52 protein-coding genes (1 of these 52 cut by a window edge) are annotated in these 57,061 nt (G+C 73.0%); 41 read left to right on the top strand and 11 right to left on the bottom strand.

Translation table 11 applies throughout. The features are described from left to right. The 3 genes from ACFRAR_RS18140 to mshC form a co-directional block, all read left to right on the top strand. Positions 1 to 663, top strand: the 3' portion of a protein-coding gene (locus tag ACFRAR_RS18140; RefSeq protein WP_380699068.1) for an AraC family transcriptional regulator. 267 nt of this gene lie to the left of the window's left edge; only the last 663 of its 930 coding nucleotides appear in the window; its start codon lies off the left edge, out of view; the stop codon is at positions 661 to 663. Positions 664 to 788: 125 nt separating this feature from the next. Further along, a complete protein-coding gene (locus ACFRAR_RS18135) occupies positions 789 to 1,628 on the top strand; it encodes a carbohydrate-binding protein (protein ID WP_380699067.1) in 840 nt (279 codons plus the stop codon). A 209-nt stretch (positions 1,629 to 1,837) separates the two neighbouring features. Further along, complete coding sequence (mshC, locus tag ACFRAR_RS18130; protein WP_380699066.1) at positions 1,838 to 3,067, top strand: cysteine--1-D-myo-inosityl 2-amino-2-deoxy-alpha-D-glucopyranoside ligase; 1,230 nt, start codon at positions 1,838 to 1,840, stop codon at positions 3,065 to 3,067. A gap of 85 nt (positions 3,068 to 3,152) precedes the next feature. Here the strand turns inward: mshC and ACFRAR_RS18125 are convergent, their stop codons facing one another. Together ACFRAR_RS18125 and ACFRAR_RS18120 are read right to left on the bottom strand one after the other, a co-directional pair. Next, complete coding sequence (locus tag ACFRAR_RS18125; protein WP_380699065.1) at positions 3,153 to 4,106, bottom strand: PAC2 family protein; 954 nt, start codon at positions 4,104 to 4,106, stop codon at positions 3,153 to 3,155. A 299-nt stretch (positions 4,107 to 4,405) separates the two neighbouring features. Then, the gene (locus ACFRAR_RS18120; protein WP_380699064.1) at positions 4,406 to 5,500 is read right to left on the bottom strand and encodes a hypothetical protein; all 1,095 of its coding nucleotides are present in this window, start codon (positions 5,498 to 5,500) and stop codon (positions 4,406 to 4,408) included. Between the two features lie 143 nt (positions 5,501 to 5,643). On the opposite strand from ACFRAR_RS18120, the gene metH reads away from it, so the two are divergent. The 3 genes from metH (at position 5,644) to ACFRAR_RS18105 (ending at position 11,824) form a co-directional block, all read left to right on the top strand. Then, complete coding sequence (gene metH / locus ACFRAR_RS18115; protein WP_380699063.1) at positions 5,644 to 9,153, top strand: methionine synthase; 3,510 nt, start codon at positions 5,644 to 5,646, stop codon at positions 9,151 to 9,153. A 140-nt stretch (positions 9,154 to 9,293) separates the two neighbouring features. Further along, on the top strand, positions 9,294 to 9,998 hold the full coding sequence (locus ACFRAR_RS18110; protein WP_380699062.1) for an HAD family hydrolase: 705 nt from the start codon (positions 9,294 to 9,296) through the stop codon (positions 9,996 to 9,998). Positions 9,999 to 10,219: 221 nt separating this feature from the next. After that, positions 10,220 to 11,824 carry an ABC transporter substrate-binding protein gene (locus ACFRAR_RS18105; protein WP_380699060.1) on the top strand — a complete coding sequence of 535 codons (1,605 nt, stop codon included), beginning with the start codon at positions 10,220 to 10,222 and terminating at the stop codon, positions 11,822 to 11,824. Between the two features lie 90 nt (positions 11,825 to 11,914). On the opposite strand, the gene ACFRAR_RS18100 is transcribed toward ACFRAR_RS18105, so the two are convergent. After that, a complete protein-coding gene (locus ACFRAR_RS18100) occupies positions 11,915 to 12,586 on the bottom strand; it encodes a response regulator transcription factor (RefSeq protein ID WP_350523854.1) in 672 nt (223 codons plus the stop codon). Then, positions 12,587 to 13,486 (bottom strand): RecB family exonuclease, encoded by a 900-nt coding sequence (locus ACFRAR_RS18095; protein WP_380699059.1) that lies wholly within the window; start codon positions 13,484 to 13,486, stop codon positions 12,587 to 12,589. Positions 13,487 to 13,647: 161 nt separating this feature from the next. On the opposite strand from ACFRAR_RS18095, the gene ACFRAR_RS18090 reads away from it, so the two are divergent. The 3 genes from ACFRAR_RS18090 (at position 13,648) to ACFRAR_RS18080 (ending at position 16,609) form a co-directional block, all read left to right on the top strand. Then, on the top strand, positions 13,648 to 14,865 hold the full coding sequence (locus ACFRAR_RS18090; protein WP_380699082.1) for a site-2 protease family protein: 1,218 nt from the start codon (positions 13,648 to 13,650) through the stop codon (positions 14,863 to 14,865). A gap of 46 nt (positions 14,866 to 14,911) precedes the next feature. Next, entirely contained in the window at positions 14,912 to 15,871 is a 960-nt protein-coding gene (locus tag ACFRAR_RS18085) for a tRNA (adenine-N1)-methyltransferase (protein ID WP_380699058.1), read from the top strand. 126 nt (positions 15,872 to 15,997) lie between these two features. Continuing rightward, entirely contained in the window at positions 15,998 to 16,609 is a 612-nt protein-coding gene (locus tag ACFRAR_RS18080) for a hypothetical protein (RefSeq protein ID WP_380699057.1), read from the top strand. 8 nt (positions 16,610 to 16,617) lie between these two features. Here the strand turns inward: ACFRAR_RS18080 and ACFRAR_RS18075 are convergent, their stop codons facing one another. After that, the gene (locus tag ACFRAR_RS18075; RefSeq protein WP_316520352.1) at positions 16,618 to 16,923 is read right to left on the bottom strand and encodes a ferredoxin; all 306 of its coding nucleotides are present in this window, start codon (positions 16,921 to 16,923) and stop codon (positions 16,618 to 16,620) included. Positions 16,924 to 17,209: 286 nt separating this feature from the next. On the opposite strand from ACFRAR_RS18075, the gene arc reads away from it, so the two are divergent. The 23 genes from arc (at position 17,210) to ACFRAR_RS17960 (ending at position 40,257) form a co-directional block, all read left to right on the top strand. Further along, positions 17,210 to 18,976: a proteasome ATPase gene (gene arc / locus ACFRAR_RS18070; RefSeq protein WP_380699056.1), complete on the top strand. Its 1,767-nt coding sequence runs from the start codon at positions 17,210 to 17,212 to the stop codon at positions 18,974 to 18,976. Positions 18,977 to 19,204: 228 nt separating this feature from the next. Continuing rightward, positions 19,205 to 20,716, top strand: a complete 1,512-nt coding sequence (gene dop, locus ACFRAR_RS18065; protein ID WP_380699055.1) for a depupylase/deamidase Dop — start codon at positions 19,205 to 19,207, stop codon at positions 20,714 to 20,716. A gap of 174 nt (positions 20,717 to 20,890) precedes the next feature. After that, on the top strand, positions 20,891 to 21,109 hold the full coding sequence (locus ACFRAR_RS18060) for a ubiquitin-like protein Pup (RefSeq protein ID WP_188299085.1): 219 nt from the start codon (positions 20,891 to 20,893) through the stop codon (positions 21,107 to 21,109). A 163-nt stretch (positions 21,110 to 21,272) separates the two neighbouring features. Beyond that, positions 21,273 to 22,118 carry a proteasome subunit beta gene (gene prcB / locus ACFRAR_RS18055; protein ID WP_380699054.1) on the top strand — a complete coding sequence of 282 codons (846 nt, stop codon included), beginning with the start codon at positions 21,273 to 21,275 and terminating at the stop codon, positions 22,116 to 22,118. Between the two features lie 31 nt (positions 22,119 to 22,149). Then, complete coding sequence (gene prcA / locus ACFRAR_RS18050) at positions 22,150 to 22,902, top strand: proteasome subunit alpha (RefSeq protein WP_380699053.1); 753 nt, start codon at positions 22,150 to 22,152, stop codon at positions 22,900 to 22,902. 120 nt (positions 22,903 to 23,022) lie between these two features. After that, complete coding sequence (gene pafA, locus ACFRAR_RS18045) at positions 23,023 to 24,384, top strand: Pup--protein ligase (protein ID WP_380699052.1); 1,362 nt, start codon at positions 23,023 to 23,025, stop codon at positions 24,382 to 24,384. Between the two features lie 276 nt (positions 24,385 to 24,660). Beyond that, complete coding sequence (locus ACFRAR_RS18040; protein WP_380699051.1) at positions 24,661 to 25,503, top strand: FKBP-type peptidyl-prolyl cis-trans isomerase; 843 nt, start codon at positions 24,661 to 24,663, stop codon at positions 25,501 to 25,503. 236 nt (positions 25,504 to 25,739) lie between these two features. Next, positions 25,740 to 27,059: an FKBP-type peptidyl-prolyl cis-trans isomerase gene (locus ACFRAR_RS18035; RefSeq protein WP_380699050.1), complete on the top strand. Its 1,320-nt coding sequence runs from the start codon at positions 25,740 to 25,742 to the stop codon at positions 27,057 to 27,059. Between the two features lie 148 nt (positions 27,060 to 27,207). Then, positions 27,208 to 27,618, top strand: coding sequence for an FKBP-type peptidyl-prolyl cis-trans isomerase (locus ACFRAR_RS18030; protein ID WP_380699049.1), 411 nt, complete (start codon positions 27,208 to 27,210; stop codon positions 27,616 to 27,618). Between the two features lie 199 nt (positions 27,619 to 27,817). After that, the gene (locus ACFRAR_RS18025) at positions 27,818 to 28,792 is read left to right on the top strand and encodes a helix-turn-helix transcriptional regulator (protein WP_380699048.1); all 975 of its coding nucleotides are present in this window, start codon (positions 27,818 to 27,820) and stop codon (positions 28,790 to 28,792) included. Further along, complete coding sequence (locus ACFRAR_RS18020; protein ID WP_380699047.1) at positions 28,789 to 29,745, top strand: helix-turn-helix transcriptional regulator; 957 nt, start codon at positions 28,789 to 28,791, stop codon at positions 29,743 to 29,745. Before ACFRAR_RS18025 ends, ACFRAR_RS18020 begins: the two co-directional genes overlap by 4 nt. A 27-nt stretch (positions 29,746 to 29,772) precedes the next feature. Further along, positions 29,773 to 29,979, top strand: coding sequence for a hypothetical protein (locus ACFRAR_RS18015; RefSeq protein WP_380699046.1), 207 nt, complete (start codon positions 29,773 to 29,775; stop codon positions 29,977 to 29,979). A gap of 30 nt (positions 29,980 to 30,009) precedes the next feature. Next, entirely contained in the window at positions 30,010 to 30,222 is a 213-nt protein-coding gene (locus tag ACFRAR_RS18010) for a hypothetical protein (protein WP_380699045.1), read from the top strand. A 192-nt stretch (positions 30,223 to 30,414) separates the two neighbouring features. After that, positions 30,415 to 30,714: a Sec-independent protein translocase subunit TatA gene (gene tatA / locus ACFRAR_RS18005; RefSeq protein ID WP_380699044.1), complete on the top strand. Its 300-nt coding sequence runs from the start codon at positions 30,415 to 30,417 to the stop codon at positions 30,712 to 30,714. A gap of 127 nt (positions 30,715 to 30,841) precedes the next feature. Further along, a complete protein-coding gene (gene tatC, locus ACFRAR_RS18000; protein ID WP_380699081.1) occupies positions 30,842 to 31,735 on the top strand; it encodes a twin-arginine translocase subunit TatC in 894 nt (297 codons plus the stop codon). A 104-nt stretch (positions 31,736 to 31,839) separates the two neighbouring features. Beyond that, positions 31,840 to 33,000 carry an NAD(P)/FAD-dependent oxidoreductase gene (locus ACFRAR_RS17995; RefSeq protein WP_380699043.1) on the top strand — a complete coding sequence of 387 codons (1,161 nt, stop codon included), beginning with the start codon at positions 31,840 to 31,842 and terminating at the stop codon, positions 32,998 to 33,000. A gap of 109 nt (positions 33,001 to 33,109) precedes the next feature. Next, a complete protein-coding gene (locus tag ACFRAR_RS17990) occupies positions 33,110 to 33,427 on the top strand; it encodes a (2Fe-2S)-binding protein (protein WP_380699042.1) in 318 nt (105 codons plus the stop codon). Further along, positions 33,408 to 34,820, top strand: a complete 1,413-nt coding sequence (locus tag ACFRAR_RS17985; protein WP_380699041.1) for an FAD-dependent oxidoreductase — start codon at positions 33,408 to 33,410, stop codon at positions 34,818 to 34,820. Before ACFRAR_RS17990 ends, ACFRAR_RS17985 begins: the two co-directional genes overlap by 20 nt. Before the next feature lie 127 nt (positions 34,821 to 34,947). Further along, positions 34,948 to 35,811: a dihydrodipicolinate synthase family protein gene (locus ACFRAR_RS17980; protein ID WP_380699080.1), complete on the top strand. Its 864-nt coding sequence runs from the start codon at positions 34,948 to 34,950 to the stop codon at positions 35,809 to 35,811. A 43-nt stretch (positions 35,812 to 35,854) separates the two neighbouring features. Continuing rightward, the gene (locus ACFRAR_RS17975) at positions 35,855 to 36,859 is read left to right on the top strand and encodes a proline racemase family protein (protein ID WP_380699040.1); all 1,005 of its coding nucleotides are present in this window, start codon (positions 35,855 to 35,857) and stop codon (positions 36,857 to 36,859) included. A gap of 28 nt (positions 36,860 to 36,887) precedes the next feature. Further along, a complete protein-coding gene (locus ACFRAR_RS17970) occupies positions 36,888 to 38,252 on the top strand; it encodes an aldehyde dehydrogenase family protein (RefSeq protein WP_380699079.1) in 1,365 nt (454 codons plus the stop codon). Next, positions 38,252 to 39,280, top strand: coding sequence for a proline racemase family protein (locus ACFRAR_RS17965; RefSeq protein WP_380699039.1), 1,029 nt, complete (start codon positions 38,252 to 38,254; stop codon positions 39,278 to 39,280). The genes ACFRAR_RS17970 and ACFRAR_RS17965 overlap by 1 nt, the downstream gene beginning before the upstream one ends. Then, positions 39,277 to 40,257, top strand: a complete 981-nt coding sequence (locus ACFRAR_RS17960) for an ornithine cyclodeaminase family protein (RefSeq protein WP_380699038.1) — start codon at positions 39,277 to 39,279, stop codon at positions 40,255 to 40,257. Before ACFRAR_RS17965 ends, ACFRAR_RS17960 begins: the two co-directional genes overlap by 4 nt. A gap of 78 nt (positions 40,258 to 40,335) precedes the next feature. Here ACFRAR_RS17960 and ACFRAR_RS17955 read toward each other — a convergent pair whose 3' ends face one another. Continuing rightward, positions 40,336 to 40,668 (bottom strand): hypothetical protein, encoded by a 333-nt coding sequence (locus ACFRAR_RS17955; protein WP_380699037.1) that lies wholly within the window; start codon positions 40,666 to 40,668, stop codon positions 40,336 to 40,338. A gap of 31 nt (positions 40,669 to 40,699) precedes the next feature. Next, on the bottom strand, positions 40,700 to 41,245 hold the full coding sequence (locus ACFRAR_RS17950; protein WP_380699078.1) for a TetR/AcrR family transcriptional regulator: 546 nt from the start codon (positions 41,243 to 41,245) through the stop codon (positions 40,700 to 40,702). 188 nt (positions 41,246 to 41,433) lie between these two features. Here ACFRAR_RS17950 and ACFRAR_RS17945 point away from each other — a divergent pair, with 188 nt between their 5' ends. From ACFRAR_RS17945 to ACFRAR_RS17935, 3 genes are all read left to right on the top strand, one after another. Further along, positions 41,434 to 42,318: an NAD(P)-dependent oxidoreductase gene (locus ACFRAR_RS17945; protein WP_380699036.1), complete on the top strand. Its 885-nt coding sequence runs from the start codon at positions 41,434 to 41,436 to the stop codon at positions 42,316 to 42,318. Between the two features lie 176 nt (positions 42,319 to 42,494). Continuing rightward, complete coding sequence (locus tag ACFRAR_RS17940; RefSeq protein ID WP_380699035.1) at positions 42,495 to 43,205, top strand: GntR family transcriptional regulator; 711 nt, start codon at positions 42,495 to 42,497, stop codon at positions 43,203 to 43,205. Between the two features lie 99 nt (positions 43,206 to 43,304). Continuing rightward, positions 43,305 to 43,901: a Uma2 family endonuclease gene (locus ACFRAR_RS17935; RefSeq protein WP_380699034.1), complete on the top strand. Its 597-nt coding sequence runs from the start codon at positions 43,305 to 43,307 to the stop codon at positions 43,899 to 43,901. A 1-nt stretch (position 43,902) separates the two neighbouring features. Here the strand turns inward: ACFRAR_RS17935 and ACFRAR_RS17930 are convergent, their stop codons facing one another. Together ACFRAR_RS17930 and ACFRAR_RS17925 are read right to left on the bottom strand one after the other, a co-directional pair. Beyond that, the gene (locus tag ACFRAR_RS17930; RefSeq protein ID WP_380699033.1) at positions 43,903 to 44,583 is read right to left on the bottom strand and encodes an ABC transporter ATP-binding protein; all 681 of its coding nucleotides are present in this window, start codon (positions 44,581 to 44,583) and stop codon (positions 43,903 to 43,905) included. Beyond that, the gene (locus tag ACFRAR_RS17925) at positions 44,580 to 45,656 is read right to left on the bottom strand and encodes an ABC transporter permease (protein WP_380699032.1); all 1,077 of its coding nucleotides are present in this window, start codon (positions 45,654 to 45,656) and stop codon (positions 44,580 to 44,582) included. Before ACFRAR_RS17925 ends, ACFRAR_RS17930 begins: the two co-directional genes overlap by 4 nt. 165 nt (positions 45,657 to 45,821) lie before the next feature. Between ACFRAR_RS17925 and ACFRAR_RS17920 the strand changes: the two genes are divergently transcribed. From ACFRAR_RS17920 to ACFRAR_RS17910, 3 genes are read left to right on the top strand one after another with little or no spacing between them, the layout of a single operon-like run. Further along, a complete protein-coding gene (locus ACFRAR_RS17920; protein WP_380699031.1) occupies positions 45,822 to 47,027 on the top strand; it encodes a sensor histidine kinase in 1,206 nt (401 codons plus the stop codon). Further along, complete coding sequence (locus ACFRAR_RS17915) at positions 47,024 to 47,650, top strand: response regulator (protein ID WP_380699030.1); 627 nt, start codon at positions 47,024 to 47,026, stop codon at positions 47,648 to 47,650. The genes ACFRAR_RS17920 and ACFRAR_RS17915 overlap by 4 nt, the downstream gene beginning before the upstream one ends. A gap of 47 nt (positions 47,651 to 47,697) precedes the next feature. Next, the gene (locus tag ACFRAR_RS17910) at positions 47,698 to 48,720 is read left to right on the top strand and encodes a nitronate monooxygenase (protein ID WP_380699029.1); all 1,023 of its coding nucleotides are present in this window, start codon (positions 47,698 to 47,700) and stop codon (positions 48,718 to 48,720) included. Between the two features lie 76 nt (positions 48,721 to 48,796). Here the strand turns inward: ACFRAR_RS17910 and ACFRAR_RS17905 are convergent, their stop codons facing one another. Beyond that, complete coding sequence (locus ACFRAR_RS17905; RefSeq protein ID WP_380699028.1) at positions 48,797 to 50,248, bottom strand: aminopeptidase P family protein; 1,452 nt, start codon at positions 50,246 to 50,248, stop codon at positions 48,797 to 48,799. A gap of 263 nt (positions 50,249 to 50,511) precedes the next feature. Continuing rightward, positions 50,512 to 50,985 (bottom strand): redox-sensitive transcriptional activator SoxR, encoded by a 474-nt coding sequence (gene soxR, locus ACFRAR_RS17900; RefSeq protein WP_380699027.1) that lies wholly within the window; start codon positions 50,983 to 50,985, stop codon positions 50,512 to 50,514. A gap of 47 nt (positions 50,986 to 51,032) precedes the next feature. On the opposite strand from soxR, the gene ACFRAR_RS17895 reads away from it, so the two are divergent. The 3 genes from ACFRAR_RS17895 to ACFRAR_RS17885 all read left to right on the top strand — a co-directional run bounded on the left by ACFRAR_RS17895 (position 51,033) and on the right by ACFRAR_RS17885 (position 56,975). Next, positions 51,033 to 52,490, top strand: coding sequence for an MFS transporter (locus tag ACFRAR_RS17895; protein ID WP_380699026.1), 1,458 nt, complete (start codon positions 51,033 to 51,035; stop codon positions 52,488 to 52,490). Positions 52,491 to 52,829: 339 nt separating this feature from the next. Then, the gene (locus tag ACFRAR_RS17890) at positions 52,830 to 54,002 is read left to right on the top strand and encodes an aminotransferase class V-fold PLP-dependent enzyme (protein WP_380699025.1); all 1,173 of its coding nucleotides are present in this window, start codon (positions 52,830 to 52,832) and stop codon (positions 54,000 to 54,002) included. Between the two features lie 117 nt (positions 54,003 to 54,119). Continuing rightward, positions 54,120 to 56,975 (top strand): DEAD/DEAH box helicase, encoded by a 2,856-nt coding sequence (locus ACFRAR_RS17885; RefSeq protein ID WP_380699077.1) that lies wholly within the window; start codon positions 54,120 to 54,122, stop codon positions 56,973 to 56,975. Positions 56,976 to 57,061: the final 86 nt, after the last annotated feature.

Raw genomic sequence — 57,061 nt, 5'->3', positions numbered from 1 at the left:
TACTGGGCGGACGCCGAGGAACTGACCGGCCGGGTCGTCCTGTTCAACGAGGACTTCCTGCTCGGCCATCCCCAGGACCTCGCCGCCCTGCGGGCCCTGGCCACCCGGCCCGCCATCGCGCTCGGCGACCAGGCCGACGCGATCGCCGGACTGCTCGCCGACATGGAGTACGAGTACCGGACCAGGGCGCCCGGCTACCAGGGTGTGCTGCGGGCCAGCCTGCACATCCTGATCGTCCGGGCGCTGCGGGCGTGTACGCCGGCGGACCGCCCGGCGGTGCCCAGCCGGCCGGCCGAAGTGGCCGCCGCCTTCACCCGGTTGATCGCCCGGCCGGGCGGGGTGCGGCACTCGGTGGCCTCCACCGCGCAGGAACTCGGCGTCTCCCCGGGGCACTTGCAGACCCTGGTGAAGCAGGCCACCGGCCGTACCCCGGGCGGGCTGATCCGCCGCCAGCAGACCCTGGAAGCCAAACGGCTCCTGGCCTGCACCGATCTGACGATCCGTCAAGTGTCCAAGGAGGCGGGATTCGTCGACCCGGCCTACTTCTGCCGGTTCTTCCGCCGGGAGACCGGGATGACTCCGGGGGAGTTCCGGGCGCGGGTCGACGGAAATCACCACGATCCCCGGATCATGTCCATCGCGGTCGCGCCGGACGGGCCGTAACTTTGCTGCTGGCCACCGGTGGCCGGTCCGGCGCGCGCTGACGGGCGGCCGGTCCGGCCCTTGTCATGCCCCCACCATGGCAAGGGCCGCCCCCACCCCTCCGCCTCACGAAAAGGAGACGGCGCATGTCCACGTCCGACGGCATGATCAGCCGAAAGACCGTCCTGAAGGCTGCCGCCGCACTAGGCGCCGCCCCGCTGCTGGTCGGCGGCGGAGTCGCACTCGCCCGGGACCAGATCGACAGCGGACAGCCGCTCGGCCTCACCCCCGAGTGCCACGACGGCGACGCCCCCACCGTCGAGCAGATCGAGGGCCCGTACTTCAAGCCCAACTCCCCGCTGCGCAGCTCGATGGTCAACGACGGCCCCGGCACCCACCTGGTGGTCAGCGGCTACGTCTTCGGCCGTGCCTGCCAGCCCATCTCCGGCGTGCTGCTGGACTTCTGGCAGGCCGACAACGGCGGCAACTACGACAACGTCACCTACACCTTCCGCGGCCACCAGTTCACCGACGCCAACGGCGCGTACAAGCTGGACACCATCGTCCCCGGTCTCTACCCGGGCCGTACCCGGCACCTGCACGTCAAGCTGCAGGCCCCGGGCCGCCAGATCGTCACCACCCAGCTGTACTTCCCGAACGAGCCGCGCAACAGCACGGACAGCATCTACGACGCCCGGCTGCTGATGAACGTCCGGCAGAACGGCAACACCCGCGAGGCCAGCTTCGACTTCGTGCTGAACGTCGCGCAGACCCCCGGCACGCCCAGCCCGACGGCCAGCCCGACGGCCACCCCGACCGGCGGCCCCAGCAGCCCGCCGCCGAGCGGCACCTGGGCCGCGGGCACCTCGTACACCGCGGGCGACCGCGTGACCTACAACGGCGTCTCCTACACCTGCCTCCAGGCGCACACCGCCATGGTCGGCTGGGAGCCGCCGAACGTGCCGGCCCTCTGGCAGCGGTCGTAGCGGCTCCGACCGCTCCCCCGGGGGAGCCGGGCGCCCGGTCGGTGGCAGGGCCGACCGGGCGCTCACCCGTACCCTCGGCAGGGGGCGCAGCCGGGGCGAAAACCGCTCACTACCAGTCGTGAAACGGCCAGGCAATGGCCAGAAGCGAATCCAGTCGATCTTTCACACTGGTTGGGCTTTCAAATGTTCGCACGGTTAAAGTTGTTTCCATGCATGCCTGGCCCGCCTCCGAGGTTCCCGCCCTGCCTGGTCAGGGGCTCCCCCTCCACATTCACGACACCGCAGCGGGCACGGTCCGCGAGGTCGTGCCGTTGGACGGCACCGCCCGGATCTACGTTTGCGGCATCACCCCCTACGACGCGACCCACATGGGCCACGCCGCCACCTACAACGCGTTCGACCTGGTGCAGCGCGTCTGGAAGGACGCCGGCCACGACGTCCTGTACATCCAGAACGTCACCGATGTCGACGACCCGCTGCTCGCCCGCGCGATCGAGACCGGGCAGGACTGGACCGCCCTGGCCGAGCGCGAGACGGCCCTGTTCCGCGAGGACATGACCGCGCTGCGCATGCTCCCCCCGGCCCACTACATCGGCGCCGTCGAGTCGATCCCGTGGATCGTCCCGATCGTCCAGAAGCTGCTGGCCTCCGGCGCCGCCTACGAGGTGGACGGCGACATCTACTTCTCGGTCGACGCCGACCCGCGCTTCGGCGAGGTCTCCGGCCTCACCCGCGAGGCCATGCGCCCGGTCTTCGCCGAGCGCGGCGGCGACCCGGACCGCCCCGGCAAGCGCAACCCGCTGGACGCCCTGCTCTGGCTGGCCGCCCGCCCGGGCGAGCCCGCCTGGGAGACCGAGCTCGGCCACGGCCGCCCCGGCTGGCACATCGAGTGCGTCGCCATCGCGCTCCAGTACCTGGGCATGTCCTTCGACATCCAGGGCGGCGGCAGCGACCTCTCCTTCCCGCACCACGAGATGGGCGCCGCGCACGCCCAGGCCGCCACCGGCGCCCACCCGTACGCCAGGGCGTACGTGCACGCCGGGATGGTCGGCCTGGACGGCCACAAGATGTCCAAGTCCCGCGGCAACCTGGTCTTCGTCTCGGCGCTGCGCCGCGACGGCGTCGACCCGGCGGCGATCCGCCTGGCGCTGCTCTCGCACCACTACCGGGCCGACTGGGAGTGGACCAAGGGCACCCTGGACGAGGCCGTCGAGCGCCTCGCCCGCTGGCGTGCCGCGGTCTCCCGCCCGGACGGCCCGGCGGCGGAGGAACTGCTCACCGAGGTGCGCGCGGCCCTCGCGAACGACCTGGACGCGCCCGCCGCGCTGGCCGCGGTCGACCGCTGGGCGGCCCGGCAGGAGTCCGAGGGCGGCACCGACACCGGCGCGCCCGGCCTGGTGACCCGCACCGTGGACGCCCTGCTCGGCGTCGCGCTGTAGTGCCCTAGCGCGGCCGTAGTGCCCTGGTACGCGGGAAGGGGCGGTCGGGACCTGATGTCCCGGCCGCCCCTTCCCGCGTACCGCCTCACTCTTCCTCGGCGCCGTCCTGGCTCTCCCGGGTGCCGCCCGGTGCCTCCGGATCGGCCGGCCGCTCCGCCGTCGCGTGCCCGGACACCGGCTTCTCGCCGGTCGGCCCGACGTTCTCCCGGCGGCGCAGGTAGCGCTCGAACTCGCGGGCGATGGCGTCCCCGGAGGCCTCCGGCAGCTCCGCGGTGTCCTGCGCCTCCTCCAGCTGCTGGACGTACTCGGCCACCTCGCTGTCCTCCGCGGCCAGCTGGTCCACCCCGAGCTGCCAGGCCCGGGCGTCCTCGGCCAGCTCGCCCGGCGGGATGCGCAGGTCGAGCAGGTCCTCCAGCTTGTTGACCAGGGCCAGCGTGGCCTTGGGGTTCGGCGGCTGCGAGACGTAGTGCGGCACCGCCGCCCAGAGCGTCACGGCCGGGACCCCGGCGTGGGTGCAGGCCTCCTGGAGCACCCCGACGATGCCGGTGGGGCCCTCGTAGCGGCTCTCCTCCAGGTCCAGCCGGCGGGCCAGCTCGGGGTCGGAGGTGACGCCGCTGACCGGCACCGGGCGGCTGTGCGGGGTGTCCCCGAGCAGGGCGCCCAGGATCACCACCAGCTCGACGCCCAGCTCGTGGGCGAAGCCCAGCAGCTCGTTGCAGAACGAGCGCCAGCGCATGCTCGGCTCGATGCCGCGGACCAGCACGACGTCCCTGGTGGTCGGTTCCGTGACGCGGATCACCGAGAGCCGGGTGGTCGGCCAGGTGATCCGGCGGATGCCGCCGTCCAGCCAGACCGTGGGCCGGTTGACCTGGAAGTCGTAGTAGTCCTCCGCGTCCAGGGCGGCGAACACCTTGCCGCCCCAGGTCTCGTCCAGATGTGCCAGAGCCGCGGAGGCGGCGTCGCCCGCGTCGTTCCAGCCCTCGAAGGCGCAGACCATCACCGGGTCGATCAACTCGGGAACATCTTCCAACTCGATCACCCAGCGTCTCCCTCCGGTCGGCGGTCGGACCCGCGCCGCCCGGGCCGGCCTGCCCGGGCGCCGACCGGCCGGCTGCCGACTGTCGAACCTCTCGTCTCCCATGGAACGCCTCGCTCCATGGTCCCTACCTGCCCAGCCTACGGGCTTTGATGCGCACGGCGGCCGGGCACCGGGACAGTCTGGGGGAGCGGGGCGCCGCGATCCAGCGGATATCGCGGTGCCCTCGACTGACGAACCGTCAGGTCACGGGCGGCGGCGAAGGGTGAGCGGCCGGGGACGCGGCGTGACGGCGCGGGCCGCTATCCGGCGTCCACCCAGCCGTCGCGGTACGCCGCCCAGTGCTCGGGCCGCGCGGCGAAGTCCACGTACAGCGCGACGCCGAAGTTCTCCCGCCGCCGGTCCTCCCGGCCGAGGCCCAGCCGGACGCCCCGCACGGCGGCGCGGACGGTCTCGGCGTCGCCCCAGTGGCCCCACTTGTCGTCCCAGAAGAAGGGGAGGCCCATCAGCAGGTCCACGCCGGCCGGGGTGGACCGCAGCGCGAGTTCGGTCTGCCGGGCGACGTAGCCGCCGTACAGCGGCTCGGTGGGCATCGACGTGTCGTAGCTCATCACCGCGATCTGGTCGACCCGCCGGGCGGTCTCGGTGAAGTACGCCCGGTCCCACCACTTGCCGTGGTCGGTGAGCAGGATGCCGGCCGTGTGCAGGCCCGGGACCGGGTCGATCTGCGGGACCGCCACCGACAGCTGGGCGCCGCGCGCCGCGGTGACCGGGCGGACCTGGTCGAGCAGCGCCAGCCAGCCCGCCGAGCCGGGGCGGATCGGCTCCATGTCGAAGTGCACGCCGTCGAAGCCGAGGTCCAGCACCTGGCCGGCCGAGGCGGTGACCCGGTCCCGGGTGGGGCCGTCCTCCAGGTCCAGGGCGTCCTTCTCCGGCTTGACCTCGTCACCCAGCCAGGCCTGGAGGCGCACGCCCGGCAGCTCCCGGTGCACGGTGTCGGTGAACCACCGGGCCCGGGGGTGGGCGGCGGGCGGCAGCGAGCCGTCGTGCTCCAGCGGGCCGGTGTGCACGTAGAGGTCCCGGATGCCGGTGCCGGCCAGCTGCCGCGCGAGCGCGGCCACGTCGGCCTCGGTCCTGCGGCCGTCCACCCAGGCGTGGCCGAGCCAGAGCGCGTCCCGGCCCCGGGTGCGGGCCTCGGCGCCGGGAGCGCCCGTGTAGTCCAGGCGGAACATGACGAAGACGGAGCCCAGTGCGGTGGCCGGAACGGCCACCGCGAGGGCAAGGGCCAGCAGGGCCCGGCGCCACCACGACCATGCCCGCCAGCGGGTGCGCAGCGCTCTGGCCGGGGCCGTCAGGGCCCGACCGGCACGCCGCGCGAAGACCCGGAATCCGGCCACGCGCTTGCTCCCCCCTTGCGGTCGAGCGCTCAGGATACGGAATGGAACGGCGAGCCCACCCGCGGGCCGGATACCCTGGCCAGGTGCGTACCCGAGCAAGCGGGTTCGCAAAGCCGACAGCCGTCGCACCAGGGAGACGCCCCATGGCCATCGCAGCCAACCCGTCCGTCACTCAGCAGAGCCGCGCGAACGCGCTGCGCGAAGCGCTCGCCACCCGGGTGGTGGTCGCCGACGGTGCCATGGGCACCATGCTCCAGGCGCAGGATCCGACGCTGGAGGACTTCCAGAACCTCGAAGGCTGCAACGAGGTCCTCAACATCACCCGCCCGGACATCGTCCGGTCCGTCCACGAGGCCTACTTCGGCGTCGGCGTGGACTGCGTGGAGACCAACACCTTCGGCGCGAACTTCAGCGCGCTCGGCGAGTACGAGATCGCCGAGCGGATCTTCGAGCTCTCCGAGGCCGGCGCCCGGATCGCCCGCGAGGTGGCGGACGCCCACGCCGCCGACGGCCGCACCCGCTGGGTGCTCGGCTCGATCGGCCCCGGCACCAAGCTGCCGACCCTCGGCCACGCCCCGTACGAGGTGCTGCGCGACGGCTTCCGGCAGAACGCGGCCGGCCTGATCGCCGGCGGCGCCGACGCGCTGCTGGTCGAGACCAGCCAGGACCTGCTCCAGACCAAGGCCGCCATCCTGGGCTCCAAGCGGGCCCTGGCCGAGGCCGGGCTGGACCTGCCGGTGCTGGTGCAGGTGACGGTGGAGACCACCGGCACCATGCTGCTCGGCTCCGAGATCGGCGCCGCGCTCACCGCGCTGGAGCCGCTCGGCGTCGACTACATCGGCCTCAACTGCGCGACCGGCCCGGCCGAGATGAGCGAGCACCTGCGCTACCTGGCCAAGAACGCGAGGATCGGCCTGTCCTGCATGCCGAACGCGGGCCTGCCGGTGCTCGGCAAGGACGGCGCCCACTACCCGCTCTCCCCGGCCGAACTGGCCGACGCCCACGACGTGTTCACCCGGGAGTACGGGCTCTCGCTGGTCGGCGGCTGCTGCGGCACCACGCCCGAGCACCTGCGCCAGGTGGTCGAGCGGGTCCAGGGCCGCCCGATCGCCGCCCGCGACCCGCGGCCCGAGCCCTCGGCGGCCTCGCTGTACCAGGCGGTGCCGTTCCGTCAGGACACCTCGTACCTGGCGATCGGCGAGCGCACCAACGCCAACGGCTCGAAGAAGTTCCGCGAGTCGATGCTGGCCGGCGACTGGCAGGCCTGCGTGGAGATCGCCCGCGACCAGATCCGCGACGGCTCCCACCTGCTGGACCTCTGCGTGGACTACGTCGGCCGCGACGGCGTCGCGGACATGAAGGAGATCGCCGGCCGGCTGGCCACCGCCTCCACCCTGCCGATCGTGCTGGACTCCACCGAGCCGCCCGTGCTGCGGGCCGGCCTGGAGGCGCTCGGCGGCCGCGCGGTGCTCAACTCGGTGAACTACGAGGACGGCAACGCCCCGGACTCGCGCTTCGGCAGGATCGCCTCGCTGGCCCGGGAGCACGGCGCCGGCCTGATCGCGCTGACCATCGACGAGGAGGGCCAGGCCCGCACCGCCGGGAAGAAGGTCGAGATCGCCGAGCGGCTGATCGACGAGCTCACCACCGACTACGGCATCGACGAGGGCTCGATCCTGGTCGACTGCCTCACCTTCACCCTGGCCACCGGCCAGGAGGAGTCCCGCCGGGACGGCATCGAGACCATCGAGGCGATCCGCGAGCTCAAGCGCCGCCGCCCCGCGGTGCAGACCACCCTGGGCCTGTCCAACATCTCCTTCGGCCTCAACCCGGCCGCCCGGGTGGTGCTCAACTCCGTCTTCCTGCACGAGTGCGTGGAGGCCGGCCTGGATTCGGCGATCGTGCACGCCTCCAAGATCCTGCCGATCTCCCGCATCCCCGAGGACCAGCGCGAGGCCGCCCTCGACCTGGTCTACGACCGCCGCCGGGACGGCTACGACCCGCTGCAGCGCCTGCTGGAGCTGTTCGAGGGCGTCTCCTCGGCCTCGGTCAAGGCCTCCAAGGCCGAGGAGCTGGCGGCGCTCCCGCTGGAGGAGCGGCTGCAGCGCCGGATCATCGACGGCGAGCGGGGCGGCCTGGAGGCCGACCTGGACGAGGCGCTGACCGTCCGCCCGGCGCTGGAGATTATCAACGAGACCCTGCTGGCCGGCATGAAGGTGGTCGGCGAGCTGTTCGGCTCCGGCCAGATGCAGCTGCCGTTCGTGCTCCAGTCCGCCGAGGTGATGAAGACCGCGGTGGCCCACCTGGAGCCGCACATGGAGAAGTCCGACAACGAGGGCAAGGGCACCATCGTGCTGGCCACCGTCAAGGGCGACGTCCACGACATCGGCAAGAACCTGGTCGACATCATCCTGTCCAACAACGGCTACAACGTCGTCAACCTGGGCATCAAGCAGCCGGTCTCGGCGATCCTGGACGCCGCGCAGGAGCACAACGCGGACGTGATCGGGATGTCCGGGCTGCTGGTGAAGTCCACCGTGATCATGAAGGAGAACCTGGAGGAGCTGAACCAGCGCAAGCTGGCCGCGTCCTTCCCGGTGATCCTCGGCGGCGCCGCGCTCACCCGGGCGTACGTCGAGCAGGACCTGCACGAGATCTACGAGGGCGAGGTCCGCTACGCCCGGGACGCCTTCGAGGGCCTGCGGCTGATGGACGCGCTGGTCGCGGTCAAGCGCGGCGTGCCCGGCGCGACGCTGCCGGAGCTGAAGCAGCGCCGGCACGCCCGGGTCGAGGTGGAGGAGCCGGAGCCCGAGGTCAACCTCGGCCAGATCCGCTCCGACGTCGCCGTCGACAACGCCGTGCCGACCCCGCCGTTCTGGGGCGACCGGATCGTCAAGGGCATCCCGTTCGCGGACTACGCCTCCTGGCTGGACGAGGACGCGCTGTTCAAGGGGCAGTGGGGCCTGAAGGCCGCCCGCTCCGGTGACGGCCCCTCGTACGAGGAGCTGGTGGAGACCGAGGGCCGGCCGCGGCTGCGGGCCTGGCTCGACCGCCTGCAGACCGAGGGCTGGCTGGAGGCCGCCGTGGTCTACGGCTACTACCCGGCCAACTCCAAGGGCGACGACCTGATCGTCTTCCACGAGGACGGCACCGAGCGCACCCGCTTCACCTTCCCGCGCCAGCGGCGCGGGCGCCGGCTCTGCCTGGCCGACTTCTTCCGCCCGGAGGAGGCAGGGGTGCGGGACGTCGTGGGCCTCCAGGTGGTCACCATGGGCAACCGGATCTCGGAGGCGGCCAACGAGCTGTTCGCCGGCAACTCGTACCGCGACTACCTGGAGCTGCACGGCCTGTCGGTGCAGCTGGCCGAGGCGCTGGCCGAGTTCTGGCACGCGCGGGTCCGCTACGAGCTGGGCTTCTCCGGCGAGGACCCGCAGGACGTGAAGGACATGTTCGCCCTCAAGTACCGCGGCGCCCGCTTCTCGCTCGGCTACGGGGCCTGCCCCGAGCTGGAGGACCGGGCCAAGATCGCCGAGCTGCTGAAGCCGGAGCGGATCGGCGTGGTGCTCTCCGAGGAGTTCCAGCTCCACCCGGAGCAGTCCACCGACGCGATCGTGATCCACCACCCGGAGGCGAAGTACTTCAACGCCCGGTAATCCGGGGTTCGCGCAGCGTTCGCTCCTTCCGGACGAAGCGGGCGTATCCTTGATGATCCTGAACGGGCCGGTCCGCTCACCAGCGGGCCGGCCCGCGCCTTCCCCGGGCACGTCCCGGGCCTGCCGGAGGGACCCCCGCCATGACGACCAGCCCCACCGCCACGCGCGTCCTCGACCACGAGGACGGCCGCGGGCTCCAGGCGGTGCTGTTGGACATGGACGGGACGCTGGTGGACACCGAGGACTTCTGGTGGCAGGCCGAGGTCTCGCTCTTCGCCGAGCTGGGCCACGAGCTGGACGAGGCGGACCGGACCCATGTGGTCGGCGGTCCGATGACCAGGGTGATGGACTACCTGGTCGCCCGCACCGGGGTGGACATCGCGCCGGCCGACCTCGGGGTGCTGGTCAACCAGCGCTTCGTCGACCTGCTGGCCGGCGGCGTGCCGCTGATGCCGGGCGCCGAGCGGCTGCTCAACACCCTTGCCGCGCACGGCGTCCCGGCCGCCCTGGTGTCCGCCTCGCACCGGCACGTGATCGACATCGTGCTGCGCTCGCTGGGCGCCCACCACTTCGCCTTCACGATCGGCGGGGACGAGGTGCCGCGCACCAAGCCGTTCCCGGACCCGTACCTGGAGGCGGCCCGCCGGCTGGGTGCGGAGCCGTCCCGCTGCGTGGTGATCGAGGACACCCCGACCGGGGTGCGGGCGGGCGAGGCGGCCGGCTGCCCGGTGATCGCGGTGCCCTCGGTGGCGCCGGTCGAGCCGGCTCCGGGGCGGCTGGTGCTGCCCTCGCTGGAACGGGTCGACCTCGACCTGTTGCGCTCCCTGGTCGTTTCGCGAGTGTGATTGTCATCTCACTGCGACCCTGGCCTACTCGCCGGTAGGTGGCCCGTCAGGCCCCCCGGAGGGGGTCTCCGGGGGAGAAAACGGGCAATGGCTGACAACTCGTCGGGTGCCCCGTGATGCCCTGAACCACCGTGTCCCAAACGTCACCTGAACGAGTACCGGTCGTACGTGTTCGATGTGGCACGCTACTCCAGTTCGTGCCACCCAGAAGGACGCGCCTCGTGAAGACTTCAGTTGAACGCCTGGCAGTACTCGGTTGCGCCGGCCTGGTCACCGTGTCGGTGGCCGGTTGCGGATCCATGACCGACGTGGTCAAGGGGGACGGCGGCAAGTCGATCACCATGGGCACCAGTCAGCTGACCGGTGTCCTGGATCCCGCCGCCGCCTACGACGCCGGCTCCTGGATGCTGCTGCGCAACACCTTCCAGTCGCTGCTCACCTTCCAGGCCGCCGCCAGCGCGCCGTCCCCGGACGCCGCGCAGTCCTGTGAGTTCACCAACGGTGAGGCCACCGAGTACCACTGCACCCTGAAGCCGGGTCTGAAGTTCTCCAACGGGCACCCGCTGACGGCCCAGGACGTGGTCTTCTCGATCGAACGCACCAAGAAGATCAACGACCCCACCGGCCCGGCCGAACTGCTGGACTCGATCAAGTCGGTCGAGGCCAAGGGCGACAACGAGGTGCTCTTCCACCTCTCCACGCCCGACGCCACCCTGCCGGCCAAGCTGGCGAGCCCGGTCGGCGCCATCGTGGACCACTCGTACTACCCCGCCGACAAGATCCTCCCGAACGACAAGCTGATCGGCTCCGGCCCGTACCGCTTCGACACGCTGGAGCAGTTCAACGGCGGCAAGCAGCTGGGCAAGGTCGTCCTGGCGCCGAACGACAAGTACGGCGGCGAGGCCAAGCTGCGGAACAACAAGTTCACGGTGCGGTACTTCGACAAGGCCGAGGACCTGAAGGCCGCGCTGGACAAGAGCGAGGTCGACCTCACCGACAACAGCCTGGAGCCGAACACCGCCGCCCAGGTCCGCTCCGACCAGCAGGGCGGCAAGAGCGACCTCCAGGTGACCGAGGGCGACAGCAACGACACCCGTTCGCTGGTCCTCAACACCAAGGACCCGCTGATGAGCAACGTCGCCGTCCGCCAGGCCGTGGCCCAGATGATGGACCGCAAGGCCCTGGCCCGCGACGTCTTCGCCCGCACCGTCCAGGCGCTCTACTCGATGGTCCCGGCCGGCCTGCCCGGCCACACCACGGCCTTCTTCGACCGCTACGGCGACCAGGACGTGAACAAGGCGAAGAAGATCCTCTCCGACGCCAAGATCCAGACACCGGTCAAGTTCACCCTCACCTGGTCCCGTTCGCGGGCCGGCAGCAACGAGGCCGAGACGCTGAAGAAGCAGCTGGAGAACGGCGGCGTGTTCCAGGTGACGCTCGCCCAGGAGTCCGACTGGGACTCGTACCGCAAGGGCTGGAACGAGGGCAAGTACCAGGCCTACATCATCGGCTGGTTCGCCGACTACCCGGACCCGGACAACTACCTCGCCCCGCTGCTCGTCAACGGCGGTGCCTACCACCACGGTTGGGACGACCCCCGGATCAGCGGCCGGCTGGTGCCGGACGGCCTCAAGCAGACCGACCGCAGCGCCGCGGCCGCCACCTACGCGCAGATCCAGCAGATCGAGGCCGAGAACGTGCCGCTGATCCCGCTGTACCAGAACAAGTCCTTCTACGCGGCCCGCTCGTACGTCACCGGCGTCGAGTCCACCGTCGACACCACCGGCTACTTCCGCTTCTGGGAGATCAGCCGCACCAACAAGTAGCGCCCGCGTCACGGCGGCCCGCCCGCTCCTCCCGCGTCGTACGGGGGAGCGGACGGGCCGCCGTGACGTTTCCGCGCGCCGGCGCGGGCCCTACAGGGTGCCCGGGCGCACCAGCCCGCTCTCGTAGGCGTACACCGCCGCCTGCACCCGGTCGCGCAGCTGGAGCTTGGTCAGCACATGGCCCACGTGGGTCTTCACGGTGGTCTCGCTGACGAACAGCTCGGCCGCGATCTCCGCGTTCGACAGCCCGCGCGCCACCAGCTTCAGCACCTCCAGCTCGCGCTCGGTCAGCGCGCTCAGCGCCTGCGGCGGCGCCTCGTCGCCCGAGGGCAGCTTGGTGGCGTACATGTCCAGCAGCCGGCGGGTGATGCTCGGCGCCAGCATCGCCGCGCCGTCCGCCACCACCCGGATCGCCTGCACCAGCTCCTCGGCCGGGACGTCCTTCAGCAGGAAGCCGCTGGCGCCGGCGCGCAGCGCCTCCACCACGTACTCGTCCAGGTCGAAGGTGGTCAGCACCAGCACCTTGGCCGGGCCGTCCCGCCCCGGGCCGGCGATCCGGCGGGTCGCCTCGACGCCGTCCATCCTGGGCATCCGGATGTCCATCAGCACCACGTCGGGCTGCAGCGCCCGCACCTGGTCCAGCGCCTGCTGGCCGTCGCCGGCCTCGCCGACCACCACGAGGTCGGACTCGGCCTCCAGGATCATCCGGAAACCGGTGCGCAGCAGTGGCTGGTCGTCGACCAGCAGCACTCGGATCGTCACCTAGGACTCCTTGCTCATCGGATCCCCCGTGGGATCGCTCTCATCCGACGTACGGCTCAGCGGCAGCGGGTACGGCGGCGGGGTGCCGCCGAACTCCGGGCAGCTGGACTGGTGGTCGCACCAGTCGCAGAGGCGGTTTCGGGTGGCCGGGAAGTCCCCGGTGGCCACCGCTTGGCTGATCCGCTCCCACAGCGCCTGGAGCTTGCGCTCCACCGCGATCAGGTCCGCCTGGTCCGGGTCGTAGGAGACCACGTCCCCGCCGCCGCCGAGGTAGACCAGCTGGAGGCGCTTGGGGATCACGCCCTTCCAGCGCCACACCACCAGGGCGTAGAACTTCATCTGGAACATCGCCTTGCCCTCGAAGTCGCGCGAGGGCGCCCGGCCGGTCTTGTAGTCGACCAGCCGGACCTCGCCGGTCGGGGCGACGTCCACCCGGTCGATGTAGCCGCGCAGCAGCAGCCCCGACTCCAGCGCCGTCTCCACGTAGAGCTCCCGCTCCACCGGGTGCAGCCGGGTCGGGTCCTCCAGCCGGAACCACTGGCCGACCAGCTTCTCGGCGTCCGCCAGCCACCGGGTGAGCGCCGCGCCGTCCGGGTCCTCCGGGAACAGCGAGCCCAGCTCCGGGCGCTCGCCCAGCAGCCGCTCCCACTGCGGGCGCAGCAGGCCCAGGGCCCGCTCCGGCGTCCGCTCGGTCGCCGGGCTGTCGAACAGCCGCTCCAGCACCGCGTGCACCAGCGTGCCCCTGGTCGCCGCCTGGCTCGGCGGCTCGGGCAGCCGGTCGATCACCCGCAGCCGGTACAGCAGGGGGCAGGTGAGGAAGTCCCCCGCGCGGGAGGGCGAGAGCCCGGTCGGAGGTGCCGCCGGGCGCCCGGCGGCACTGCTGGTGTCGGTGTGCTGCATGGCTACGACCCTATTGCCCTTCGCTGCCATCCCGCTGCCACGGTGCTGCCAGAGCGGCGGCGGAGTGGGTATGAAGCCGGAAAGAGGGGCGCGCGGCGCCGCCGGGCCGCGATCACGTAGCGTGGGCGCACCGGGGCACGGCGGGAGAGACGACCGAAGGGATCACGGTGAGCGACAGCAGAGGGCAGCGGCCCTCCGACCAGCCACCGCAGGACGGCGGCCGGCGTCCGGCCGGGGCGCCGCCCGAGCGCGGCGGCGGCCTCCTGATGGGCCGGCCCTTCGGCGTGCCCGTCTACGTCACGCCGTCCTGGTTCCTCATCGCCGCACTGATCACCTGGGTGTTCGGCGGCCAGCTGGGCGAGGTGCTGCCCGACCTCGGCGCCAGCCGCTACCTGATCGCCTTCTTCTTCGCGGTCGCCTTCTACGCGTCCGTCCTGGTGCACGAACTCGCCCACACCCTGGTGGCGCTGCGCTACGAGCTCGGGGTGCGGCGGATCCAGCTCCAGTTCTTCGGCGGGGTCTCCGAGATCGAGAACGAGGCGGAGAGCCCCTGGCGCGAGTTCTGGCTGGCCTTCGTCGGCCCGCTGCTCTCGCTGGCGCTCGGCGGCCTGTTCTACCTCGGGGTGCGGGCGGTGGAGCTGTCCACCGTGCCCGGGGTGCTGCTCACCGGCCTGATGGTCTCCAACCTGGTGGTCGCGGCCTTCAACCTGCTGCCCGGCCTGCCGCTGGACGGCGGCCGGATGCTGCGCGCGGTGGTCTGGGCGATCACCGGCAGGCCGATGACCGGCACGGTGGCCGCGGCCTGGGTCGGCCGCGGCCTGGCCGTCGCCGTGCTGATCGGCCTGCCGCTGCTGAGCGCCGCCCGCGGCGTCGAGCAGACCTCCACCGACACCCTGGTGGACGCGGTGCTGGCCGCCGTGCTCGCCGCCATCATCTGGAACGGCGCCACCGGCAGCCTGCGCAACGCCCGGCTCAAGGAGGCGCTGCCCGCGCTGCGGCTGCGCGAACTGGCCCGGCGGGCCGTCGAGGTCACCGCCGACACCCCGCTCGGCGAGGCGCTGCGCCGGGCCCACGAGGCCCGGTCCGGCGCGGTGATCGTGGTGGACGGCCGCGGCGAGCCGATCGCCATCGTGCGCGAGTCCGCCGTGCGGGCGGTGCCCGAGCAGCGGCGCCCCTGGGTGGCCGTCGGCCCGCTCGCCCGCGACATCGAACCCGGCATGCGGCTGGACGCCGACCTCGGCGGCGAGGCGCTGCTGCGGGCCGTCCAGGCCACCCCGGCGGGGGAGTACCTGGTGGTCGAGCCGGACGGCCGGGTGTACGGCGTCGCCGCGCTCAGCGACATCGAGCAGCGGCTGACCGCCGCGATCGCCGGTCGTTGATCACCCGCGTCCCGGGAGCCGGTCCGCTTCCCTTAGGATTGTCCGCATGTCCGAACCGACCGGTGCCGCCCGCAGACGCGGGCCCTTCCAGGTCGGGGACCAGGTCCAGCTGACCGACCCCAAGGGTCGCCACTACACGTTCACGCTCCAGGCCGGGAACCAGTTCCACACCCACAAGGGTGCGTTCCCGCATGACGAGCTGATCGGCGCTCCCGAGGGCACGGTCGTGCGTACGACGGGGAACGTCCCGTACCTCGCGCTGCGCCCCCTGCTCCCCGACTACGTCCTGTCCATGCCTCGCGGCGCCGCCGTGATCTACCCCAAGGACGCGGGGCAGATCCTGGCGATGGCCGACATCTTCGCCGGCGCCCGCGTCGTCGAGGCCGGCGTCGGCTCCGGCGCGCTGAGCACGTACCTGCTGCGTGCCGTCGGCGAGCAGGGCATGCTGGCCTCCTACGAACGCCGGCAGGACTTCGCCGACATCGCGCAGGGGAACGTCGAGCGCTACTTCGGCGGTCCGCACCCGGCGTGGAAGCTCACCGTCGGCGACCTCCAGGACAACCTGGTCGAGACCGACGTCGACCGCGTCATCCTCGACATGCTGGCCCCCTGGGAGTGCCTGGACGTCGCCTCCAAGGCGCTCGTCCCCGGCGGCCTCATCTGCTGCTACGTGGCCACCACCACGCAGATGTCGAAGACCGTCGAGGCGCTGCGCGATCACGGCACCTTCACCGAGCCGCAGGCCTGGGAGACCATGGTCCGCACCTGGCACCTGGAGGGCCTGGCGGTCCGCCCGGACCACCGGATGATCGGCCACACCGGCTTCCTGCTCACCGCCCGCCGCCTCGCGGACGGCGTCGAGCCGCCGCTGCGCCGCCGCCGCCCGGCCAAGGGCGCGTACGGCGAGGACTACGACAGCGGGTCGCCCGAGGCCAGCCTCCAGGAGCGCGCGGCCGCCCGCAAGGCCGCCCGCGGCACGGAGACGGAGCAGCCCGACCTGGGCTGAGCCCGACGACGGACGAGGGGTGGTACGGGCGAGGAGCCCGTACCACCCCTTTCGCGTTCCGCCGATCACCGTGTGGGACGATGCTGGCTGACGCTTTGGTGGCCGGAGCCCTGGAGGGGACGCCTGGTGGAGACCGCGGTCGGGACGACGGCGACGGCTGGACAGCAGACACCGCGGGGCCGCACCGGGCCCCGGCGCGCGCGGACCACCCCCTGGCACTGGGCCGTCGCCCTGGCCGGCTGTGGCGTGGTGGTGGGGGCCGCGCTGGCCGCCTCCCCGGCGACCGGCACCCCGGTCTCCGCGCACCCCGCGCCCACGGCCCTCGCCGCGTCCGCGGGCCCCGACCCGGCGCAGCTCCAACTCCCGCTGGACTGCGGCCCGTTCCCGGTCAAGACGGCGCTCAGCGTGTCCGCGCGGCTCGGCGACGGGCGCCCCGCCACGGTGGTCGCCGCGCACTGCGCCACCGAGACCGGCACCCCTCCGGACGCCGTCCTCCTGCTCGACTTCGGCCCGGACGGGCGCCCGCGGGTGGCGGCCACCCTGCTCGCCGAACGCGAGAACCTCACCGTGAGCCGGATCACGGTGCGTTCGGACGGCGCCGTCACCGGCCACGGGCAGGGGTACTCCAGTGAGGACGTGCCGCGCTTCCGGCCGGACATCTCACTCGACCTCACCTGGACGCCGAAGGGCGGCGGCTGGGAACGCTCCCAGACCGCCGCCCCGGTCTCCGCCGTGTGACGGACCGGCTACTCCGCGTCCGGCCCGTACACCTCGACCCGGTCGGCGACCCGGCGCACGTGGATGCAGTCGCCGGGGCACTCCTTCGCCGAGTCCACCACGTCCTGAAGGATCGTCAGCGGCACCGGGGCGGTCTCCCCGGGCTGCTGGCGCAGCTCGTCGTCCGGCCCCTTCACGTAGGCCAGCCCGTCGATGTCGAGCTCGAAGACCTCGGGTGCGTACTGCGCACAGATGCCGTCGCCGGTGCACAGATCCTGGTCGATCCACACCTCCAGCGCCTCGGCCGCTGCCGCCGTCTGCTCGGTCACCGACATGGTCCCCTGCCGTTTCTGTCCCGGGTCGCCCCTATTCCTGGAGCAATCCCGCCATTCGTACAACGATCGGACCTCGACTTGTGGTCGCGATCGGATATCACTTCGCTCGACGATACATCTGGCCCGCTTTGGGTGGTGCGCGGTGGGTATCCCCCTTAGCAGAGGGGAAGCACGCTGGGGCGAAGATCGGACACGCCCGTTCCATCTTTCTTGATCTAGGGGTTTACGGACCCCTGGTCCCAGGTAGGGTCTGGAAGCGTCCAGCTCCCCGGAGGAGGTGAGGACCGTGGCAGCCCACGATGACGACTACAACCGCAGCACCGGCAGGCCCGCTCGTGGTTCCGACGAGGCCGCTCAGGTCTCGTACCTTGAGCAGGAAATCGCCGTGCTGCGCCGCAAGCTCGCCGACTCGCCGCGCAATTCGAGGATCCTCGAAGAGCGGATCGTCGAGCTCCAGACCAACCTGGCGGGCGTGACCGCCCAGAACGAACGGCTCGCCTCCACCCTGCGCGAGGCCCGCGACCAGATCGTGGCCCTCAAGGAGGAAGTGGACCGGCTGGCACAGCCCCCGGCGGGGTTCGGCACCTTCCTCGACGCGAACGAGGACGGCACCGCCGACATCTTCACCGGCGGGCGGAAGCTCCGCGTGAACGTCAGTCCCAACGTCGCCCTCGACGAGGTGCGGCGCGGTCAGGAAGTGATGCTCAACGAGGCCCTCAACATCGTGGACGCGATGGCCTTCGAGAACATCGGTGAGATCGTCACCCTCAAGGAGCTCCTGGAGGACGGCGAACGTGCCCTGGTCCTGGGGCACACCGACGAGGAGCGGGTGGTCCGCCTCGCCGAGCCGCTGCGCGGGCTGACGATCCGGGCCGGGGACGCCCTGTTGCTGGAGCCCCGCTCCGGCTACGTGTTCGAGGTGGTGCCGAAGTCCGAGGTCGAGGAGCTGGTCCTCGAGGAGGTCCCGGACATCGACTACCGCCAGATCGGCGGCCTGAGCAACCAGATCGAGCTGATCCGCGACGCGGTCGAGCTGCCGTACCTGCACGCCGACCTCTTCAAGGAGTACGAGCTGCGCCCGCCCAAGGGCGTGCTGCTCTACGGCCCGCCCGGCTGCGGCAAGACGCTGATCGCCAAGGCCGTCGCCAACTCGCTGGCCAAGAAGGTCGCCGAGGTGACGGGCCGGCCCCAGGGGAAGAGCTACTTCCTCAACATCAAGGGCCCCGAACTGCTCAACAAGTACGTGGGGGAGACCGAGCGGCAGATCCGCCTGGTCTTCCAGCGGGCCCGGGAGAAGGCGAGTGAGGGCACGCCCGTCATCGTCTTCTTCGACGAGATGGAGTCGCTGTTCCGCACCCGCGGTTCGGGCGTCAGCTCGGACGTGGAGAACACCATCGTCCCGCAGCTGCTCGCCGAGATCGACGGCGTGGAGGGCCTGGAGAACGTCATCGTCATCGGCGCCTCGAACCGCGAGGACATGATCGACCCGGCGATCCTGCGGCCCGGCCGGCTGGACGTCAAGATCAAGATCGAGCGCCCGGACGCCGAGGCCGCGAAGGACATCTTCTCCAAGTACCTCAAGGACTCGCTGCCGTTCCACCCGGACGACCTCAAGGAGCACGACAGCTCCGTCGAGGCCACCGTCGCCGCGATGATCCAGTCGGTGGTGGAGCGGATGTACTCCGAGACGGAGGAGAACCGCTTCCTGGAGGTCACCTACGCCAACGGTGACAAGGAGGTCCTGTACTTCAAGGACTTCAACTCCGGCGCGATGATCCAGAACATCGTCGACCGCGCGAAGAAGATGGCCATCAAGGACTTCCTCGACCACGGTCAGCGGGGTCTGCGCGTCTCCCACCTGCTCGCCGCCTGCGTGGACGAGTTCAAGGAGAACGAGGACCTCCCGAACACCACCAACCCGGACGACTGGGCCCGCATCTCCGGCAAGAAGGGCGAGCGGATCGTCTTCATCCGCACGCTGGTCACCGGCAAGCAGGGCGCCGAGTCCGGCCGCTCCATCGACACTGTCGCCAACACGGGGCAGTACCTGTAAGCACGCGGTTACCCGGGCCGGCAGCGGTCCCCGGAGCTGTACGCACACCGTCCGGCTGTGGCGCCTCGCGGCCCCGCAGCCGGACGGCGCGTCTCCGGGCCCGCCGGTCGGCGCCGGGTCCTAGGCTCGACCCACCGTCCGCGGGCAGATTCCCGGCGTCGGTGTTGTTCGGCGGTACGTCAGCGTGCTCCGCCCGCCGGGGGCGGCGCACCGGGCAAGGAGGGCCGCATGACCGTACGGCGCGTGATGGGCATCGAGACCGAGTACGGGATCTCCGTGCCCGGGCACCCCAACGCCAACGCCATGCTCACCTCGTCCCAGATCGTCAACGCGTACGCGGCGGCGATGCACCGGGCACGGCGGGCCCGCTGGGACTTCGAGGAGGAGAACCCGCTGCGCGACGCACGGGGGTTCGACCTGGCCCGCGAGGTCGCGGACGCCAGCCAGCTCACCGACGAGGACATCGGCCTCGCCAACGTCATCCTCACCAACGGGGCCCGGTTCTACGTGGACCACGCGCACCCCGAGTACAGCTCGCCGGAGATCACCAACCCGCGCGACGCGGTGCTCTGGGACAAGGCCGGCGAGCGGATCATGGCGGCCGCCGCACAACGCGCGCTGGAACTGCCCAACGGGCAGAACATCCACCTGTACAAGAACAACACCGACAACAAGGGCGCCTCCTACGGCACCCACGAGAACTACCTGATGAAGCGGGCGACGCCGTTCGCCGACATCGTCCGCCACCTCACCCCGTTCTTCGTCTCCCGCCAGGTGGTCACCGGCGCCGGCCGGGTCGGGATCGGCCAGGACGGCTCGGCGCACGGCTTCCAGATCAGCCAGCGGGCGGACTACTTCGAGGTCGAGGTGGGCCTGGAGACCACCCTCAAGCGCCCGATCATCAACACCAGGGACGAGCCGCACGCCGACGCCGAGAAGTACCGCCGGCTGCACGTGATCATCGGGGACGCCAACCTCTCCGAGATCTCCACCTACCTCAAGCTGGGCACCACCGCGCTGGTCCTCTCGATGATCGAGGACGCCTTCATCGCCTCCGACCTCGCCGTCGACCAGCCGGTGCGCACCCTCCACCGGGTCTCCCACGACCCGACGCTCAAGCAGCTGGTCACCCTGCGCAACGGGCGCAAGCTCACCGCCGTCCAGCTGCAGCTGGAGTACTTCGAGCTGGCCCGCAAGTACGTCGAGGACCGCTTCGGCAACGACGCGGACGAGCAGACCGTGGACGTGCTGACGCGCTGGGAGGACGTCCTGGGCCGGCTGGAGCGCGACCCGATGTCGCTGTCCCGGCAGCTGGACTGGGTCGCCAAGCGGGAGATCCTGGAGGGCTACCGCAGCCGGGACGCCCTGGGCTGGGAGAACCCGCGGCTGCACCTGGTCGACCTCCAGTACAGCGACGTGCGCCCCGAGAAGGGCCTCTACAACCGTCTGGTGGCCCGAGGGCGGTTCGAGCGGCTGCTGACCGAGGACGAGATCGAGCGGGCCGTCTCCAAGCCGCCGGAGGACACCCGGGCGTACTTCCGCGGGCGCTGCCTGGAGCAGTACGCGGAGCACGTCGCGGCGGCCTCCTGGGACTCGGTGATCTTCGACCTGCCGGGCCGGGACTCGTTGCAGCGGGTGCCCACGCTGGAGCCGCTGCGCGGCACCCGCAACCACGTCAAGGAGCTGCTGGACCGCTGCCGCACGGCGGAGGACCTGCTCCGGGTGCTGTCCGGCGGGTAACTTTTCGATCACCATGGGTGAACGTCCGCCGAATGGGAATCATCCGGGGTGGCAGCGGGTGTTGGACAGGAAGCACCACCGGCAAACCGGGAGCGGCGGTCGCACCTTGTGTATAGGGTCGATGCAGCAAGCAGAGACCCAACCGTGCCAGACGAATCGAGCGGGGTGAGGGAAATGGCGAGCAAGGACACCGGCGGCGGCCAGCAGCGGGCGAACCGTTCCTCCGAGGAGGTCGAGGAGCAGGCCGCGGAAAGCCAGAATTCCGACGACCTCAAGGAGCGCCAGGAAAAGCTGAGCGACGACGTCGACGCGGTACTGGACGAAATCGACGAGGTCCTCGAGTCGAATGCCGAGGATTTCGTCCGGGGATTCGTCCAGAAGGGCGGGCAATAGCCCCTCCCCGGGCATTCCGGAATTCACGGTCGCGACCGTCCGCGGCGGCCGGGTGGCGAGGACCGCCCGGCCGTCCGGCACCGGCCCCTCCACGCGTGGACAGTGATCGTCGGGCGGGTAGGGTGCGGGCAGCGCGCGCTTCAAGCTACCTGGAAGGAATCGTGTGGAAGCCAACACTCGTGGCACCGGGCGTCTACCGGCTGCCTTCCTGACCCCGGGGTCCTCCTCGTTCATCGAGTTCCTCGCGGAGCACCAGCCCGAGCTGCTCCCCAGCGGCCGCCGCGGGCTCCCCGAGGGGACGGTGGTCGAGGCCCCGCACGGGACCACGATCGTGGCCGCGGTCTTCGACGGCGGCGTGGTGATCGCGGGTGACCGCCGGGCCACGATGGGCAACGTGATCGCCCAGCGCGACATGGAGAAGGTCTTCCCGGCCGACGAGTACAGCGCGGTCGGCATCGCCGGCACCGCCGGCCTCGCGATCGAGATGGTCCGGCTGTTCCAACTGGAGCTGGAGCACTACGAGAAGATCGAGGGCACCACGCTCTCCCTGGAGGGCAAGGCCAACCGGCTCACCACCATGATCCGCGGCAACCTGGGCATGGCGATGCAGGGCCTCGCGGTGGTGCCGCTGTTCGCCGGCTACGACCTGGACCTCGGCCGCGGCCGGATCTTCAACTACGACGTCACCGGCGGGCGTTCAGAGGAGCGCGGCTTCGCCGCCACCGGCTCGGGCTCGGTCTTCGCCCGCGGCTCGATGAAGAAGCTCTACCGGGAGGACCTGACGGCCGACCAGGCCGTCACCCTGGTCGTCCAGGCGCTCTACGACGCGGCGGACGACGACTCCGCCACCGGCGGCCCGGACCTCGCCCGCCGGATCTTCCCGATCGTCTCCCTGATCACCGAGGACGGCTTCCGCCGGCTGACCGAGGCGGAGGTCGCGCAGACCGCCGTCGCCATCACCGACGACCGCCTGATCCGGCCCAACGGCCCGCAGGCCCCGCTGATCTAGCCGTCACCTCACAGGAAAGGGACGACCGCCGGTGTCGACACCGTTCTACGTCTCACCCCAGCAGGCCATGGCCGACCGCGCGGAGTACGCCCGCAAGGGCATCGCGCGCGGCCGCAGCGTGGTCGTGCTCACCTACGCCGACGGCATCGTCTTCGTCGCGGAGAACACCTCCAGGGCGCTCCACAAGGTCTCCGAGATCTACGACAAGATCGCCTTCGCGGCGGTCGGCCGCTACAACGAGTTCGAGAACCTGCGCATCGGCGGCGTCCGCTACGCCGACCTGCGCGGTTACTCCTACGACCGGGCCGACGTCACCGCCCGCGGTCTGGCCAACGTGTACGCCCAGACGCTGGGCACCATCTTCTCCTCGGTCGGCGAGAAGCCGTACGAGGTCGAGCTGATCGTGGCCGAGGTCGGCCGCAGCGCCGACAACGACCAGATCTACCGGCTCACGCCGGACGGTTCGGTCGTGGACGAGAAGAACTACGTGGTGGTCGGCGGCAACGCCGACTCGATCGGCAACTACCTGGGCCAGCGCCACCGCGTCGGCCTGAGCCTCACCGAGGCGGTGAAGATCGCGGTCGACTCGCTCGCCCGCGACCCCAACGGGGGCAGCCCGCGCAGCCTCACGCCGGAACAGCTGGAGGTAGCGGTCCTCGACCGCCAGCGGTTCCAGCAGCGCAAGTTCAAGCGGATCCTGGGCAACCAGCTGGGCCGGCTGCTCGACGGGGACCAGTCCGCCGAGGCGGACGACGAGGACCCGGCGGACGGCACGCCGGTGTAGCAGTGCCTGCGGAGTCCCGCGCGGCGGCCTGACCGCCGCCGTACGGGACTCCGGTGCCCCTGCGGCGGCCCAGCCGCCGTGGAGGCGGTTTCGGACAGCTCCGACGAGAATGGAGTGCTCATGGACCGCCGGATTTTCGGGCTGGAGAACGAGTACGGCGTGACCTGCACGTTCCGCGGGCAGCGGCGGCTGTCCCCGGACGAGGTGGCGCGGTACCTGTTCCGCCGGGTCGTCTCCTGGGGCCGAAGCAGCAACGTCTTCCTGCGCAACGGCGCCCGCCTCTACCTCGACGTCGGCTCCCACCCCGAGTACGCCACCCCCGAGTGCGACGACCTCGTCGAGCTGGTGACGCACGACAAGGCGGGCGAGCGCATCCTCGAAGGACTCCTGGTGGACGCCGAGCGGCGGCTGCACGAGGAGGGCATCGCGGGGGACGTCTACCTCTTCAAGAACAACACCGACTCGGCCGGCAACTCCTACGGCTGCCACGAGAACTACCTGGTGGCCCGGCACGGCGAGTTCTCCCGGCTGGCCGACGTGCTGATCCCGTTCCTGGTCACCCGGCAGCTGATCTGCGGCGCGGGCAAGGTGCTCCAGACCCCGCGCGGCGCGGTGTTCTGCGTCAGCCAGCGGGCCGAGCACATCTGGGAGGGCGTCAGCTCCGCCACCACCCGCTCCCGCCCGATCATCAACACCCGGGACGAGCCGCACGCGGACGCCGAGCGCTACCGACGGCTGCACGTGATCGTCGGCGACTCCAACATGTCCGAGACCACGACGCTGCTCAAGGTCGGCGCCACCGACCTGGTGCTGCGGCTGATCGAGGCCGGCGTGGTGATGCGCGACCTCACCCTGGAGAACCCGATCCGGGCGATCCGCGAGGTCAGCCACGATCTCACCGGCACCCACCAGGTGCGGCTGGCCAACGGCCGCGAGGCCAGCGCGCTGGACATCCAGGAGGAGTACTACACCAAGGCGCTGGAGTTCGCCGACCGCAAGGGCATCAACACCGGGACGGTCGGCCGGGTGCTGGACCTCTGGGGCCGCACCCTGGAGGCCGTCCGCAGCGAGCGGCTGGACGGGGTGGCCACCGAGATCGACTGGATCATGAAGTACAAGCTCATCGAGCGCTACCGCGAGAAGCACCAGATGAGCATGTCCAACCCGCGGGTGGCCCAGATCGACCTCGCGTACCACGACATCCACCGCCGTCGCGGCCTGTTCTACCTGCTCCAGGGCAAGGGCCAGGCGCAGCGGGTGACCACCGACCTCAAGACCTTCGAGGCCAAGTCGATCCCGCCGCAGACCACCCGGGCCCGGCTGCGCGGGGACTTCATCCGCCGGGCGCAGGAGCAGCGCCGGGACTTCACGGTGGACTGGGTGCACCTGAAGCTGAACGACCAGGCGCAGCGCACGGTGCTGTGCAAGGACCCGTTCCGCTCGGTCGACGAGCGGGTGGAGAAGCTGATCGCGGGGATGTAGCCCGCGCGGCCACGTGATCAAGGCGGCGTCCGGCCCCGGTGGTGCCTACCGGGGCCGGACGCGTGCCGGGCATACGCTGTCCGTCGAGTCGGGAGAGCCGACTTCGACCGACAGTTAGGACCACCCACCGTGCGCCGCACCGCCGGTTTGCTTCTCACCCTGCCGCTGCTGCTAGCGGTCGCCTGCGGCAGTTCCCCCAAGGCGGCCGGCCCGGCGACACCGTCCCCGGCGAGCGCCGCCCCGACGGTGCCGGCGCCGGTCGGCGAGGCGTCACCGATGCCCACTCTTTCGGGTGGCGGGTTCGGGAGCAAGGCCACCATCACCATCCCGGAGGGCCAGCAGCCCAGCGGACAGTTCGTGGTGAACACGGTCACCGAGGGGGACCGCGCCGTCGTCGGCAAGGGTGACTGGGTGACGGTCAACTACACGGCCAAGGACTGGACCACCGGCAAGGACCTGCCCAGCTCGTACGACGCCAACGGCAAGCCGCAGCTCTACCAGGCCGGCAGCGGGCAGCTGGTGCCGGCGCTGGACCAGAGCGTGATCGGCAAGAAGGTGGGCACCCGGCTGCTGGTGGTGGCCCCGCCGGAGGCGGCCTTCGGTGAGCAGGGCTCCGGCCAGCTGGGCGTCAACAAGGGCGACACCGTGGTGTTCGTGCTGGACATCATGGAGAGCCTGCCGCCGGACTCCACGCTGACCGGGACGATGGCCGAGTCGCCCGCGACGATGCCGCAGGTCAAGGACAACGGCAAGGCGCCGGCGACGATCACCGTCCCGGCCGGGCAGGCCGCGCCCACCGAGCTCCAGCAGGCGGTGCTGATCAAGGGCGAGGGCAAGCAGGTCAAGAGCGGGCAGACCCTGGTGGTGCAGTACACCGGGGTGCTGTGGGCCGACGGCCAGCAGTTCGACGCCTCCTGGACGCACGGCGGCGCGCAGGCGGTGCAGATCGGCACCGGCAGCGTGATCGAGGGCTGGGACAAGGGCCTGGTCGGGCAGAACGTCGGCAGCCGGGTCCTGCTGGTGGTGCCGCCGGCGCTCGGTTACCAGGACAAGGCGCAGGGCTCGGTGCCGCCGAACTCGACCCTGGTCTTCGTCATCGACATCCTGGAAGCGGTGTAGCCGCCGACGAAGGATCCATCGCACAGGGCCCTCGAAGTCACCCCCGGGATTCCGTACGCTTGGGCGGACGCTCGTACAACGAAGCGTCCGCCCTCATCCTGAGCTGTCATACTGCCCACGCACTGTGGCAGGCGCCGCCCGGCGCCGAGGTCCGGGGCGGGCGGTGCGACCGCAGGCCGGCGTGACCACGCCGGGCGCAGACCTGGAAGACCTCGTGGCGAGATGGATGGGGAGTCATGACTGAGAAGACGCCGAGCCCGGGCGGGGCCGGCACCGCGGCGAACGACAGCTCCGCGGGTGACCCGGCCGCCTCCCGTCCCGGCGGCCCGGCCGGCGCGGATCGCGAGTCGATCGTCGTTCCCCCGGCGATCCTGGCGCAGCAGGCCGGCTGGGCGCAGCCCGGTGACGAGCCGCGCGCCACGGGCGGGGCCAAGACGGACGAGGCCCCGCAGATCTTCGCCTCCAGCGTGCGCAAGGCCGACTCCTCGGAGGCCGGGTACGACGAGAACCCGCCCGGCGTCGGCAAGCTGGGCGTGATCCTCGGCACGGTGCTGGCCGTGCTGCTGGTCGGCAGCGGCATCACGCTCTACATGGTGAACAAGGACGGCGGTTCCAAGGACAACGCCTCGGCCGCCAAGCCGGACGCCGCCAAGACCGCGCCGCCCACGCCGAGCGCCGAGCCGGTGCCGCCGATCAAGGACAGCGCCAAGGTGCTGCCGACCGTCACCGGGGACTTCGGCAAGAAGGCCGAGATCCAGGTGCCGGGCGAGGCGTCCGACGGCTCGTTCGTGGTCAAGGTGCTCACCGAGGGCAACGGCGCCAAGGTCGAGAAGAACTCCTGGACCTCGGTGGACTACACCGCCAAGGACTGGAACACCGGCAAGGACATCCCGAGCTCGTACGACGCCAGCGGGAAGCCGCAGATCTTCCAGGCCGGCACCGACGCGCTGATCCCGGCGCTGGACCAGGCCGTGATCGGCAAGAAGGCCGGCAGCCGGCTGCTGGTGGTGGCCCCGCCGGCGGCCGCCTTCGGCGCGCAGGGCAAGGCCGACATGTCGATCGGCGCCAAGGACGACCTGGTCTTCGTGATCGACATCCGCAACGCCAACGCGCCCGACGCGGTGGTGAGCGGTACCGTCACCCCGCCGCCGGCGGACTTCCCGCAGGTCAAGGACAACGGCAAGAAGCCGGCCGAGATCACCCCGGTGCCCGGGGCGGCGGACCCGACCGAGCTGAAGTCGCACATCCTGATCAAGGGCACCGGCCCGAAGGTGGAGAAGGGCGAGAAGGTCGTCGTCCAGTACACCGGCGCGCTGTTCAAGGACGGCAAGGTGTTCGACTCCTCGCTCAGCAAGGGCCAGGCGTTCACCTTCCCGGTCGGCGGCGGCCAGGTCATCCAGGGCTGGGACCAGGGCCTGGAGGGCCAGACGGTCGGCAGCCGGGTCGAGCTGGTGATCCCCGCTTCGCTGGGCTACGGCGACAAGGGCCAGGGCGACATCCCGGCCGGCGCGACGCTGGTCTTCGTGGTGGACATCCTGGACGCCGGTCAGGGCTGAGTCACTTTCGGGTGACAATGGTGCGCGTGTGACCTTCGGGTCCGGCCTGCGTGGCCGGACCCGGACGGGCGGCGGGTGCCCGTACTGTGGTCCGCCAGGACTCGTCGTTCTGGCGGACCGGGTGCGGGCGCCCGCCGCTTGGTCGTGAATGACAGCGAATGTGAGAAGAGGGACTGTGAGCGTCAACCTCAACGAGAAGCCCGAGATCGACTTCCCGATCGGCGACGCCCCGAAGGAGCTGCAGATCCGCGACATCGTCGTCGGTGACGGCGACGAGGCCAAGCCGGGCCACAACGTCAAGGTCCGCTACGTCGGCGTGACCTTCGAGACCGGCGAGGAGTTCGACGCGAGCTGGAACCGGAGCCCGAACGAGTTCCGCTTCCCGCTGGGCGCCGGCCGCGTCATCAAGGGCTGGGACCAGGGCGTCGCGGGCATGAAGGTCGGCGGTCGTCGCGAGCTGACCATCCCGTCGCACCTGGCGTACGGCGCCCAGTCGCCGTCGCCGCTCATCCCGGCGCACTCGACCCTGATCTTCGTGGTCGACCTGCTGGGCGTCTGAGCCTGCTGTGACCGTGGGCCGGACCCCTCCGGGGGCCCGGCCCACGGGCATGTCCGGGTCCGAACGGCACGCCGCGGGGAACGGGTGCGAGAGGCGGCTTTTGCACCGCGTACCGCTACCGGTACGGTCGGTCCCGCCGGGTGGTGATCGCCCGGTTGGCGCACCCCGCGCGCGGCGCGGCACACCGGAAGGGTCAGCGATGGCGATCGCCAAGGCAGAGCGGCTGATGAATCTCGCCCTGTGCCTGATGAACACCAGACGTCCGCTCTCCAAGAAGGAGCTGCGGGAATCCATCGAGGCGTACCGCGAGGCCTGGCAGAGCAGCAGCGAGGACGCCTTCAACCGGATGTTCGAGCGGGACAAGGACGACCTGCGCGAACTCGGCCTGGTGATCGACGTCGACGAGAGCACCCTGGACGGGGAGCTCGGCTACCTGGCCCGGGCCGACCGCAACCGGCTGCCCGAGATCGCCCTGGACGCCGAGGAGGCGGCCGCGCTGACCCTGGCCGCCCGGGTCTGGCAGCAGGCCAAGATGTCCGGCGCGGCCAGCGGCGCCCTCCAGAAGCTGCGCGCGGCCGGGGTGCCGTTCGCCGAGCCCGAGGGCCGGACCGCCCTGGAGCCGCGCATCCCCGCCCGGGAGGCCGCGTTCGAGCCGCTGCTCACCGCCGCCCGGGACCGCCGTCCGGTCACCTTCGAGTACCGCAAGGCCGGTGCCGCCGCCGTCGAGCAGCGCAGCGTCGAGCCGTGGGCGCTGGAGTGCTGGCGCGGACACTGGTACCTGGCCGGGTACGACCGCGACCGGGGCGACGCCCGGGTGTTCCGGCTCAGCCGGATCACCGGCAGGGTGAAGGCGAAGTCCGGGGCCTTCCTCGGCACCGTGCCCGAGCACGTGGACGTCCGGGCCACCGTGGCGAAGTTCGCCGGGGAGGGGGCCACCGCCACCGCGACCGTCCGGGTCCGCCGGGGCGCCGGCTTCCCGCTGCGCACCAAGGCGCTGAACAGCACCCGGGTCGACGAGGCCTGGGACGAGCTGGAGATCCCGTACGGCAACGGGCTCGGCGCGGACCTGGCGGAGTTCGGGCCGGACGTGCTGGTGCTCGGGCCGGAGGAGCTGCGGGCGGATGTGATCGACCGGCTGCGGGCGGTCGCGGGGCTTGAAGGGGTTCGGGCATGAGCAACGCCATCGACCAGACACGACGGATGCTGTCGCTGGTCACCTACCTGCGCGAGCGGCCGGGCGCCGAGGTCGCCGAGGTGGCCCGGGCGTTCGGGATCAGCGAGCGCGAGCTGATCGGGGACCTCAACGTGCTGCCGATGTGCGGCACCAGCTTCCGCGGCGGCGACCTGCTCGACATCGACACCGACGGCGAGCGGATCTGGTGGCACAACGTCGACGACGTGGCCCAGCCGCTGCGCCTGGCCGCCGACGAGGCGACCGCGCTGCTGGTGGCCGCCCGCGCGGTGGCCGGGCTGCCGGGCCTGCGGGCCGGGGACCGGGAGGCGCTCACCCGGGCCGTCGCCAAGCTCGAGAACGCGGCGGGGGAGAGCGCCGAGGGCAGCGCCCGGGTCGGCGTGACCTTCGAGGCGGAGAGCCACGTCTTCGCCGACATCGACCGCGCGCTCAGCGAGGGCCGTCGGCTCTGGCTGCGCTACTACTCGCACGGGCGCGGCGGGATGACCGAGCGCGAGGTCGACCCGATCCGGCTGCTCACCGAGGGCCACACCTACCTCGAGGCGTGGTGCCGCACCTCCGAGGACCACCGGATGTTCCGGCTCGACCGGGTCGCCGAGATCCGCGTCCTGGACGTCCCGGCCGACCCGCCCCGGCGCGAGCCGCGCGACCTGAGCGGCGGGCTGGTCAACCCGGCGGCGGACGACCCGGAGGTGGTGGTCGAGGTCTCCTCCGGCGGGCGCTGGGTGGCCGAGTACTACACCCACGACCGGGCCGAGGAGCTGCCCGACGGCGGGCTGCGGATCACCCTGCGCAGCGCCGACCCCTCCCAGCTGCGCCCGCTGGCGCTGCGGCTGGGCCGGGACGGCCGGATCGTCTCGCCGCCCGGACTGGCCGAGCAGGCGTGTTCGGCCGCGCGGGAGGCGCTGGCCGCCTACGGGGAGGGGCGGGCCTGAGCGGTGGAACCCGGGACCAGATTCAAGGTGTACTGCTCCGAGTGCCGGGAGAAGGTGGAGCTCCCGGCCGAGGAGTTCCGCCTGACCCTCGGTCGCACCCCGGCCCAGGCGCACTACAGCTTCGGCTGCCCGCGGTGCGGGGCGGCGGTGCGCAAGCCCGCCGGGGAGAAGATCGTCGAGGCGCTCACCGGGGCCGGGGTGCGCACCATGCGGCTGGTCCCGGCGGAGGGCTGACCGCCGTACGGCCCGTATAGGCTGGGGCGCATGTCCTGGATGCTCGTCGCCGCCGTCCTGCTCGCCACCGCGGGCCTGCTGGTCCTCGGGGTCCTCGCGATCCGGCTCTGGCTGGACGTCCGGGCGCTCGCCAAGGGTGTGGACCAGGCCTCGCGGGCGCTGGCCGCGGCGGCGGAGGAGCTGGCGGACGCGGTGCCGAGCGTGGTGGTCCCGGACGCCGGGCGGAGCGTCCCGGCCGCATAGCACGGTCGGGCTCCCGGCGGTACGGGGGCTGCTCCGCGCGGGTGAGGGCGGGTTACGCTCTCAGGTGGCTCCTGAACCGTGTACCGGGGGCCGCTGTCCTGTTCGGGCGGCCGTCGTCGTGGCGTCATCCGCAGCGGTTACCATCCGCAGCGGACGGGCCGGTCGGGCCGCCGAGACTGAAGGTGGTCGCGCATGCGCATCTCGATGACCGCGATCGTGGTGATCGTGGTACTCGCCATCGTGCTGTTCGGAGCCAAGCGGCTGCCGGAGGTGGCGCGCTCGCTGGGGAAGTCGATGCGGATCCTGAAGAGCGAGGCCAAGGCGATGCGGTCGGACGACGAGTCCGAGCCGCCGGCCCGGCCCGCTCCGGCTCCGGTGGACGGCGGCGCCGGCAGGACCGTCCAGGCCGCTCCGGGTGCTTCGGCCACGGCCCGTCCGGTGAACGACTCCGCCGCCGGGGCCTCCGCGCCCGACGGCGACCGCCCGCACTGAGCGCGGCGCACGTGACGTACGCGACTTCGGAGGCCCGTCGACCGGCGGGCCCCCACGCACGAGTTGAGGACCGGGGTTGAGCAAGCTCTCCAAGGCGCCGAAGGCGTCAAAAGATCCTGAGGGGCGGATGGCCCTCGCCGATCACCTGCGGGAACTGCGCAACCGGGTGGTCAAGTCGGTCCTGGCGATCGTGCTGATCACCATCGTGGCGGCGATCTACCACAAGCAGCTGGAGGACTTCCTGCTGAAGCCGCTGCCGCGCTGCGACACCAGGGAGCTGGCCCAGCAGTACCACGGCAAGTGCGCCCAGGTCTCCAACATCGGTCTGACCGCCGGTTTCACCTGGATGCTCAAGGTGGCCCTGACGGCCGGCGTGGTCGGTACCGTGCCGATCTGGCTGTACCAGCTCTGGGCCTTCGTGGCGCCCGGCCTGCACAAGCACGAGAAGCGGTACACGGCCGTCTTCCTGATCTGCGGCACGCCGCTGTTCCTGGCCGGCGTGGCCGTGGCGATCCTGGTGCTGCCGACCACGGTCGACGTGCTGATCTCGTTCACCCCGAACGACACCACGCCGATCCTGCCGCCCGAGGACTACTTCGACATCGCCACCCGGATGGTGCTGGTCTTCGGCCTGGCCTTCGAGTTCCCGCTGCTGCTGGTGATGCTGAACGTCATCGGCATGGTCACCGGCAAGCGGCTGCTGGGCTGGTGGCGCGGCATGGTGATGGCCATCACGGTGTTCGCGGCCTTCGCCACGCCGAGCGCCGATCCGCTGACCATGCTGGCGCTGGCCGCGCCGATCTGGGCGCTGTACTTCCTCGCGGTGGGGGTCGCGCTCCTCAACGACAAGCGCCGGCGCCGCAACAACCCGGACGCGGACCTGGACGACGAGGAGGCCTCGCAGGTGGACCTCTCGGTGCGGCCGGTGGCCGGGGCGGAGATGGTCGAGGCCTCGGCGGCCCCGGCGGCCGGTGCGGCACTGCCGGCGTCCCGCCGCGACGAGATGGACGACATCACCTGATCCGGTAGGCCCTGAGGGAGCCCCGGTCCGCCGCCGTCGAGCGGTGGGCCGGGGCTTTTCGCCGCCCTCTGGTCAGAGTCGATGGCATGTGACATATTACTGGTGTGCTGAAGAACCGGAGACCTCCCCTGGACGTCGTCGTGGTCGGCGCCGGCGTGGTCGGCGCCGCCTGCGCCTACTACGCCGCCCGCGCCGGGCTCGCCGTCGCCGTCGTGGACCGCGGGCCGGTGGCCGGCGGCACCACCGGCGCGGGCGAGGGCAACCTGCTGGTCTCCGACAAGGAGCCCGGCCCCGAACTCGACCTCGCCCTGCTCAGCACCCGGCTCTGGCGCGAACTCGCCGAGCTGCTCGGCCCGGCGATCGAGTACGAGGCCAAGGGCGGCCTGGTGGTCGCCTCGACCGCCGCCGGGCAGGACGCGCTGCGGGCCTTCGCCGCCGGGCAGCGCGAGACCGGGGTCGAGGCCGAGGAGGTGCCCGGCGAGCGGCTGCGCGAGCTGGAACCGCACCTGGCCGACGGCCTGGCCGGCGGCTTCCACTACCCGCAGGACGCCCAGGTCCAGCCCGCCCTCGCCGCCGCCCACCTGCTGCGCGAGGCCCGCCGGCTGGGCGCCGAGCTGATCACCGGGGAGAGCGTGACGGCGGTGGACCGGGGGCCGGACGGCGCCGTGCGCGGCGTGCGGACCGACCGGCGGAGCCTGGCCGCGCCCGCCGTGGTGAACGCCGCCGGGACCTGGGGCGGCGAACTGGCCGCGATGGCCGGGGTGCACCTGCCGGTGCTGCCCCGCCGCGGCTTCGTCCTGGTCACCGAGCCGCTGCCGCGGGTCGTCCGGCACAAGGTGTACGCCGCCGACTACGTGGCCAACGTGGCCAGCGGCTCGGCCGGGCTGGAGACCTCCGCCGTGATCGAGGGCACCCCGGGCGGGCCGGTGCTGATCGGCGCCAGCCGGGAACGGGTGGGCTTCGACCGCACGCTCTCCCAGGAGGTGCTGCGCCGGCTGGCCGCCCAGGCCGCGGAGCTCTTCCCGGTGCTCGCCGACGTCACCGTGCTGCGCGCCTACCGGGGCTTCCGCCCGTACCTGCCGGACCACCTGCCGGCCATCGGGGCGGACCCCAGGGTGCCAGGGCTCTACCACGCCTGCGGTCACGAGGGGGCCGGCATCGGGCTGGCCCCGGCGACCGGGCTGCTGATCAGCGAGCAGCTCACCGGCAAGCAGCCGGAACAGGACCTCGCCCCGTTCCGGGCGGACCGCTTCCCGGCCGGGTGACGGCCCGGCCGGGAAACCACCCGGACGCGTGAGATTCCCCGCTGGACCCCTGAGACGGATCCGTGAGTCGGGTCCGTGAGTCGGACTCGCGAGATTGGAGAGGCCGCCGATGCGCCGCCGCACCCCCGCCGGGCTGGTCGAGGCCGAGCCCGGGCCCGCCCACCAGATCGAGTTCGACGGGCGGCCCGTCCCCGCGCTGCCCGGCCAGTCGATCGCCGCCGCGCTCTGGGCCGACGGCGTGCTCGCCTGGCGCACCACCCGCATCGGCGGGAAGCCGCGCGGGGCGTTCTGCGGCATCGGCGCCTGCTTCGACTGCCTGGCCACCGTGGACGGCCGCCCCAACCAGCGCACCTGCCTGCTGCCCGCCGAACCGGGCACCACCGTCACCACCCAGGAGGGTCACGGCCGTGCCGACCTCGCCGTCTGAGACCTTCGACCTCGCCGTGGTGGGCGCCGGCCCGGCCGGGCTGGCCGCCGCCGTCACCGCCGCCGACCTCGGGCTGAGCTGCGTCCTGCTGGACGGCGGACAGCGCACCGGCGGGCAGTACTACCGCCACCCGGCGCCCGGGCTGGGCGCGGCCCGGCCGGACCGGCTGCACCACCGCTGGTCCGCCTACACCGGCCCGGCCGAACGCCTGGAGGCCTCGGCGCGGGCCGAGTTCCGGGGCGGCCACCACGTCTGGGCGCTGGAGCGCACCGCGGACGGCTTCGCGCTGCACGTCACCCGCGGGCCGGAGGGCACCGACCGGGCCACCATCCGGTCCCGGTCGGTGCTGCTCGCCACCGGCGCCTACGAGCGGCAGCTGCCGTTCCCCGGCTGGACCCTGCCCGGGGTGGTCACCGCGGGCGGCGCCCAGGCCATGCTCAAGGCCGGGCTGGTGCTGCCCGGCAAGCGGATCGTGGTGGCCGGCAGCGGCCCGCTGCTGCTCGCGGCGGCCTCCTCGCTGGTCGCCGCCGGGGCCGAGGTGCCCGCGGTGGTCGAGGCCACCGGCTACCTCGGGTACGTCCGGCGCCCCGGCGTGCTGGCGGGCGTGCCCGGCAAGCTGGTCGAGGGCGCCGGGCACGGCGGAGCGCTGCTGCGGCACGGCGTCCGGCTCCGCCCGCGCGGCGCGGTGGTCGAAGCGCACGGGACCGACCGGGTCACCGGCGTCACGGTGGCCCGGCTGGACGCCGACTGGCGGCCGGTGCCCGGCACCGAGCGGCGGATCGACTGCGACGCGCTCGCCGTCGGCCACGGGCTGCTGCCGCAGATCGACCTGGCCACCGAGCTGGGCGCGCGGACCCGGAACGGGCCGGACGGCGCGGTCGCGCTGGCGGTGGACGCCCGGCTGCGCACCAGCGTGCCCGGCCTCTGGTCGGCGGGGGAGACCAACGGCGTCGGCGGCGCCGACCTCGCCCTCGTCGAGGGCGAGCTGGCCGCGCACGCCGTCGCCGGGGCGCGGCCCGCGTCCGGGCTGCTGCGCCGCCGGGCGCGGCTGCGGGCCTTCGCCGAGCTGATGGCCGCCGCCCACCGGCCGGGCCCCGGCTGGACCGGCTGGCTGCGCCCGGACACCGACGTCTGCCGGTGCGAGGAGGTGCCGGTCGCGGCGGTCCGGGAGGCCGTCGACGAGCTGGGCGCGGGCGATCCGCGCACCGTCAAGCTGCTCACCCGGGCCGGGATGGGCTGGTGCCAGGGCCGGATGTGCGGTCCGGCGGTGGCCTGCCTGGCGGGTGCGGGTGCGGGTTCGGCTTCGGCTTCGGGCGGGCCGGGGCCGGACCGGCGGCCGCTGGGCTGCCCGGTGCCGCTCTCCCAGCTGGCGGCGGGCCCGGTCCCCGAGTAGGACCTCGTCTTCCGGATGGCCGGGGAGCTTGTCTCCGGCCCGATCCGGCTTATAAAATGTCACACCTCATCAAGGAGTCCACGTGTCCATCACCTCGCACGACACCGCCCGTCCCTGGCGCGGAATCATGGTCGCCACCACGCTGCCGCTGCGACCGGACCACTCCGTCGACTACGACGCCTACGCCGAGCACGTCCGCTGGCTGATCGACTCCGGCTGCGAGGGCGTCGTCCCCAACGGCTCGCTGGGCGAGTACCAGACGCTGACCGCCGAGGAGCGCGCCCGGGTGGTCGAGGTCGCGGTCGAGGCGGCCGGCGACGGCTCCCGGGTGATGCCCGGAGTGGCCGCGTACGGCAGCGCCGAGTCCCGCCGCTGGGCCGAGCAGGCCGCCGCGGCCGGTGCCGGCTCGGTGCTGCTGCTGCCGCCGAACGCCTACCGGGCCGACCAGGCCTCGGTGCGCGCCCACTACGCCGAGGTCGCCAAGGCGGGCCTGCCGGTGGTGGCGTACAACAACCCGATCGACACCAAGGTGGACCTCGTCCCCGCGCTGCTCGCCCAGCTGCACGGCGAGGGCTCGATCGTCGCGGTCAAGGAGTTCAGCGGCGACGTCCGCCGGGCGTACGAGATCGCCGAGCTGGCCCCCGGGCTCGACCTGCTGATCGGCGCCGACGACGTGCTGCTGGAACTGGCGCTGGCCGGTGCGGTCGGCTGGATCGCCGGCTACCCGAACGCACTGCCGGCGGCCTCGGTGGCGCTCTACGACGCCGCCGTCCGGCACGACCTGGAGAGCGCGCTGCCGCTCTACAAGGCGCTGCACTCGCTGCTGCGCTGGGACTCCAAGACCGAGTTCGTCCAGGCGATCAAGCTCTCGATGGACATCGCCGGGCGCCCCGGCGGTCCGGTGCGGGCCCCGCGCGTGCCGCTCTCCCCGGAGACCGAGGCGGCCGTGCGTGCGGCCACCGAGAAGGCGCTGGCCGACGGCCTGGTCTGATTCACACCCTCAACCATTCGATCCTGTACGGGAGTTGTGATCCATGCGCAGCCGTCATGTGTTCCACGCCGTCGACTCGCACACCGAGGGCATGCCGACCCGGGTGATCACCGGCGGCTTTGGCGTCATTCCCGGGGCCACCATGGCCGAGCGCCGGGTGCACTTCCAGGAACACCTGGACCACTTCCGTACCCTGCTGATGTACGAGCCGCGCGGCCACGCGGCGATGAGTGGCGCCATCCTCCAGCCGCCGACCCGGCCGGACGCCGACTTCGGGGTGCTCTACATCGAGGTCTCCGGACTGCTGCCGATGTGCGGCCACGGCACCATCGGGGTCGCCACCGTGCTGGTCGAGACCGGGATGGTGCCGGTGGTCGAGCCGGTCACCACCGTCCGGCTGGACACCCCGGCCGGACTGGTGGTCGCCGAGGTGAGGGTCGAGGACGGCGCCGCCAAGGCGGTGACCATCCGCAACGTGCCGTCCTACTCGGTCGGCCTGGACCGCAAGATCGAGGTGCCCGGCTACGGCGCGGTGACCTACGACCTCGCGTACGGCGGCAACTTCTACGCCGTCCTGCCGCTCGCCGAGTTCGGGCTGCCCTTCGAACGCGAGCGCAAGCAGGAGATCCTGGACGCGGGCCTGGCGATGATGGCGGCGATCAACGCGGGCCCGGACCGGCCGGTCCACCCGGAGAACCCCTCCATCCACGGCTGCCACCACGTCCAGCTGCTCGCCCCCGGCTCCACCGCCGAACACTCCCGGCACGCGATGGCCATCCACCCCGGCTGGTTCGACCGCTCGCCCTGCGGCACCGGCACCTCGGCCCGGATGGCCCAGCTGCACGCGCGCGGCGAACTGCCGCTGGGGCAGGACTTCCGCAACGACTCCTTCATCGGGACCACCTTCACCGGGCGGCTCGTGGAGGAGACCCAGGTGGCGGGGCTGCCCGCGGTGGTGCCCACCGTCACCGGGCGGGCCTGGATCACCGGCACCGCCCAGTACTTCCTCGACCCGAGCGACCCGTTCCCGGCGGGCTTCCTGCTCTGACCTTCCCGTACGAACCTCTCCCGAAGGGCTGCCGGCCGTGACCATCACCTCGTACAACCCCGCCGATCCGAACGACCTGGTGGTCGCCGTCGAGGAGCCCGGCGCCGAGGCCGTGCGGGCCGCCGTCGGGCGGGCCCGGGCGGCACAGGGCGGCTGGCTCGCCGCCGGGGCGGCCGCCCGGTCGGCGGCGCTCGGCCGGATCGCGGACGCCGTGGAGGCGCACGCCCGGGAGCTGACCGCGCTGATCGTGCGCGAGGTCGGCAAGCCGGCGGCCGAGGCGGCCGGCGAGGTCGCCCGGACGGCGGCGATCTGGCGCTACTACGCGCAGGCGCCGTACGCGCCGTCCGGAGCGGTGCACGAGACCGCCGCCGGGCCCGGGCTGCTGCTCACCCGGCGCCGCCCGTACGGGGTGGCCGGGCTGATCGCGCCGTGGAACTTCCCGCTGGCGATCCCGAGCTGGAAGGCCGCGCCGGCCCTCGCGGTCGGCAACACGGTGGTGCTCAAGCCCGCGCCCGAGGCGACGGCCTGCGCACTGCGACTGGCGGAGCTGGCCGGGCTCCCCGAGGACGTGTTCACGGTGCTGCCCGGCGGGGCGGAGGAGGGCGCGGCGCTGGTCGACGCGGCGGACGTGGTCTCCTTCACCGGCTCGACCGGCGTCGGCCGGGCCGTGGTGCGGGCCGCGACCGAGCGCGGGGTGCCGGTACAGGCCGAACTCGGCGGGCTGAACGCCGCGTTGGTGCTGCCGGACGCCGACATCGCGCTCGCCGCCGGGCACCTCGCCGCGGCCATCGCCGGGTACGCCGGGCAGAAGTGCACCGCCACCAGCCGGGTGATCGCGGTCGGCGCCGCGTACGAGCCGCTGCGCGAGGCACTGGTCAAGGCGCTCGCCGCGGTCGACGACACGGTCTGCGGGCCGGTGATCAGCCGCGCCGCGCGGGAGCGGCTGACCGGGGCCGTCTCCTCGGCGGCCCAGGCCGGGGCCGTGGTGCTGGCGGGCGGCGGGGTGCCCGAGCGGGCCGGCTGGTACGTCGAACCGACCCTGCTCGCCGACGTCCCGGCCGAACACCCGCTGGCCCGCGAGGAGTTCTTCGGCCCGGTCGCGGTGCTGCACGCCGCGGCCGACCTGGACGAGGCGATCGCGCTCGCCAACGACACCCCGCACAGCCTCTCCACCTCGGTGCACACCCGCGGCCTGGACGTGGCGCTGGCCGCCGCCGACCGGCTGGACGCGGGCATGGTCCGGGTCAACGCTCCGTCCAGCGGCGTCGACTTCCACCTGCCGTTCGGCGGGGCCAAGGGCGCGAGCCACGGCGACCGCGAACAGGGCCAGGCGGCGCTGGACTTCTACACCGTCAGCCGGACCGTCAGCGTGCTGCCGGGCGGAGGCGCCTGATGTTCGTCCGCACCGTCGACTACCACACGGCCGGCGAGCCGTTCCGGATCGTGCTGGACGGCGCGCCGCCGATCCCCGGCGACACCGTCGCCGAACGCCGGGCCATCGCGCTCGGCGCGGGCGGCAGCGCGACCGCGCCCCGCCCCGGCCCGCTGGACACCGTCCGGCAACTGCTCGCCCGGGAGCCGCGCGGCCACGCCGGGATGTACGGCGGTTTCCTGGTGCCGCCGGACGACGACGAGGCGCACCTCGGGGTGCTGTTCTGGCACAAGGACGGCTACTCCACCGCCTGCGGGCACGGCACCATCGCGCTCGGCGCCTGGGCGGTGGACTCCGGCCTGGTGGCGGCCCCCGCGGACGGCGTGGCGCGGGTGCGCATCGACGTGCCGTCCGGCCGGGTCACCGCACTGGTGCACCGGGCCGGTGGGCGGACCACCGGGGTGACCTTCCGCAACGTGCCCAGCCGGGTGGCGGCGCAGAAGCTTCCGGTGGAGACCTCGCGCGGCACCGTCGAGGTCGCCGTGGCGCACTCCGGCGCCTGCTACGCCTCGGTGCCGGCGGCCTCGCTGGGGCTGGCCGTGGAGCCCGCCCGGCTGCCCGAACTCACCGCCGTGGGGCGGGAGATCAGGTCGGCACTGGCCGGGTCGGCGGCGGTCGAGCACCCGACGGACGCCCGGCTGTCGGGCGTGTACGGGGTGGTGCTGTACGACGAACTCCCCTCGCTCGACGGCGAGGTGAACCAGCGGAACGTCACCGTCTTCGCGGACGGGCAGATCGACCGCTCGCCCTGCGGCTCCGGCACCTCCGCCCGGCTCGCCGTGCTCGCCGCCGAGGGACGACTGGCCCCCGGCGAGCCGCTGCGCCACGAGTCCGTCATCGGCACCGTCTTCACCGGCCGCTACCTGCCGGGCGGCGACCCGTTCGGCGGGGGCGTGGTCACCGAGGTCGGCGGGACGGCGTTCCGCACCGGCGAGCACGGCTTCGTCCTGGAGCCGGGCGACGAGCTGGGGACGGGGTTCCTGCTGTGAACCCGATCGCGTCCTCCGGTACGGGGGCCGTGCCGCTCCAGTACCTCGTACCAGGGGGGACCTCCCGGCCGCCGGGCCGGGGGAACGCCGGCGGGGTCGGGCCCGCCGAGGCGGTGGGGGCGATCGAGCGGGTGCTGCTGGACGGGTTCGACCCGGAGGCGGCACCCGCCCGATCGGCCGTACCGGTGCCCGCCGGGGAGCTGCTGCTGATGCCGGCCGCCGCCGGGCTGTACGCGGGCGTGAAGATCGCCGGGGTGGTGCCGGCCAACCCGGAACGGGGGCTGCCCCGGATCACCGGCAGCTACCTGCTGCTGGACGGGCCCACCCTGCAGCCCGTCGCGCTGCTGGACGGCGCCGCGCTCACCGCGCTGCGCACGCCCGCCGTCACCGCGGCCGCGCTGCGGCGGCTGGCACCGCCGGAGGCCGAACACCTGGTGCTGTTCGGCTCCGGGCCGCAGGCCTACGGGCACCTGGACGCGCTGCTCGCCGTCCGGCCGCTGACCCGGCTCACCGTGGTGGCGCGCGACGCCGGGCGGGCGCGGGCGCTGGCGGAGTACGGGCACGGCCTCGGCCTGACGGCCGGCGTCGGCGGGCCGGAGGCGGTGGCGTCGGCGGACCTGGTGGTCTGCTGCACCACCGCGCGCACGCCGCTGTTCGACGGCACGCTGGTGCCCGCGCACGCGGCGGTGGCGGCGGTCGGCTCGCACGAGCCGGACGCGCGGGAGGTGGACGCGGCACTGGTCCACCGGGCCGAGCTGTACGTGGAGGCGCGCGAGGTCGCGACCCGGGAAGCCGGGGACCTGCTGCTGGCGGGCGTGGCCGGGCGGCGGCTGTGGAACCTCGCGGAGCTGGTGCGCGGCGAGGTGCCGGTGCCGGACGGGCGGCCGCGGTTCTTCAAGAGCGTCGGGATGGCCTGGGAGGACCTGGCGGTCGCGGTGGAGGTGTACCGGCGGGCCGGGGGCGAACCCTCGCCGTAGCGGAGCCGAGCGGAATCGGCGGCCGGAATCGGCGGCCGGGGTCGGCGGCCGGGGTCGGCGGCCGGGTCGGTCCCCGGATCAGTCCCCGTAGAGGCAGAGCCAGCTGCCCGGGGTGGCGGCGCAGTGGGCGAGCAGGTTGCGCAGGTCGCGCACGGCCGCCCGCTGCGCCTCGTCGGTGCAACGGGCGAGCAGGGCGGTGGCCTCCTCGAAGGCGGCGCCCGCGTCCTGCTCGTTGAACAGGGTGTCGCCGTACGGGTCGATCCGGCCGAGCCGGTGGTCGGACGGGCGGGCGTGCTCGGCGAGAGCCGCGGCGAGGCCGCCGCCGTGGCCGGTCGACAGGTGCAGCATGGCGGGGCGGTCGCGGTCGCCGCCCTTCGGGCGGCCGTCGTACAGCGCCACTTCGATCGACAAGTCCGTTGCTCCTGCGGGAAGTCGGGGCGTTTCAGCGGTAGGTCGAGAGCAGCCGGGCCAGGTGTCGGCCGGTGACCAGCAGGGGCTCCTCGCTGCGGGCGACCTGGGCGGCGAGCTCGGCGCCTTCGAGGGTGTTGATGACGGTGCCGGCCAGTTCGCGGGCGTCCTCCTCGCCGATCCCGGCGGCACGCAGCCGTTCCTCCACGATCGCCCGCCAGTTGGCGAAGGCCTCGGCCACGGCCTGCTCGATCACCGGCGCCCGGCCGATGGTCTCCAGCGCGGTGGAGGTGATCGGGCAGCCGTCCTGCCAGTCGGAGGCGCGCAGCTCGGTGGCGAGTATCCGGGTGCAGGCGGTCAGCGCCTCGCCGAGGTCCGTCGAGGAGTCCAGCCCGGCCCGCAGCAGGACGGCGAACTCCTCGTCCCCGTGCCGGATCGCCTCGGCGGCCAACTCCTGCTTGCCGCCCGGGAAGAAGTGGTAGACGGAGCCGAGGGTGGCCTCGGACTCGCGGGAGATCTGCTTGATCCCGGTGCCCTCGTACCCCTGGCGTTGCAGCAGTCGGGAGGTGGCCCGGACGATCCGCTCGCGGGTGCCGACGGTGACGGTCTTCCCCGGTGGCTTCTCGGGCGTCTTCGCGGCGGTCTTCTCGGGCGTCTTCACGGCGGGATCCTATCCGATGGGGTGAATAGAGCGTTCGTTCTAGAGCTGTGCTAGCGTCGGCTCCGGCGCTCTGGATAGAGCGTTCGTTCCAGAGGAGGGGAAGGCATATGTCCGTGGAACAGCGGTCGAAGAGTTCCGTGACGGTGATCGGGCTCGGCCCGATGGGGCGGGCCATGGCGGGGGCGTTCCTGGACGCCGGGTACGCCGTCACGGTGTGGAACCGTACGGCCGGGCGGGCCGACGAACTGGTCGCCAGGGGAGCGGAGCCGGCGCCGAGCGCGGAGGCGGCGGTGGCGGCCAACGAACTGGTGGTGCTCAGCCTCACCGACTACGACGCGGTGCTCGCCGTGCTGGAGTCGGTCGAGTCGGCCGTGCTGGAGGGGAAGGTCGTCGCGAACCTCGGCTCGGACACCCCCGAGCGGGCCCGGGAGGTCGCCCGCCGGCTCGCCGAGCGCGGGGCCGGGCACCTGACCGGCGGGGTGCAGGTGCCGCCGTCGGGCATCGGCAACCCCGGGTCGTCCGCCTTCTACAGCGGACCGGCCGAGCTGTTCGAACGGCACCGGACCACGCTGGAGGTGCTCACCGCGGCCGACTACCGGGGCGAGGACCCGGGGTTGGCGCAGCTGTACTACCAGATCCAGATGGACCTGTTCTGGACCTCGATGGTCGGCTACCTGCACGCCACCGCGATCGCCGAGGCCAACGGCATCCCGGCCGAGGACTTCCGGCCGTACGCCGTCTCCACCGCCTCGCTGCTGCCGGGGATGATCGAGTTCTACGCGCCGCGGATCACCGCCGGCGACCACGGCGGGGACGTCGACCGGATGACCATGGCGCTCGCCGGCATCGAGCACGTGCGGCACACCGTCGAGGCCTCCGGGGTGGACGCCGCGCTGCCGGCGCTGCTGGCGGAGACGGTCGGGCGGAGCGTCGAGGCCGGGAACGGCGGGGCCAGCCTGAGCGCCCTGGTGGAGCAGTTCCGCCGGGCGTAGCCCTCCGTGCGGGTGGCGCACCGCGCGCCGTCGGCCGTTCCCGCGGCCGACGGCCGCCACCACGGCTTTTGGGCGCCACGGGACCGGACCGGCGGGTGTTCGAATCGCGGACGGTTGCGTACGCAACGTAACGTGACATTGTACGCTGGTGTTCTGCACCCACCCGGAGGAACACCATGGCCGACCTCAAATCCCGCACCCTGATCTCCGTCCAGGAGCGGCTTCGCGACCAGGTCGCCCACGCACTCCGGGCGGCCCTGATCTCCGGCGAACTGCGCCCCGGCGTCGTCTACTCCGCACCCGCGCTCGCCGCCGACTTCGGCGTCTCCGCGACCCCGGTCCGCGAGGCCATGCTCGACCTCGCCCGCGAGGGCCTGGTCGAGGCCGTCCGCAACAAGGGCTTCCGGGTCACCGAACTCACCGAGCGGGACCTGGACGACTACACCGAGATCCGCGCCCTGATCGAGGTCCCGACCGTCGGCCGGGTCGCGCGCGCCGCCACCGAGGAGCAGCTGGAGCGGCTGCGCCCGCAGGCCGAGGCGATCGTCGCGGCGGCGCGCAAGCACGACCTGATCGGCTACCTGGAGGCCGACCGCCAGTTCCACCTGGACCTGCTCGGGCTGGCCGGCAACTCCCGGCTGGTCGACGTCGTCGGGGACCTGCGCAAGCGGTCCCGGCTGTACGGGCTGACGCGGCTGGACGAGCTGGGGCAACTGGTCTCCTCGGCGGAGGAGCACCTGGAGCTGCTGGACCTGATGCTCGCCGGCGACGCGGACGCGGCGGAGGCCTGCATGACCCGCCACCTCAGCCACGTCCGCTCCTTGTGGGCCGGCGAGGAGAAGTCCGCCGAGCCGGCGCCCTCGGCGCTGCGGCTGCGCTCCCGGTAGGGGCCGAACCGCCCGTTCGGGTGAAGGGCGGGGACCGGGCGCCGGAAGGTGCCCGGGCCCTACGATGATGTTCTCGACATCGGCAGCAGGAGGAACTCCATGTCCGCCGCAGCAGTGGAAGGGCCTTTCGAGCAGCCGACGCCGCTCGAAGCCGCCGAGCTGATCTCCAAGCAGCTCGTGGGGCACCGGGTCGAGATCCTCGGAGGACAGATCACAGCGACGCCACCTCCGGACGGTCAGCACGGCGACACTCTCACCAGCGTCAGTGTTCCGTTCCTCGTGGCAGGTCTGCACGGTGAGGGGACCCGGGTCATCCAGGGCATCGGCCTCTGGCTGCCCGACGGTCCATCGGACTACGCCATCCCGGACCTGTCGATCGTCGACGCCGACTATGCCGATCACGTGGTCGAGCACAACTGCTACGACCCCGTGATCTTCAGGCTCGTCCTGGAAGTGACATCGCCGAACCACTTGGTCGACCTGAAGATCAAGCCGACGCTGTACGCGGAAGCCGGGGTGCCGGTGTACGTCATCGTCGACCGGAAGAACCTGAAGGTCATGGTCCTGACCGACCCGCGAGACGGCGATTACCGGGTGCACGCCGTTCATCACCCCGGGCAGTCGTTCACGTTGCCGGAGTCGATCGGCGCAGCCGTGACGCTCTCGGTGGACGACGTTCTCATCGCCAAGAAATAGGTCACGCCGCCGCCGGCACCGTCAGCCTCCCGTCCCGGACCTCGGCGATCTGGTCGACGGCCGTCAGGTGGGTGCGGTCGTGGGTGACCAGGACGGTGGCGGTGGCCCGGCGGTGGGTGAGGCCGGTGATCAGGTCCAGGACCGCCGCGCCGCGTTCGTGGTCGAGGGCGCTGGTGGGTTCGTCCACCAGGAGCACGGTGGGGTCGTTCATCAGGGCGCGGGCGATGTTGACCCGCTGGCGCTGGCCGCCGGAGAGCTGGTGCGGGCGGCGGGCGGCCTGGTCGCGGAGCCCGACGGCGTCCAGGAGTTCCAGGGCGCGGGGGAGGGCGGTGCGCGGGGAGCGGCCGTCGAGGTGGGCCATCACCTGCAACTGCTCCACGGCGGTGAGCGAGGGCAGCAGGTTGGCCTGCTGGAAGACGATGCCGATCCTCGTGCGGCGCAGCGCGGTGAGGTCGGCCCGGCCGAGGCCCGCGGTGTCGGTGCCGTCGATCACGACCTGCCCGGAGTCCGGGCCGATCAGGGTGGCGGCGACCGCCAGCAGGCTGGACTTGCCGGAGCCGGAGGGGCCGACGACGGCCGTGACCGAGCCCTTGGGGACGGTCAGCGAGACCTGGTCGAGGGCCGTGAGCCGGCCGTCGCCGTCCGGGTAGGTGAGGGTGATGCGGTCGAGCACGAGACTCATCGGGCGCTCCCCAGGGCGGTCAGCGGGTCGGCGGAGGTGATCCGGCGGATGGACAGGGCCGCGCCGATCGCGCCGAGGGCGATCATGACGGTCGCGGGCAGCAGGAGGGTCGGGGCGTCCAGCACGAAGGGGACGGCGGAGCCGATCAGCGAGCCGGCGCCGAGGGCGATCGCGGTGCCGACGACGGTGCCGAGCACCAGCAGCAGGACGGCCTGGCCGAGGGCGTCGCGCAGCAGGTAGCGGGTGGAGGCGCCGAGGGCCTTGAGGACGGCGATGTCGCCGCTGCGCTGGATCGTCCAGACGGTGAAGAACGCGCCGATCACCAGGGCCGAGATGGCGAACAGGAAGCCGCGCATCAGCTGGAGGGAGCCGTTCTCCGAGGTGTAGGAGCCGATCGCGGCGAGGGCGTCGTCCCGGCCGCGGGTCTCGGTGCCGTGGCGGGCGTCGGCGGCGGCGAGGTCGGCGCCCTTCGTGGTGCCGAGCGCGATGACGGTGGCGTGGCCGGCGCCGCCGGGCGCGGCCTGCTGCCAGTCGCCGAGGCTGGTCCAGATCACCGGGGTGTGGCTGTACGCGGCGTCGCCCTCGACGGCGGCGACCCGCAGCGGGTGCCCGGCCAGGGTGAACTCGGCGCCGGGGGCGAGGCCGCCCAGGTTCTCGGCGGCGGTCTTGGACAGCACCGCCCGGCCGGGGGCGATCAGGCCGCCCTGCGGGGCGAGCCCGGAGCCGTCCGGGACACCGAAGGCGGACAGCGCGGCGGTGCGCTTCCCGGCGGCGGCCTTGGTGGTGGTGATGCCGAGCGGCTGGGCGGAGGTGACTCCGGGCTCGCGGGCCCAGGCCTGCCACTGGTCGGGGGTGACCTGGGAGTCGGTGAAGGAGAGCTTCTGCCCGTCGGCCGGTCTGCCGAAGACCAGGTGGTCGGCGGGCAGGCCGGTGATGGCGGAGATGTTCTGGCGGCCGAGCCCGGCGGTCAGCCCGGACAGCAGGCCGACCAGTACGGTGATCAGCACGATGACGGTCCCCATCAGGGCGAACCGGCCTTTGGCGAACCTCAGGTCCCTCCAGGCGACGAACAACGGTGGGCCTTTCCCGCGGGGTGGACTTCCGACGCTTCCACTGTTGTGGATCGGGGGCCCCGGAGGCATCGCGCCGGGGATTGCATCCTGGGCATCAAAGGGCAGACGCAGAGTTCAACCTTTTGATTGATGCCGCCTGCCGGGCGCAGAACTTAACCTGGACGGATGGCGACCGAACGATCCAGAACCACCCCCGTCGCCCGCGTCCTCCAGGTCTGCCTGCACCTGCTCGTGGCGGGCCTGCTGGCGCTCGCCGTCGCCCGGGCCGTCTTCGCCGAGCGGGGTGGCGATCCCGCCGCCGTCGCCGCCGCGGCCACCGCGATGGCCGCCGTCTACACCGTCGGGCCGCAGCTGGCCGCCGTCCGCCGTTCGCGCCGGGCGGCCGCGCTCTGGCTGGCGCTGCTCGGCGTCACCTGGGCGGGCGTACTGCTCGCCACCCAGGACGGGGTCTGGCTGGCGTTCCCGCTGTACTTCCTGGAACTGCACCTGCTGGGGCGGCGCGGCGGGCCGGTGGCCGTCGGGCTGACGGCCGCCGCGGCGATCGCCGCGTGGTCCTGGCACCAGCACAGCTTCAGCCTCGCCGCCTCGATCGGGCCCGCGCTCGGCGCGGCCGTCGCGACCGCCACCGTGCTCGGCTACCAGGCGCTGTACCGGGAGAGCGAGGAGCGGCGCCGGCTGATCGACGAGCTGACCGCCGCCCGCGCCGACCTCGCCTCCGCGCACCACGCGGCCGGGGTGCTGGCCGAGCGCGAGCGGCTCGCCCGGGAGATCCACGACACCCTCGCGCAGGGCCTCAGCTCCATCCAGCTGCTGCTGCGGGCGGCCCAGCGGGCCCTGCCCGAGCGCACCGAGGCCGCCGCCGGGTACGTCGAGCAGGCGCGGCAGGCCGCCCAGGACAACCTGGAGGAGGCCCGGAGCTTCGTCCGGGCGCTCACCCCGCCCGCGCTGGACGGCGATCCGCTGCCGGTCGCGCTGGAGCGGCTGTGCGCGACGACGACGGCGTACGGCGCGCTGCCCGTCCACCTGCACGTCTCCGGCCGCCCGGTCCGGCTGCCGGCCGCGCAGGAGGTCGCGCTGCTGCGGATCGCGCAGTCGGCGCTCGGCAACACCGTCCGGCACGCGGGGGCCGCCCGCGCCGAGGTGACTCTCAGCTACATGGAGGGCGAAGTGGCGCTGGACGTGTTCGACGACGGGGCCGGGTTCGACCCGGCGGCGGTCGCGGGCCGCACCGGCGGGGACGGCGGGTTCGGACTGCCCTCGATGCGGGCCCGGGCGCGGGCACTCGGCGGCGGCTTCACGGTGGAGTCGGCGCCCGGGCAGGGGACGACGGTGGCGGTGCAGCTGCCGGTCGGCCCGGAGGCGGCCTCGTGATCCGGCTGCTGATCGCGGACGACCACCCGGTGGTGCGGGCCGGACTGCGGGCGGTGCTGGAGTGCGAGCCGGACTTCGCCATCGTGGCGGAGGCGGCCACCGCCGAGCGGGCCGTCGAGCTGGCGGCGGAGCCGGGCGTGGACGTGGTGCTGATGGACCTCCAGTTCGGGCCGGGGTCGGCGATGAACGGGGCGCAGGCCACGGCGGCGATCACCGCCCGGGCGGGTGCGCCGCGGGTGCTGGTCGTCACGACCTACGACACCGACGCGGACACCCTGCCGGCCCTGGAGGCCGGGGCCACCGGCTACCTGCTGAAGGACGCGCCGCCCGAGGAGCTGGCCCAGGCCGTCCGGGCCGCCGCGGCCGGGCGCAGCGCGCTGGCGCCCAGCGTGGCGGACCGGCTGCTGGAGCGGATGCGGACGCCGACGGCGGCGCTCAGCGCGCGGGAGACCGAGGTGCTGGGGCTGGTCGCGGACGGGCTGACCAACCAGCAGGTCAGCCAGCGGCTGCACCTGAGCCAGGCCACGGTGAAGTCCCATCTGGTGCACATCTACACCAAGTTGGGGGTGGACTCGCGCACCGCGGCGGTGCGGGAGTCGCGGCGGCGGGGGCTGATCCGCTGAGCGTAGGGTGGGGTGTTCCGTGCCCGTGGCAGTGTGAGGAGCGCCTGATGCCCGTCCGACTCGGCGAGCTCGCCGTACCGGTGATCGCCGCCCCGATGGCGGGCGGCCCCTCGACGCCCGAGCTGGCCGTGGCGGTGAACCGGGCCGGCGGGCTGGGATTCCTGGCCGCCGGGATGAAGACCGTCGAGGCGCTGGCCGAGCAGATCGCCGCCGTACGGAAGGCGACCGACCGGCCGTACGGGGTGAACCTCTTCGTGCCGGGCACACCCGCGGACCGCGCGGTGGTCGACGCCTACCGGGAGCGGCTGCGGCCCGAGGCCGAGCGGTGGGGCGTGGCGCTGCCGGAGGAGATCGGGCCGGACCGGGACGGCTGGGAGGCCAAGCTCGCCCTGCTGCTCGCGGACCCGGTGCCGGTGGTGTCGTACACCTTCGGGCTGCCGACGGCGGAGGAGGCGGCGGCGCTGCGGGCCGCCGGGACGACCCAGGTCGCCACCGTCACCACGCCGCGGGAGGCCCGGGCCGCGGAGGCCCTCGGGATGGACGCGCTGTGCGTGCAGGGCCCGGAGGCGGGCGGGCACCGGAGCACCCACCGGGTGACGGACCGGCCGGAAGAGCTGCCGCTGCTCGAACTGCTGCCCGCCGTACGGGAAGTGACGGCGCTGCCGCTGGTCGCCGCGGGCGGGCTCGGCGACGGCGCGGCCATCGCGGCGGCGCTGCGGGCGGGGGCGGTGGCGGTGCAGCTGGGCACGGCACTACTGCGGTCGGACGAGTCCGGTGCCTCGGCCGCGCACCGGGCGGCGCTCACCGAACTCCCGGAGACGGCCGTCACCCGCGCCTTCACCGGCCGCCCGGCCCGCGGCCTGCGCAACGCCTTCATCGACCGCTACGGCCCGTACGCCCCGCCCGCCTACCCCGAGGTCCACCACCTCACTGCCCCCCTGCGCACCGCCGCCGCCCGTCGGGGCGACACCGACGCCATGCACCTGTGGGCCGGCACGGCGCACCACCTGGCGCGGTCCGGCCCGGCGGAGGCGATCGTCGCGGAGCTGTGGCGGGCGGCGCGGCGGTAGCCCGCCGGGGGCGTGGACGTCGCCGTCCGGCAGGGGGAGCGGACGATCAAGGTGGCTTGATCGTCCGCTGCCGTTCTCAGCCGAGCAGGGTGGCCATCCAGGACTCGATGTCCGCGGCCGCCCTGGGCAGGGCGCCGGACATCAGGCGGGCGCCGTCCTCGGTGATGACCAGGTCGTCCTCGATGCGGATGCCGAGGCCGCGGAGTTCGGCGGGGAGGGTCTCGTCGTCCGGCTGGAGGTAGAGGCCGGGTTCGACGGTGAGGACCATGCCCTCCTCCAGGGTGCCGTCGACGTAGCGGTCCGCGCGGGACTTGGCGCAGTCGTGGTAGTCGAGGCCGAGCATGTGGCCGCTGCCGCAGAGGGTGTAGCGGCGGTACAGGCCGTTGTCCTCGGCGAGGGCCTCCTCGGCGGACACGGGCAGGACGCCCCAGTCGGCGAGGCCCTCGGCGATCACCCGCATCGCCGCGTGGTGGAAGTCGCGGAACCGGGCGCCGGGGCGCAGGGCGGCGATGCCGGCGCTCTGGGCGGCGAGGACCAGGTCGTAGGCCTGGCGCTGGACCGGGGTGAAGGTGCCGCTGAGCGGGAGGGTGCGGGTGATGTCGGCGGCGTAGAGGGTGTCGGTCTCGACGCCGGCGTCCAGCAGCAGCAGGGAGTTCGGGTCGAGGGCGCCGTCGTTGCGGATCCAGTGCAGGACGCAGGCGTGGGCGCCGGAGGCGGCGATGGTGGTGTACGAGGTGCCGTTGCCCTCGGCGCGGGCGCGCAGGTCGAAGACGCCCTCGATCCAGCGTTCGCCGCGGTGGTGGCGCAGCGCGGTGGGCAGGGCGCGGACGACGTCCTCGAAGCCGGTGGTGGTGTGGTCGACGGCCAGTTGCAGCTGGCCGATCTCCCATTCGTCCTTGACCAGGCGCAACTCGGAGAGGACGGCGGCGAGTTCGCCGTCCCGGGCGGAGGGGCCGCGCCGCTCGGTGGCCTCGTCGACCACCGGGTCGGTGTCGGCGAGCACCCTGGTCGGCGGCTGCGGGCCGGAGAGCAGCTTGCCGAGGTCGTCGAGGTGTGCGGTGCGCACTCCGGTGAGCCGGGCCGCCTCGGCGAGGTCGGGCCGGGCCCCGACCCAGAACTCGCCGTAGCGGCGGTCGCGGTAGAACTCGCCGCCGTCGCGCGGGGAGCGGGGCCGCAGGTAGAGGACCGGCTCGTGGCCCTCGGGGCCGGCCGGTTCGAGGACCAGGACGTGGTCGGCCTGGTCCTCGCCCGTGAGGCCGGTGAGCCAGACGTACGCGCTGTGCGGGCGGAAGCGGTAGTCGAGGTCGTTGCAGCGGACCTTGAGCCGGCCGGCCGGGACGATCAGCCGCTCGCCGGGGAAGGCGGCGGAGAGCCGGGCGCGGCGGCCGGGGAAGCGGTCGTAGCCGGGGACGCGCTGGTCGGCGGGGAGCGGGGTGGCGGCCCAGTGGGCGCCCATGAACGAGGCGAGGGCGGGGGAGACCGGGAGGTCGTGGCTCCCGGTGTTCAGGCCGGTCGGGGGCAGGGTCACCGGTGAACTCCTAGGCGGGGCTGGGGAGATGCGGGGGCATGGACACAGCTCGGTAACGGATGGCGCCACCTCTTGCGCTGTGCAATTTCACATTACTATGTTACTGATCATGCGGTACGGCGTCGAGTGTGCCGTTCCGTCCGGGCCCGTCCTTGAGGGTCGGGCCGGACACCGAGACCCCCGGTCGGACGTGGCGGGGAACCCTGCGAGGGCCACGTCCGGCCGGGCCGTTCGCCTCGCTCCGCTCACTGCTCTCGCTGCTCTCACTGCTCGACGGGCGGCGGCCCTTCCTCCGGCAGCAGCAGGCGCGGCCCCGGGCCCTCGGCGGCCAGCTCGTCGCCCGGGTTGAGCACCCGGCAGCGGCGCAGCGACACGCAGCCGCAGCCGATGCAGCCGGTCAGCTCGCCCTCCAGCCGCTCCAGCTCGATCCGGCGGGCGCGCAGCTGCTCGGCCCAGTGCCGGGAGATGCGCTCCCAGTCGTGCTTGCCGGGCATCCGGTCCTCCGGCAGTCCGGCGAAGGCCTCGGCGACCTCGGCGAGCGGGATGCCGAGCCGCTTGGCGACCAGGATGAGCGAGATCCGGCGCAGCACGTGCCGCCGGTAGCGCCGCTGGTTGCCCGTGGTGCGCTCGGAGGAGATCAGCCCCTGGTCCTCGTAGAAGCGCACCGCCGAGGTGGCGATGCCGGCCCGCCGGGCCACCTCGCCGACGCTCAGCAGATCGACCGGGGCAGTGGTCATGCCGGCTCCTTGACTTCAAGTTATCTTGAAGTCCTAGCGTACCGGACGTGACCGAATCAGCAGCCGTGAAGAACGGCACCGACCATTCCGAGCTGGGCAGTTACCCGGCGGATTCGCCGTCCTCCGGGGCCTCCGGCGGGTGGGGCGAACTCTTCTCCCGCCGGTACGCCGCCTCCGCCTCGATCCTGGCGGGCGGTGTCGCGCTGTACGCGATGAACCTCTACTTCACCGCCGCGCTGATGCCCTCGATCGTCACCGACATCGGCGGCGAGCGGTACTACGCGTGGGTGGCCACCGGCTTCCTGATGGCCGCCGTCATCGCCTCCATGCTGGTCAGCCGGCTGCTGGACCGGCTCGGCGCCGCCCGGGCGTACGTCCTGGGCTTCCTGGTGTTCGGCGCGGGCGCGGTGGTCAACGCGCTCAGCCCGTCGATGGCGGCGCTGATCCTCGGCCGGGTGGTGCAGGGGCTCGGCGGCGGACTGCTGTCCGGGCTCGGCTACGCGGTGATCCGCAGCGCGCTGCCGGAGCGGCTGTGGACCCGGGGCGCCGGACTGGTCTCCGCGATGTGGGGCGTCGGCACCCTGGTCGGGCCGTCGCTCGGCGGGCTGTTCGCCCAACTCGGCGCCTGGCGCTGGGGGTACGTGCTGCTGCTGGTCGCCGCGCTGGTACTGGCGGGGCTGGCCCGCCGGGTGCTGCCCGGGCCCTCCGGCGCGGGACGGGGCAGCGGTCCGGTGCCGCTGGCCTCGCTGCTGCTGCTCACCCTGGCGGCGGCCGCCTTCAGTGTGAGTTCGACCGTGCCGAGCGGCTGGCCGACGGCGGTCTGCCTGCTCGCCGGGCTGGCGCTGCTGATCGGCTTCGTGGCGGCCGAACGGCGCGGGGTCGCGACGGTGCTGCCGCAGCGGACCTACCGGGCCGGCAGCCCGCTGAAGTGGCTCTACCTGACCGTCGCGGTGCTCTGCGCGGGTGTGGTGGCGGAGAACTTCATCCCGCTGTTCGGCCAGCAACTGGGCGGTCTCGGCCCGCTCATGGCCGGGTTCCTCGGTGCCGCGACCTCGGCCGGCTGGACCGCCGCCCAGCTGTTCAGCGTCGGGATCGAGTCCGCGCGCGGTCGGGCCCTGGCCATCCGGGTCGCTCCGCTGGTGCTGCTCGCCGGCCTGCTGGTCTACGGGCTGACGCAGACCGGGCACGCCTCCGGGCCGCGGGTGCTGCTGTGGGCGGTGGCGCTGTTCGGCGCCGGCACCGGGATCGGGCTGGCCTTCCCGCACCTGAGCGTCGCCGCGATGCGCAGCAGCAGCGATCCGGCCGAGGGTGGCAAGGCGGCCGCGGCGATCAACACCACCCAGCTGATCGCGATCTCGGTGACCTCGGCGCTGGCCGGCACCCTGGTCAGCCTGGGCGGGGCCAGCCCGGTCGACTCGGCCCGGTACATGGCCTTCGGGATCGCCGCGGTCGCCGCCGTCGGGGCGATCGCCGCCGCGCGCACCGCCCGCGGCCTGAGTCGCTGAGGCGCCGGGCCGGCAGGCCCGGGCAGGCCCCGGGCGCCTGAGCAGGCCCGGGCAGGCCCCGGGCCCCTGAGCAGGCCCCGGATCCCTTTTCGTCGGGGGGATCCGGGGCCTTCGCGCGGTTCGGCGCACCGGGAGCCGCGGTGCCGCCGGGCCGGGCGGTGGTCATGCGGGGTGTGGCAGTCCGGACCGGGCGACACGACGGACCTTCCGGCAGGGCCGGGGCGCCGGCCGGGTCCCGGAGAGTGGTCGCGCGACGTGCGGCCCGGACACTAGCCTGGCATGTGAAATGTCACACGCCGGTCCATGCGTCGACCGGCGGGCCGACCAGCGGAGGAAGCCGTGACCGAGGACCTGTGGACCGTCGAACCCCCGGCCCCGCTGCCGGCCGCCGACGGGCTGTTCAGCGTGTCGTCGCAGACCGCCCATCTGAACCACGGCTCCTTCGGCGCCGTGCCCGTCCCCGTCCAGCGGGTCCAGGAGCGGCTGCGCGTCGAGCACGAGCGGGACCCGGACGGCTTCTTCGCCGACCTCCCGGTCCGGGTCGCCGCGGCCCGGGCCCTGATCGCCGCCGCGCTGGGCACCGACCCGGACCGGCTCGCGCTGGTCGCCAACGTCACCGAGGCGGTCGCGATCGCCCTGGACAGCGTCCCGCTCGCGCCCGGCGACCGGATCCTGGTCACCGACCACGGCTACGGCGCGGTGACCAGGGCCGCGCTCCGCAAGGCCGCCGAGACCGGCGCCGAGGTGGTGGTGGCCCCGGTGCCGCTGGACGCCCCGGACGAGCACGCCGTCCGGGAGGCGGTGCTCGCCGCCGTCGACGAGCGCACCACCGTCGCGATCCTGGACCAGCTCACCTCGCCCACCGCCCGCCTGGTGGCCGGCCCGGCCCTGCTCGCGCAACTGCGCGCCCGCGGCGTGACCACCGTGGTGGACGGCGCCCACGCGCCCGGCATGCTCCCCGCCCCGGTCGACCCGAACGCCGACTTCTGGTTCGGCAACCTGCACAAGTGGGCCTTCGCCCCGCGCGCCACCGGGGTGCTCGCCGTCCGTCCCGAATGGACCGGCCGGGTGCGCCCGCTGGCCCTCTCCTGGGAGCACGACAAGGGCTTCCCGGGCAACGTCGAGTGGCGCGGCACCTGCGACTACACGCCCTGGCTGGCGGCCCCGGCCGGCTTCGCGCTGCTGCGCGAGCTCGGCCACGAGGCGGTGGCCGCGCACAACACCGCGCTCGCCGGGTACGGCCGGCGGACGCTGGTCGAACGGGCCGGCCTGGCGCCGCTGCCGGGGACGGCCGGGGTGTGGATGCGCACCGTCCGGCTGCCGGCCGGGCACGGCGAGACCGAGGCGCAGGCCCGGGCGCTGATGGCCGAGGTGTGGCAGCGGCTCGGCACCCGGATCGCCGTCCGCCCGTGGGCCGGCGGCGGGGTGCTGCGGATCAGCGCGCAGCTGTACAACCGGGCGGGGGAGTACGAGCGGCTGGCGGACGGGCTGGCGGAGCTGCTGAAGGACTGAGGACCGCGTCGAGGCGCCGAGGACCGCCCGGCTCCGAAAAACGGTGCTATCGATGTCAGCCCTCCCGGGTAACCTCTGGCTGAGATGCGAGATCACACCAACCACACCCGGACGGCGATGAACACCCCCCAGCCCGAGCCCCAGGACGACCAGGAGCTCAGCCCCGCCGAGGCGTACGCGGCCAGCCGTCGCCGGGCCCAGGAGCAGGCCACCGCCCTGTACGGCTTCCAGCAGCTGTACGACTTCCCGCTGGACGACTTCCAGCTGGAGGCCTGCCGGACGCTGGAGGACGGATCCGGCGTCCTGGTCGCCGCCCCCACCGGCTCCGGGAAGACCATCGTCGGCGAGTTCGCCGTGCACCTGGCCCTGGCCTCCGGTCGCAAGTGCTTCTACACCACGCCGATCAAGGCGCTCTCCAACCAGAAGTACGGGGACCTGGTCAAGCGCTACGGCGCCGCCAAGGTCGGCCTGCTCACCGGCGACAACTCCGTCAACGGCGACGCCCCCGTGGTGGTCATGACCACCGAGGTGCTGCGCAACATGCTCTACGCGGGCTCCAGCACCCTCAACGGCCTCGGCTACGTCGTGATGGACGAGGTGCACTACCTCGCCGACCGCTTCCGCGGCGCCGTCTGGGAGGAAGTCATCATCCACCTCCCCGAGTCGGTCACCCTCGTCTCGCTCTCCGCGACCGTCTCCAACGCCGAGGAGTTCGGCGACTGGCTGGACACCGTGCGCGGCGGCACCAAGGTGATCGTCTCCGAGACCAGGCCGGTGCCGCTGTGGCAGCACGTGATGGCCGGCAACCGGATGTACGACCTGTTCGCCGACCCCGACCGGGACGGCCGTCCCAAGCACAACCTGAAGAACCCGGGCAAGGCCGTCAACCCCGAGCTGGTCCGGCTGGCCCGCTCCGAACTCGACCGCAACCCGCGCGACCGCTTCGGCCGCGGCCGGGGCCGCTCGATGCCCAACGGCCGTCCCGGCCGGGTCTGGACGCCGGGCCGGGTGGACGTCATCGACCGGCTCCACGCCGAGGGCCTGCTGCCCGCGATCACCTTCATCTTCAGCCGGGCCGGCTGCGAGGCCGCCGTCCAGCAGTGCCTCAGCTCCGGGCTGCGGCTCAACAAGGACTCCGAGCGCGCCCAGGTCCGGGCCGTCGTCGAGGAGCGCTGCGCCGACATCCCGGACGAGGACCTGCACGTCCTCGGCTACTTCGAGTGGCTGGACGGGCTGGAGCGCGGCATCGCCGCCCACCACGCCGGGATGCTGCCCCGGTTCAAGGAAGTCGTCGAGGAGCTCTTCGTGAAGGGCCTGGTCAAGGCCGTCTTCGCGACCGAGACCCTGGCGCTCGGCATCAACATGCCCGCCCGCTCGGTGGTCATGGAGAAGCTGGTCAAGTGGAACGGCGAGACCCACGCCGACATCACCCCCGGCGAGTACACCCAGCTCACCGGCCGGGCCGGGCGGCGCGGCATCGACATCGAGGGCCACGCCGTCGTGCTCTGGCAGCGCGGCCTCGACCCGGAGGCGCTGGCCGGCCTGGCCGGCACCCGCACCTACCCGCTGAAGTCCTCGTTCCGGCCCTCCTACAACATGGCCGTCAACCTGGTCTCCCAGTTCGGCCGGCACCGCTCGCGCGAGCTGCTGGAGACGTCTTTCGCCCAGTTCCAGGCGGACCGCTCGGTGGTCGGCATCTCCCGCCAGGTGCAGCGCAACGAGGAGGGGCTGGAGGGCTACCGCGAGTCGATGACCTGCCACCTCGGCGACTTCGACGAGTACATGGAGCTGCGCCGCAACCTCAAGGACCGCGAGAACGCGCTGGCCCGGGAAGGCACCAGCCAGCGCCGCGCGGCCGCCGTCGAGTCGCTGGAGCAGCTCAAGCCGGGCGACGTCATCCACGTCCCCACCGGCAAGTTCGCCGGCCTCGCCCTGGTCCTCGACCCGGGCCTGCCGCCGGTCGACCGCTCCGGCCGGGGCGGCCCCCGCCACCCCGACTACCAGGACGGCCCGCGCCCGGTGGTGCTCACCGCCGAGCGGCAGGTCAAGCGGCTCGCCATGATCGACTTCCCGCACCCGGTCGCCGCGATCGAGCGGGTGCGCATCCCCAAGTCCTTCAACCCGCGAAGCCCGCAGTCCCGGCGCGACCTCGCCTCCGCGCTGCGCACCAAGGCCGGCCACCTGGAGCCCGAGCGGTTCCGGCGCGGCCGCGCGGCCGCCGCCGACGACCCGGAGATCACCCGGCTGCGCACCGAACTGCGCCAGCACCCGTGCCACGGCTGCTCCGACCGCGAGGACCACGCCCGCTGGGCCGAGCGCTACCACCGGTTGCACCGCGACACCGAGTTGCTGGAGCGCCGGATGCGCTCGCGCACCCACACCATCGCCCGCACCTTCGACCGGGTCTGCGCGCTGCTCACCGACCTCGGCTACCTCAGCGGTGACACCGTCACCGACGACGGCAAGCGTCTCGGCCGGCTCTACGGCGAACTCGACCTGCTCGCCTCGGAGTGCATCCGCGAGGGCGTCTGGAGCGGCCTGGCCGCCGCCGAACTCGCCGCCTGCGCCTCGGCGCTGGTGTACGAGGCGCGCCAGTCCGACGACGCCGGCGCCCCCCGGGTGCCGGAGGGCGCGGCCAAGGAGGCGCTCGGCAAGATGGTCCGGATCTGGGGCCACCTGGACGCCCTGGAGGAGCAGCACCGGATCAACACCGCCGAGGGCGTCGGCCAGCGCGAGCCCGACCTGGGCTTCGCCTGGGTCGCCTACCGCTGGGCGCTCGGCCACAACCTCGACCAGGTGCTGCGCGACGCCGACATGCCGGCCGGCGACTTCGTCCGCTGGACCAAGCAGCTGATCGACGTCCTCGGCCAGATCCAGGACGCCGCCGGCGAGGACGTGGAGCTCCGCAAGACGGCCCGCAAGGCCGTCGACGGCCTCCGCCGCGGCATCATCGCCTACTCCTCCGTGGGCTAGCCGCACACTCGAAGGGGGCCCGCACGTACACCACGAACGCGCGGGCCCCCTTCGGTTCCAGCGATGAAGGGGCGTTGCGCGGGAAG

The sequence above is a fragment of the Kitasatospora sp. NPDC056651 genome (genome assembly GCF_042792155.1).
Lineage (GTDB): Bacteria > Actinomycetota > Actinomycetes > Streptomycetales > Streptomycetaceae > Kitasatospora.
The sequence above is the reverse complement of the archived record's forward strand: the minus strand, read 5'-3'. Positions and strand labels throughout refer to the sequence as shown.

Bases quoted from the DNA above. Each gene is read 5' to 3' on its own strand.
- ACFRAR_RS18135 (WP_380699067.1), top strand. From the start codon at position 789: ATGTCCACGTCCGACGGCATGATCAGCCGAAAGACCGTCCTGAAGGCT.
- mshC (WP_380699066.1), top strand. From the start codon at position 1,838: ATGCATGCCTGGCCCGCCTCCGAGGTTCCCGCCCTGCCTGGTCAGGGG.
- metH (WP_380699063.1), top strand. From the start codon at position 5,644: ATGGCCATCGCAGCCAACCCGTCCGTCACTCAGCAGAGCCGCGCGAAC.
- ACFRAR_RS18110 (WP_380699062.1), top strand. From the start codon at position 9,294: ATGACGACCAGCCCCACCGCCACGCGCGTCCTCGACCACGAGGACGGC.
- ACFRAR_RS18095 (WP_380699059.1), bottom strand. From the start codon at position 13,486: ATGCAGCACACCGACACCAGCAGTGCCGCCGGGCGCCCGGCGGCACCT.
- ACFRAR_RS18085 (WP_380699058.1), top strand. From the start codon at position 14,912: ATGTCCGAACCGACCGGTGCCGCCCGCAGACGCGGGCCCTTCCAGGTC.
- ACFRAR_RS18075 (WP_316520352.1), bottom strand. From the start codon at position 16,923: ATGTCGGTGACCGAGCAGACGGCGGCAGCGGCCGAGGCGCTGGAGGTG.
- dop (WP_380699055.1), top strand. From the start codon at position 19,205: ATGACCGTACGGCGCGTGATGGGCATCGAGACCGAGTACGGGATCTCC.
- ACFRAR_RS18060 (WP_188299085.1), top strand. From the start codon at position 20,891: ATGGCGAGCAAGGACACCGGCGGCGGCCAGCAGCGGGCGAACCGTTCC.
- pafA (WP_380699052.1), top strand. From the start codon at position 23,023: ATGGACCGCCGGATTTTCGGGCTGGAGAACGAGTACGGCGTGACCTGC.
- ACFRAR_RS18040 (WP_380699051.1), top strand. From the start codon at position 24,661: ATGCCCACTCTTTCGGGTGGCGGGTTCGGGAGCAAGGCCACCATCACC.
- ACFRAR_RS18035 (WP_380699050.1), top strand. From the start codon at position 25,740: ATGACTGAGAAGACGCCGAGCCCGGGCGGGGCCGGCACCGCGGCGAAC.
- ACFRAR_RS18030 (WP_380699049.1), top strand. From the start codon at position 27,208: ATGACAGCGAATGTGAGAAGAGGGACTGTGAGCGTCAACCTCAACGAG.
- ACFRAR_RS18025 (WP_380699048.1), top strand. From the start codon at position 27,818: ATGGCGATCGCCAAGGCAGAGCGGCTGATGAATCTCGCCCTGTGCCTG.
- ACFRAR_RS18020 (WP_380699047.1), top strand. From the start codon at position 28,789: ATGAGCAACGCCATCGACCAGACACGACGGATGCTGTCGCTGGTCACC.
- ACFRAR_RS18010 (WP_380699045.1), top strand. From the start codon at position 30,010: ATGTCCTGGATGCTCGTCGCCGCCGTCCTGCTCGCCACCGCGGGCCTG.
- tatA (WP_380699044.1), top strand. From the start codon at position 30,415: ATGCGCATCTCGATGACCGCGATCGTGGTGATCGTGGTACTCGCCATC.
- tatC (WP_380699081.1), top strand. From the start codon at position 30,842: ATGGCCCTCGCCGATCACCTGCGGGAACTGCGCAACCGGGTGGTCAAG.
- ACFRAR_RS17990 (WP_380699042.1), top strand. From the start codon at position 33,110: ATGCGCCGCCGCACCCCCGCCGGGCTGGTCGAGGCCGAGCCCGGGCCC.
- ACFRAR_RS17980 (WP_380699080.1), top strand. From the start codon at position 34,948: ATGGTCGCCACCACGCTGCCGCTGCGACCGGACCACTCCGTCGACTAC.
- ACFRAR_RS17975 (WP_380699040.1), top strand. From the start codon at position 35,855: ATGCGCAGCCGTCATGTGTTCCACGCCGTCGACTCGCACACCGAGGGC.
- ACFRAR_RS17965 (WP_380699039.1), top strand. From the start codon at position 38,252: ATGTTCGTCCGCACCGTCGACTACCACACGGCCGGCGAGCCGTTCCGG.
- ACFRAR_RS17945 (WP_380699036.1), top strand. From the start codon at position 41,434: ATGTCCGTGGAACAGCGGTCGAAGAGTTCCGTGACGGTGATCGGGCTC.
- ACFRAR_RS17940 (WP_380699035.1), top strand. From the start codon at position 42,495: ATGGCCGACCTCAAATCCCGCACCCTGATCTCCGTCCAGGAGCGGCTT.
- ACFRAR_RS17935 (WP_380699034.1), top strand. From the start codon at position 43,305: ATGTCCGCCGCAGCAGTGGAAGGGCCTTTCGAGCAGCCGACGCCGCTC.
- ACFRAR_RS17930 (WP_380699033.1), bottom strand. From the start codon at position 44,583: ATGAGTCTCGTGCTCGACCGCATCACCCTCACCTACCCGGACGGCGAC.
- ACFRAR_RS17920 (WP_380699031.1), top strand. From the start codon at position 45,822: ATGGCGACCGAACGATCCAGAACCACCCCCGTCGCCCGCGTCCTCCAG.
- ACFRAR_RS17910 (WP_380699029.1), top strand. From the start codon at position 47,698: ATGCCCGTCCGACTCGGCGAGCTCGCCGTACCGGTGATCGCCGCCCCG.
- soxR (WP_380699027.1), bottom strand. From the start codon at position 50,985: ATGACCACTGCCCCGGTCGATCTGCTGAGCGTCGGCGAGGTGGCCCGG.
- ACFRAR_RS17885 (WP_380699077.1), top strand. From the start codon at position 54,120: ATGAACACCCCCCAGCCCGAGCCCCAGGACGACCAGGAGCTCAGCCCC.